Annotated in this window: 51 protein-coding genes (2 of these 51 running past the window's edge); 17 read left to right on the top strand and 34 right to left on the bottom strand. The window is 49.7% G+C overall.

What is annotated here, in order from left to right; translation table 11 throughout:
* The 4 genes from BTA51_RS03325 to BTA51_RS03310 all read left to right on the top strand — a co-directional run.
* Positions 1-165, top strand: partial view of a DUF1565 domain-containing protein gene (locus tag BTA51_RS03325; protein WP_094706054.1) — the 3' portion only. The gene continues 951 nt to the left of window position 1, outside the view; only the last 165 of its 1116 coding nucleotides appear in the window; its start codon lies off the left edge, out of view; it ends in the stop codon at positions 163-165.
* A 168-nt stretch (positions 166-333) separates the two neighbouring features.
* Positions 334-1458, top strand: coding sequence for an ABC transporter substrate-binding protein (locus tag BTA51_RS03320; protein ID WP_094705958.1), 1125 nt, complete (start codon positions 334-336; stop codon positions 1456-1458).
* 31 nt (positions 1459-1489) lie between these two features.
* Positions 1490-2182: a phospholipase D-like domain-containing protein gene (locus BTA51_RS03315; RefSeq protein WP_094705957.1), complete on the top strand. Its 693-nt coding sequence runs from the start codon at positions 1490-1492 to the stop codon at positions 2180-2182.
* 138 nt (positions 2183-2320) lie between these two features.
* Positions 2321-3307 (top strand): 2-hydroxyacid dehydrogenase, encoded by a 987-nt coding sequence (locus tag BTA51_RS03310; RefSeq protein ID WP_094705956.1) that lies wholly within the window; start codon positions 2321-2323, stop codon positions 3305-3307.
* On the opposite strand, the gene BTA51_RS03305 is transcribed toward BTA51_RS03310, so the two are convergent.
* Positions 3304-4233: a LysR family transcriptional regulator gene (locus tag BTA51_RS03305; protein ID WP_094705955.1), complete on the bottom strand. Its 930-nt coding sequence runs from the start codon at positions 4231-4233 to the stop codon at positions 3304-3306. The genes BTA51_RS03310 and BTA51_RS03305 overlap by 4 nt on opposite strands.
* Positions 4234-4336: 103 nt before the next feature.
* On the opposite strand from BTA51_RS03305, the gene BTA51_RS03300 reads away from it, so the two are divergent.
* The 3 genes from BTA51_RS03300 (at position 4337) to BTA51_RS03290 (ending at position 7158) form a co-directional block, all read left to right on the top strand.
* Positions 4337-4855 (top strand): hypothetical protein, encoded by a 519-nt coding sequence (locus tag BTA51_RS03300; RefSeq protein WP_094705954.1) that lies wholly within the window; start codon positions 4337-4339, stop codon positions 4853-4855.
* Positions 4856-4857: 2 nt separating this feature from the next.
* Positions 4858-5955, top strand: a complete 1098-nt coding sequence (locus tag BTA51_RS03295; RefSeq protein WP_094705953.1) for an alkene reductase — start codon at positions 4858-4860, stop codon at positions 5953-5955.
* A 126-nt stretch (positions 5956-6081) separates the two neighbouring features.
* Positions 6082-7158 carry a zinc-binding alcohol dehydrogenase family protein gene (locus tag BTA51_RS03290; protein ID WP_094705952.1) on the top strand — a complete coding sequence of 359 codons (1077 nt, stop codon included), beginning with the start codon at positions 6082-6084 and terminating at the stop codon, positions 7156-7158.
* Here the strand turns inward: BTA51_RS03290 and BTA51_RS03285 are convergent.
* The 11 genes from BTA51_RS03285 to BTA51_RS03235 all read right to left on the bottom strand — a co-directional run bounded on the left by BTA51_RS03285 (position 7146) and on the right by BTA51_RS03235 (position 19322).
* Positions 7146-8429 (bottom strand): HAMP domain-containing sensor histidine kinase, encoded by a 1284-nt coding sequence (locus tag BTA51_RS03285; protein ID WP_094705951.1) that lies wholly within the window; start codon positions 8427-8429, stop codon positions 7146-7148. The two genes, BTA51_RS03290 and BTA51_RS03285, sit on opposite strands and share 13 nt — an antisense overlap.
* 48 nt (positions 8430-8477) lie before the next feature.
* The gene (locus tag BTA51_RS03280; RefSeq protein ID WP_094705950.1) at positions 8478-9191 is read right to left on the bottom strand and encodes a response regulator transcription factor; all 714 of its coding nucleotides are present in this window, start codon (positions 9189-9191) and stop codon (positions 8478-8480) included.
* 79 nt (positions 9192-9270) lie between these two features.
* The gene (locus tag BTA51_RS03275) at positions 9271-9987 is read right to left on the bottom strand and encodes a phosphatase PAP2 family protein (RefSeq protein ID WP_168188034.1); all 717 of its coding nucleotides are present in this window, start codon (positions 9985-9987) and stop codon (positions 9271-9273) included.
* Positions 9984-10400 (bottom strand): diacylglycerol kinase, encoded by a 417-nt coding sequence (locus BTA51_RS03270; protein ID WP_371333170.1) that lies wholly within the window; start codon positions 10398-10400, stop codon positions 9984-9986. Before BTA51_RS03270 ends, BTA51_RS03275 begins: the two co-directional genes overlap by 4 nt.
* Positions 10397-12145 (bottom strand): phosphoethanolamine transferase, encoded by a 1749-nt coding sequence (locus tag BTA51_RS03265; RefSeq protein ID WP_094705948.1) that lies wholly within the window; start codon positions 12143-12145, stop codon positions 10397-10399. Before BTA51_RS03265 ends, BTA51_RS03270 begins: the two co-directional genes overlap by 4 nt.
* 33 nt (positions 12146-12178) lie before the next feature.
* Entirely contained in the window at positions 12179-13303 is a 1125-nt protein-coding gene (lptF, locus tag BTA51_RS03260; RefSeq protein ID WP_168188033.1) for an LPS export ABC transporter permease LptF, read from the bottom strand.
* Between the two features lie 406 nt (positions 13304-13709).
* Entirely contained in the window at positions 13710-14735 is a 1026-nt protein-coding gene (locus tag BTA51_RS03255; protein ID WP_094705946.1) for an ABC transporter ATP-binding protein, read from the bottom strand.
* The gene (locus tag BTA51_RS03250; RefSeq protein ID WP_094705945.1) at positions 14732-15742 is read right to left on the bottom strand and encodes an ABC transporter ATP-binding protein; all 1011 of its coding nucleotides are present in this window, start codon (positions 15740-15742) and stop codon (positions 14732-14734) included. The genes BTA51_RS03255 and BTA51_RS03250 overlap by 4 nt, the downstream gene beginning before the upstream one ends.
* Positions 15743-15752: 10 nt before the next feature.
* Positions 15753-16670 carry an oligopeptide ABC transporter permease OppC gene (gene oppC / locus BTA51_RS03245; RefSeq protein WP_094705944.1) on the bottom strand — a complete coding sequence of 306 codons (918 nt, stop codon included), beginning with the start codon at positions 16668-16670 and terminating at the stop codon, positions 15753-15755.
* Positions 16671-16689: 19 nt separating this feature from the next.
* Positions 16690-17616 carry an oligopeptide ABC transporter permease OppB gene (oppB, locus tag BTA51_RS03240; protein ID WP_094705943.1) on the bottom strand — a complete coding sequence of 309 codons (927 nt, stop codon included), beginning with the start codon at positions 17614-17616 and terminating at the stop codon, positions 16690-16692.
* 116 nt (positions 17617-17732) lie between these two features.
* Positions 17733-19322, bottom strand: coding sequence for a peptide ABC transporter substrate-binding protein (locus BTA51_RS03235; protein ID WP_094705942.1), 1590 nt, complete (start codon positions 19320-19322; stop codon positions 17733-17735).
* 432 nt (positions 19323-19754) lie between these two features.
* Here BTA51_RS03235 and BTA51_RS03225 point away from each other — a divergent pair, with 432 nt between their 5' ends.
* Positions 19755-20690, top strand: coding sequence for a substrate-binding domain-containing protein (locus tag BTA51_RS03225; protein WP_168188031.1), 936 nt, complete (start codon positions 19755-19757; stop codon positions 20688-20690).
* Positions 20691-20726: 36 nt separating this feature from the next.
* Here BTA51_RS03225 and pepQ read toward each other — a convergent pair whose 3' ends face one another.
* Positions 20727-22037 (bottom strand): Xaa-Pro dipeptidase, encoded by a 1311-nt coding sequence (gene pepQ / locus BTA51_RS03220; protein ID WP_094705939.1) that lies wholly within the window; start codon positions 22035-22037, stop codon positions 20727-20729.
* A gap of 499 nt (positions 22038-22536) precedes the next feature.
* Here pepQ and BTA51_RS03215 point away from each other — a divergent pair, with 499 nt between their 5' ends.
* Both BTA51_RS03215 and BTA51_RS03210 read left to right on the top strand, forming a co-directional pair.
* Entirely contained in the window at positions 22537-23874 is a 1338-nt protein-coding gene (locus BTA51_RS03215) for a magnesium transporter (RefSeq protein WP_094705938.1), read from the top strand.
* Between the two features lie 71 nt (positions 23875-23945).
* On the top strand, positions 23946-24455 hold the full coding sequence (locus BTA51_RS03210; RefSeq protein WP_094705937.1) for a DUF1439 domain-containing protein: 510 nt from the start codon (positions 23946-23948) through the stop codon (positions 24453-24455).
* A gap of 73 nt (positions 24456-24528) precedes the next feature.
* Here the strand turns inward: BTA51_RS03210 and BTA51_RS03205 are convergent, their stop codons facing one another.
* The 3 genes from BTA51_RS03205 to BTA51_RS03195 form a co-directional block, all read right to left on the bottom strand.
* Complete coding sequence (locus BTA51_RS03205; RefSeq protein ID WP_094705936.1) at positions 24529-25353, bottom strand: FTR1 family protein; 825 nt, start codon at positions 25351-25353, stop codon at positions 24529-24531.
* A gap of 16 nt (positions 25354-25369) precedes the next feature.
* Positions 25370-25690: a cupredoxin domain-containing protein gene (locus tag BTA51_RS03200; protein ID WP_094705935.1), complete on the bottom strand. Its 321-nt coding sequence runs from the start codon at positions 25688-25690 to the stop codon at positions 25370-25372.
* 288 nt (positions 25691-25978) lie between these two features.
* Complete coding sequence (locus BTA51_RS03195; protein WP_094705934.1) at positions 25979-27016, bottom strand: Gfo/Idh/MocA family protein; 1038 nt, start codon at positions 27014-27016, stop codon at positions 25979-25981.
* Between the two features lie 658 nt (positions 27017-27674).
* Here BTA51_RS03195 and BTA51_RS03190 point away from each other — a divergent pair.
* Both BTA51_RS03190 and BTA51_RS03185 read left to right on the top strand, forming a co-directional pair.
* Complete coding sequence (locus BTA51_RS03190; RefSeq protein WP_094705933.1) at positions 27675-27980, top strand: hypothetical protein; 306 nt, start codon at positions 27675-27677, stop codon at positions 27978-27980.
* Between the two features lie 768 nt (positions 27981-28748).
* Complete coding sequence (locus BTA51_RS03185) at positions 28749-30593, top strand: pre-peptidase C-terminal domain-containing protein (RefSeq protein ID WP_168188030.1); 1845 nt, start codon at positions 28749-28751, stop codon at positions 30591-30593.
* A 563-nt stretch (positions 30594-31156) separates the two neighbouring features.
* On the opposite strand, the gene BTA51_RS03180 is transcribed toward BTA51_RS03185, so the two are convergent.
* From BTA51_RS03180 to BTA51_RS03165, 4 genes are all read right to left on the bottom strand, one after another.
* Positions 31157-31480 carry a hypothetical protein gene (locus tag BTA51_RS03180; RefSeq protein ID WP_094705931.1) on the bottom strand — a complete coding sequence of 108 codons (324 nt, stop codon included), beginning with the start codon at positions 31478-31480 and terminating at the stop codon, positions 31157-31159.
* 145 nt (positions 31481-31625) lie between these two features.
* Complete coding sequence (locus tag BTA51_RS03175) at positions 31626-32210, bottom strand: imm11 family protein (protein ID WP_094705930.1); 585 nt, start codon at positions 32208-32210, stop codon at positions 31626-31628.
* A gap of 146 nt (positions 32211-32356) precedes the next feature.
* Entirely contained in the window at positions 32357-33124 is a 768-nt protein-coding gene (locus BTA51_RS03170) for a hypothetical protein (protein ID WP_141215519.1), read from the bottom strand.
* A gap of 2 nt (positions 33125-33126) precedes the next feature.
* A complete protein-coding gene (locus BTA51_RS03165) occupies positions 33127-34509 on the bottom strand; it encodes a hypothetical protein (RefSeq protein ID WP_094705928.1) in 1383 nt (460 codons plus the stop codon).
* Positions 34510-34828: 319 nt separating this feature from the next.
* Between BTA51_RS03165 and BTA51_RS03160 the strand changes: the two genes are divergently transcribed.
* The gene (locus tag BTA51_RS03160) at positions 34829-35458 is read left to right on the top strand and encodes a hypothetical protein (RefSeq protein WP_094705927.1); all 630 of its coding nucleotides are present in this window, start codon (positions 34829-34831) and stop codon (positions 35456-35458) included.
* 421 nt (positions 35459-35879) lie between these two features.
* On the opposite strand, the gene BTA51_RS03155 is transcribed toward BTA51_RS03160, so the two are convergent.
* From BTA51_RS03155 to BTA51_RS03140, 4 genes are all read right to left on the bottom strand, one after another.
* On the bottom strand, positions 35880-37223 hold the full coding sequence (locus BTA51_RS03155; RefSeq protein WP_094705926.1) for a DUF2130 domain-containing protein: 1344 nt from the start codon (positions 37221-37223) through the stop codon (positions 35880-35882).
* A 29-nt stretch (positions 37224-37252) separates the two neighbouring features.
* A complete protein-coding gene (locus tag BTA51_RS03150; protein WP_094705925.1) occupies positions 37253-37462 on the bottom strand; it encodes a KTSC domain-containing protein in 210 nt (69 codons plus the stop codon).
* 191 nt (positions 37463-37653) lie between these two features.
* On the bottom strand, positions 37654-39462 hold the full coding sequence (locus tag BTA51_RS03145) for an AAA family ATPase (RefSeq protein ID WP_094705924.1): 1809 nt from the start codon (positions 39460-39462) through the stop codon (positions 37654-37656).
* A gap of 262 nt (positions 39463-39724) precedes the next feature.
* Positions 39725-41743, bottom strand: coding sequence for a methyl-accepting chemotaxis protein (locus BTA51_RS03140; RefSeq protein WP_094706052.1), 2019 nt, complete (start codon positions 41741-41743; stop codon positions 39725-39727).
* A 381-nt stretch (positions 41744-42124) separates the two neighbouring features.
* Here BTA51_RS03140 and BTA51_RS03135 point away from each other — a divergent pair, with 381 nt between their 5' ends.
* Both BTA51_RS03135 and BTA51_RS03130 read left to right on the top strand, forming a co-directional pair.
* Entirely contained in the window at positions 42125-43378 is a 1254-nt protein-coding gene (locus tag BTA51_RS03135; protein ID WP_094705923.1) for an ABC transporter substrate-binding protein, read from the top strand.
* 146 nt (positions 43379-43524) lie between these two features.
* Positions 43525-44181 (top strand): YceH family protein, encoded by a 657-nt coding sequence (locus tag BTA51_RS03130; RefSeq protein ID WP_094705922.1) that lies wholly within the window; start codon positions 43525-43527, stop codon positions 44179-44181.
* Here the strand turns inward: BTA51_RS03130 and BTA51_RS03125 are convergent, their stop codons facing one another.
* Positions 44182-44412 (bottom strand): hypothetical protein, encoded by a 231-nt coding sequence (locus tag BTA51_RS03125; protein ID WP_094705921.1) that lies wholly within the window; start codon positions 44410-44412, stop codon positions 44182-44184.
* A gap of 150 nt (positions 44413-44562) precedes the next feature.
* Complete coding sequence (locus tag BTA51_RS03120; protein WP_168188029.1) at positions 44563-45591, bottom strand: alpha/beta hydrolase; 1029 nt, start codon at positions 45589-45591, stop codon at positions 44563-44565.
* A 330-nt stretch (positions 45592-45921) separates the two neighbouring features.
* Between BTA51_RS03120 and BTA51_RS03115 the strand changes: the two genes are divergently transcribed.
* Together BTA51_RS03115 and BTA51_RS03110 are read left to right on the top strand one after the other, a co-directional pair.
* Positions 45922-47598: a methyl-accepting chemotaxis protein gene (locus tag BTA51_RS03115; RefSeq protein ID WP_094705919.1), complete on the top strand. Its 1677-nt coding sequence runs from the start codon at positions 45922-45924 to the stop codon at positions 47596-47598.
* A 167-nt stretch (positions 47599-47765) separates the two neighbouring features.
* Positions 47766-48419, top strand: coding sequence for a GntR family transcriptional regulator (locus BTA51_RS03110; protein WP_141215518.1), 654 nt, complete (start codon positions 47766-47768; stop codon positions 48417-48419).
* 43 nt (positions 48420-48462) lie between these two features.
* Here BTA51_RS03110 and BTA51_RS03105 read toward each other — a convergent pair whose 3' ends face one another.
* The 8 genes from BTA51_RS03105 to BTA51_RS03070 all read right to left on the bottom strand — a co-directional run.
* Positions 48463-49590, bottom strand: a complete 1128-nt coding sequence (locus BTA51_RS03105) for a mandelate racemase/muconate lactonizing enzyme family protein (protein ID WP_094705917.1) — start codon at positions 49588-49590, stop codon at positions 48463-48465.
* A gap of 129 nt (positions 49591-49719) precedes the next feature.
* On the bottom strand, positions 49720-50838 hold the full coding sequence (locus BTA51_RS03100; protein ID WP_094705916.1) for a mandelate racemase/muconate lactonizing enzyme family protein: 1119 nt from the start codon (positions 50836-50838) through the stop codon (positions 49720-49722).
* A 74-nt stretch (positions 50839-50912) separates the two neighbouring features.
* On the bottom strand, positions 50913-52493 hold the full coding sequence (locus BTA51_RS03095) for a BCCT family transporter (protein WP_094705915.1): 1581 nt from the start codon (positions 52491-52493) through the stop codon (positions 50913-50915).
* Positions 52494-53002: 509 nt separating this feature from the next.
* Positions 53003-54091 (bottom strand): YHYH protein, encoded by a 1089-nt coding sequence (locus tag BTA51_RS03090; RefSeq protein ID WP_094705914.1) that lies wholly within the window; start codon positions 54089-54091, stop codon positions 53003-53005.
* 274 nt (positions 54092-54365) lie between these two features.
* Entirely contained in the window at positions 54366-54932 is a 567-nt protein-coding gene (locus BTA51_RS03085; RefSeq protein ID WP_094705913.1) for an alkylphosphonate utilization protein, read from the bottom strand.
* A 196-nt stretch (positions 54933-55128) separates the two neighbouring features.
* Positions 55129-55923: a heme ABC transporter ATP-binding protein gene (locus BTA51_RS03080; protein ID WP_094705912.1), complete on the bottom strand. Its 795-nt coding sequence runs from the start codon at positions 55921-55923 to the stop codon at positions 55129-55131.
* On the bottom strand, positions 55916-56956 hold the full coding sequence (locus BTA51_RS03075; RefSeq protein ID WP_094705911.1) for an iron ABC transporter permease: 1041 nt from the start codon (positions 56954-56956) through the stop codon (positions 55916-55918). The genes BTA51_RS03080 and BTA51_RS03075 overlap by 8 nt, the downstream gene beginning before the upstream one ends.
* Positions 56956-57671, bottom strand: the 3' portion of a protein-coding gene (locus tag BTA51_RS03070; protein ID WP_094705910.1) for a hemin ABC transporter substrate-binding protein. It continues 169 nt past the right edge of the window; the window shows 716 of its 885 coding nt (coding positions 170-885); its start codon lies beyond the right edge, outside the window; it ends in the stop codon at positions 56956-56958. Before BTA51_RS03070 ends, BTA51_RS03075 begins: the two co-directional genes overlap by 1 nt.

Genomic DNA, 57671 nt, shown 5'->3' with positions numbered 1-57671 from the left:
GATGTCTACAGCAACGTCTTTTTTGACAACGGCAATGCAGCCGTCAAAATGATGGCCTATCCACAATCGAATGTCTGTGGAAACGACTCCTACGATAATGCGTTGTCCGACTATGTTGGTATCAGTGGCGCATATTATGAGCCGGATGCAAGTTGTAGCTGGTAGTTAGTCCGGGGTAGAAACAGCTTTATATTCAGATCTATCATCGGCGCTATGCCAAATCCGGCATAGCGCTTTTTTGATTTTGGGGAATCACAGGGTAGGAGAAGTGGATATCTGCATAATATAAGCTGTAATAATAAGATAGGCCTTGAGCCGATAAGCGGCAGTCACATGAGAGCTTCCAAAGGCGTGAAACAAAGAATTCTGCAGATATGCATGTTATGGCTCACTCTGTGGGTGGCCCTACCGGTGGCGGCACACCACGAACCGATCAAAGTGACCTTCTTGAACCCGGGCTGGCTCAACGAGTCCTTTTGGGGGGATGTGGACAATTTCATGCAGGCTGCGGCCCGGCAGTTGAACATTGACCTGACCATATTGCACGGCAACCGGGATGTTTTCCGTACATTGGAAATGGGCGAGAGAATCGGCCGCTCAAAACAACCAACGGATTTCATTATCCTGGTGAACGAGGCGAATACCGGGCCCCGCTTGCTCGAACTCACCGCTGCCAGAAAAATTCCCACGATCATGATTCTCAGCGATTTAACCCGTGCCCAGAAGCAGATATATGGTAGTCCCCGCGAACAGTTTTCTCATTGGCTGGGCTCTCTGGTCCCGGATAATCACTGGGTCGGCTACCACACGGCCCGCCAGATGCATCAGGTCATGCAAAAAGCCAAACCTGATCAGAAGCGTTTTAAATGGTTTGCCATCTCCGGGGATACCGTCACGCCTGCCTCCACGTTACGGGAAGCGGGGATGCGTGACTATGTCAATGAACACCCCGACATCGATCTGGTTAATGTTGTCTACGGTGAATGGAACGAACTGAAGGCCACAGACCTGGCGAGGGCATTGTTAAAGCGCTCGACGGATATTGATGGTATCTGGACGGCCAACGACCATATGGCGTTCGGGACGATTATTGCACTGGATGAGTACGGGCTTGAGCCGGGAAAAGATGTGTTTATCGGGACCGTTAACAGCTCCGAGAAAGTATTGAAGTACCTTGATGAGGGAGTCATCAGTGCATTGGGGGCCGGACATTTTACCGCAGGAGGTTGGGCACTGCTTTTGGCTTATGACTATTCCCACGGCTATGATGCGATGGCCAAACAACAGGTGCTCAAACAGTCCCTTTTCGATATTATTCAACCAAACACTGATGCATTTCGCATTTTGAGAAGCAGGGACTGGGATCAGTTTCCCATTGTCAGCTTCAGCCGCTTTCATAATCCTGACTGGAAAGGCTATGAGTTTAGCCTCAACCCGCCGAAGAAACAGTCGAGATAAATCTGAATGAATCCTCAAAAAAGGACCCTTCATGCTCCCCACAACCAGGCAACTGGAACAGCAGTTAATTGACTATGTCGCTGATGATCATCTGAGTAAAGAAGAATCAAGAGATCTTCGCGCAGCCCTGGAAGATCTTCCCAATGAAGACATCAGCTATCTGCGTAACCGCTTGTTTGACCATGCCAGGGCCAGGCTGGAAGATACGCCGGATGCCGCCATGGATCATCTGCGCTGGCTGGAACGTTGTGTCAAACTTTTTGATTCCACGCTGGTGGCACGACAATCGTCCAGCTCTGCCTGGTTCAGCCCCGGAGAGGACTGCCGCAGGCAGATTATTCAGCATCTCAACAATGCCAGGCGCCAGATCGATATCTGTGTGTTTACCATTTCCGACAATGACATTGCGGACGCCGTTCTAAATGCCCATGAAAGAGGTGTTGCTGTGAGAGTCATCACCGATGATGACAAGAGAGAAGATATCGGCAGTGATATCGCCATGCTTCAGCGGCATAAAGTTCCGGTAAGACTTGATCAGACGCCGGATCACATGCATCACAAGTTCTGTGTTGTGGACCGTATGTTTCTGATCAATGGAAGCTTCAACTGGACACGAAGTGCCACAACCCGCAATCAGGAAAACATCGTGATCACGGATGACCAGAAGTTGATCAGGGAATTTATTGATCGGTTTGAGCATTTGTGGAGCGAGTTTGCAGGATAGTTTCTGCAGTACTCTCAAGATCGCTCTGCGCCACGACTAAAAGAGAATAGCTGTGCGCCATGCCCAAAAGGAGGAATATCAATAATTTTCCAAACGTGTAACCTATTATCAGGTGCTAAGACATTTGGGAATGACATTGTGAAAACCGCCGTATTCTCCGCCAAACCCTACGACAAGGAACATCTGGAACCAGCCAATCAGAGTCGTCACGAGCTGGTCTACTTTGAAGCACACCTTAACCCTCAGACAGCCGTACTGGCGAAAGGGTTTGATGCGGTGTGCTGCTTCGTCAACGACACGTTGGATGCTGAAACCATTGCCACGCTCGGAAGTGTTGGTGTCAGGATGATCGCCATGCGTTGTGCCGGGTTCAATAATGTGGACCTGGACGCTGCGAGGCAAGCAGGTATTCGGGTGGCAAGAGTGCCGGAATATTCCCCTTATGCTGTGGCTGAACATGCCGTCGCACTGATTCTTGATCTCAACCGAAATATCCACAGAGCCTACAACCGGGTGCGGGAAAACGACTACTCTTTGAGTGGTTTGCTTGGATTTGATTTGCATGGCAAGACCGTCGGTGTGATCGGTACCGGAAAAATCGGGGTGGCTTTTGCCAGGATCATGGCTGGTTTTGGCTGTCGAGTATTGGCCAGTGATCCCTTCGAAAACCCGGCATTGCAAGGCGTCGCGGAATATGTGGAGCTGGACTGCCTGTTTCGTGAGGCTGACATTATCAGTCTGCACTGTCCGCTGTTGCCTCAGACCCACCACTTGATCAACGCTGAAACCATCTCACAGATGAAGCGGGGCGTCATGATCATTAACACCAGTCGTGGCGGTCTGATTGACACTCCGGCAGTGATAGATGGATTGAAATCCGAGCAGGTGGGGTATCTGGGGCTGGATGTTTATGAAGAAGAGGCAGAACTGTTCTTTGAAGACTATTCCAATGTCCTGCTACAGGACGATGTATTTGCGCGTCTGCTCACTTTCCCTAATGTCGTTATTACGGGGCATCAAGCTTTTTTCACTCAGGAGGCGTTGTCCGCGATTGCGGAAGTCACGGTTAAAAATCTCAATGCCTTCGAAAAAGGTGACACCCAGAGCGGTGAATGGGTCGCCTAAGGCTTGTTGAGGTATTGCAGGCCGTTCTCGTTCAGCAACTGACGGCAATGTTCTTTTAAGGACTGATGTAATGCCCTGACCGCAGGATTTAACTGACGGCGATCGGCACAAATCAGATTCAGGGGAGCTGGTTCTCCCCGCCATTCAGGGCACAGAGAAATGAGATTTCCCGCCCCCAGATCCCTGGCCACATCCAGGGCGGATTTGTAAGCGATGCCATGCCCGTTTATTGCCCAGCGTCTCACCACATCTCCATCGTCTGAAACCCGGTTACCTTTAACTTCCACCGTATATTCCTGGTCTTCTCCGAACAGACGCCAGCGATTGTACGTGTATTCGCTCAGCATGTAGCAAAGGCAGTTGTGTCGGGTTAATTCATCTGGCGCAGCAGGCGTGCCGTGCTGTTCAAGGTACGCCGGTGAAGCACAGAGAATTCGCCGGTTCCCCGGTGCTACAGACAATGCCACCAGATTGGATAGGGGCGGCTCCCCATAGCGCAACGCCAGATCCACCGGCTGGCTGTATATGTCGGCGATACGGTCAGTGAGTCGCAAGCGTACTTCCACTTCCGGATATTGCTGTTGAAAGCTGTCCAACCAACCCACCAACATGTTTCTGCCAAGATCTGAAGGTGCGGATAATTGCAAAGTACCGCGGACAGCAGCAACGCCGTGAGTCATCGCCTGACTACCTTCATCCAGTATCTGTAACGCTTCCTGGCAATGCCTCAGAAATACCTCCCCTTCCTGGGTCAAACGCAGATGCCGGGTTGAACGGATGAAGAGAGCCACACCGAGTTCTGCTTCCAGTCTCTTTACCGCCGCACTGGCGGCGGCCGGGGTTAAATCCAGCTGCCGGGCGCAGGCCGAAAGACTGCCCAATTGGGCCGTTTTGGTGAAGATGATGAGATCCTGTAGAGCTTTCATTTTCAAAAATTGGTTGAAATAGCTTATGAATATTGGTGGTTTTTCAAAATCTAACAGTGAAATACCCTGATCTCAATCTTTAAATCTGCAAGATCAGTGGACAATGATGAATCACCCAACTGAAAAAACGACTTCCTCTTCTGATCCTGATCAGAAAACCCAACCCATGAACGTGCACTGGGAGTTCGATCATATCAATGTCACGGCCCCCGCAGGTCATCCTGTGGGACATCAGTTGGTGGCGTTATTGGGTCTTTCCCCCGGATATCGGCCGCCTTTTTCTTTTCCCGGAGCCTGGTTTTATCAGGTGAAGGATGCCGTATTGCACATGGTGGACGCGGAGGCTTCCGAACCGCCCCAACTTAATCATATTGCCTTCCGCTCCCAGGCCAGACTGGAGGATGTACTGGCCCTGATCAGAGATACCGGTCTGCCCTACCAAATGGCCAGGGTACCCGAAGCCGAACAGATACAGATCTTTATTCCATTGGTGGAGGGGTTGTTGATTGAACTGGATATCCCGTTATTTAAAGACATAAGCGAAGACATACGCAAAGACATACGTGAAGACATTGAACCACTTGATTCATTGAATTCCCTGGACCAGCTAAAGGAGCTGTGATCATGACTGCAACGTTATTAGAAAACTACCGGATGAATGAGTTTTACCTTCCCAACCGTATGGTCATGGCACCGATGACCCGTTGTCGTACAGCCCAGCCCGGCAATATCCCCACTCAGACCATGGCGGAATACTATGCCCAACGTGCAGGGGCCGGACTGATTATCACCGAGGCCACGCAGATCTCCCCCCAGGGCCAGGGTTATAGCTTCACGCCGGGTATACACAGTGATGAACAGGTTCAGGGATGGAAACTGGTGACCCGTGCGGTTCATGAAGCCGGCGGAAGAATATTCCTGCAACTTTGGCATGTGGGACGCATGTCTCATGAATCATTTCATGACGGTGGGGCTCCGGTGGCGCCTTCTGCCATTCAGGCGGATGCCACCGTCTGGGTAGCCGATGAAAATGGTGAAGGGCAGATGCTTGAATGCTCCATGCCGAGAGCCTTGACCACTGCGGAAATCAAGGAAGTGATCGAGGACTATCGGCGTGCTGCCCGTCATGCCATGGAAGCTGGGTTCGACGGTGTGGAAATCCACGGCGCCAATGGTTACCTCATCGATCAGTTTCTGAGAAGCACATCCAACCAGAGAACCGATGAGTTCGGTGGCAGCATCCCCAACCGCGTGCGGTTTCTGATAGAGGTGGCTGAGGCTGTGAAATCGGAGGTCGGGTCTGATCGTGTCGGCGTGCGACTGGCGCCTTATATCACCGCCAGGGGAATGGATTGTCCGGAAATCGTGGAGACGATTCAGTTTGCTGCCGATCAGCTGAATAAGCTTTCTCTGGCCTACCTGCACCTTTCAGAAGCGGATTGGGATGATGCTCCCCAGGTGCCGGAGGAGTTCCGACACCAGCTTAGAAAGGTCTTCAGCGGATCCCTGATTGTGGCGGGTCGCTATGACCAGACCAAGGCGGAGCAGATTCTATCTTCCGGACTGGCTGATCTGGTCGCCTTTGGTCGTCCCTTTATCGCCAACCCGGACTTGCCGAGTCGTTTACGTCATGGCTGGCCGTTGGCGGAATTTAATTCCGCCACGTTGTTCGGTGGCACTGAAACAGGTTATTCGGACTATCCGGCATATTCACCGGCGTAACGGCGGAGTCTCATTTGAGTGAAGCTCAGATTTGCGAGAACCAACAATGTCCGAAACGATGAACATATAGATATTTAGATGAACACGTAGATATTTAGATGAATACGTAGATATTAAGAGGTACATATGAAAGCGATTGCTTACCAACAAGCGCTCCCGATAGAGCATGAAGAATCATTGCTTGATATAGAACTACCGGCACCCAAGGTTAGTGGGCGCGACTTGCTGGTAGAAGTACGGGCAATATCCGTGAACCCGGTGGATTCGAAAATCCGCAAAGGCGTTTCTCCTGCGGAAGGAGAGTGGAAAGTTCTGGGGTGGGACGCCAGCGGTATTGTCAGAGCCGTAGGACCGGACGTCACCTTGTTCAAACCTGGAGATCAGGTCTGGTATGCCGGTGATATCTCCCGCCCAGGAAGCAATGCCGAACTGCAGGTCGTAGATGAGCGTATCGTTGGGAAAATGCCGGAGTCCCTTGTCTTTGGTGAGGCGGCAGCGTTACCTCTGACGGCGATAACCGCCTGGGAAATGCTGTTTGACCGATTACGGCTTGGTAGCGAGACAATCTGGTCTGATCAACCTGGTGCGAACTCTGCACCAAATACCGGTGCCGGATATCACTCGAACGAAACCCTGCTGATTATCGGGGCGGCAGGTGGCGTGGGGTCGATTATGACCCAACTGGCCAGACAGCTGACTTCTGTGACGGTGATCGGGACCGCTTCCCGGGAAGAAAGCCGAAATTGGCTGTTGGATTTGGGAGCTCATCATGTGATTGATCATACCCAACCGTTAGCGCCGCAGCTGAAAGCCATTGGTTATGAGACGGTGACACACGTGGTATCGCTGAACCAGACCGACCAGCATTTTGATAGCATCATGGAGGTGATTGCGCCTCAGGGACAATTCGGTCTGATCGATGATCCCACCACGTTGAGTGCGCTGCCACTTAAACGCAAAAGTGTTTCCCTGCATTGGGAGCTGATGTTTACCCGATCGCTCTACCAGACGAAAGACATGATCAAGCAACATCAATTGCTAAGTCGGGTCGCAGAACTGGTTGATGCGGGGCTTGTGCGGACCACCATTGCGAACCATTTCGGGATGATCAACGCGGCAAACCTGAAGCGTGCCCATAAGCTACTGGAGTCTAACCAGTCCCGGGGAAAAATCGTACTGGAAGGGTTCCATCAGGACGTGTAGGGAAGAACCTGGGAGTGTGCTTCGGACGCAGGTAGCTGTACCTTCACGCTGGTTTGCCCCTCCGGGGTGGAAACCAGCGTGAACTTCCATCCCAGGTAGTCACAAATCAGCGTCACGATATAGAGTCCGATGCCTGAGCTGTGCTGGGCGGATGAAGTGTCTGCTGAGGCCTGTTGCGGAGCGACTTTAATACCTTCGTCCAGCACTTCGAGAGTGGTGTTGTTGTAGCGGATAAACACCTGGCCCTTGTTGTGATGTAAGGCGTTGCTGATCAGGTTATGCAGGAGAATCCTGACCATGGTTCGGTCGGCCTTGAGAGAAACTTCGGTGGTGGGTGTTTCCAATTGAATTCTGCTTCGCAATGACGCGTCCACCCCGGCCAGTTCATTAATGATGTCCGTCAGCAGGGGAGAAAGAAGAAAGGAAACACTTGAAGGAGGCGTGTTGGTTTGCCTGACCAGCGTCAACAACGCCTGAATGTTGGCCGACATGGTGGTGGCTGCGTTGGAAATCCTCAACAGAGTCTTTTCATCATCCGGATGCAGGCGCTTCCGGTTTTGAAGTACTTCGGCTGCGCCTAATATCACGGTAATCGGCGTTCTCAGCTCGTGACTGGCCATAGTGACCAGTGAGCGTTCACGTTTTATCAGGTGGTCAATATCGTCCAGGTAATTGTTGAAGGACCCGGAAATTTCATTTAGTTCTGCATCCTTATAGGTCACCGGCAGTCGCGCATCCTCTTCACTCGGCCGTGCCCGGCGAATATCGGTGGTTAACTGTTCCAGCGGTTTTGAAATTGTTCTGCTGATAAACACCGACAGGATAAAACTGATGAGTATGGCCAGGCCACCGAGTGTGATCATGGCGGTAACCATGATCGATTCCCTGTGCTCAAACAATGACAGATCCTTTGCCAGAAAGTAGGTACCTTCGGGAATATGATTGGTGATGACCAGGTAATCCTGTCCAAGAAAGTCAACTTCCCCCTCAAAGGGAATTGGCATTCCCTGGAAAATGATGGGAAGCTCTTCGACTTCATCCAGTCCGGCCGGCAGGTATACAAGGGTCAACATGGCTGACTGGATTCGTACAATCTTGTCAGTTTCGTGCCTGTTCAGGAAGTGCTCTATCTCTGCCTGTTTATCCATTTCCAAGGTGGTGGCTTCAAGGTCTTCCAGAAACCACCAGGCTACGACCAGTACCAGGGCGACGCTGACCGAATAGGTCCAGAAAAATATGCGCTTTACCCTTTGGGATACTGAGTGGGCCATGATCTGATTACCTATATGCTTGTGAGAGAGGGCTCATCACAAGAGTCTCTAACCGAGTTTACCGTCAGGCTGCAGAACGTAGCCACGGCTGTGCAGGGTTTTTATCATATCCCTTCCGAGACTGGATTTCAGGGTTTTGCGTAGTGCATACACATGGGTGCGGATGGTATGGGGATCGCCATCTGGGTTGCCCCATAAGCTGTTACTGAGGTCCTGGTAAGACACAAACTCCGGATATTGTCGGATCAGGGTTTCAAAGATCGTCGCGCTATAGCCGGATAACGTTGTCCGGGTTTTATCGGATAGCGAAACGGTTAAGGTTCCCGGCGTGTAGGAGACGTCTTTGGCAATCAGGTGATCGCTTTGGCTCCGGTTTCGTCGACAAAGTGCCTGGATACGAAGCTCAAGTTCGCGCATGTGAAAAGGCTTGACCAGATAATCATCCGCTCCGGCAGAAAATCCGGCGTCCTTGTCCTCAATGGAATCCCTGGCTGTCAGCAGAATGACCGGTACCGATGAGTGAATGTCCTGCCGAATCCTCCGACAAATGGTAAAGCCGTCTACACCGGGCAACATGACATCCAGAATGACAACATCGTAGTAGTGGTTGGCAAGAAGGTGTAACGCGGTCAGCCCGTCCCCCGCGAAATCCAGGTCGTAGTTGTCTTCTCCCAAATACTCAAAGAGGTTTTCCGCAAGGTCCTTGTGATCCTCAACAATCAGTAGCCGTTGTCGGTTATGGAGTTGAACGGGTGCCACCATAAAGCGCTCCTTGTCATGCTGCGAAGGTCATGCTGTTATAAGATCATAGTGCCGGAAACGGGTTATCTTCTGAATAAGTTTAGCCATGAACGGGCGGGGGCAGGTTTCTGGCCTCAATGGGCAACGGCTCCATTCTGGCAAAGAAGAAATGATAAATCGAAAGAGAGGTATACCAGCAGATACATAGTGTCCAAATATCGTGGGACAGGAAATGGGCGCCGCGAAGCTGCTGGGCGATACCGAAAGTTAAGCCCAGAATTAAGCCGAACATCAGGGCTGCACGCCGCCACTGGTATTTATACATGACACAGAAAAAATACAGAGCCACCCAGGCATAACCGCCACTGGCATGCCCGGCTGGAAAGCAGCTTCCGCCGGAAGTACTGAAAATTGCATCATACAAAGGATGGTAAGGGTAGTTTCCGCCGTAGCGTTGTAGATCCCAGGGGCAATTGATATGTGTGATATGTTTGAACAGCGAAACCAGTGAAAGAGATAAGGCAACCACTGTAAAAAGGTAGATCAGGCCAGGACGGTAGTGGCGGAGTGTGGGAAAAATCCAGGTCGAAGCAAGGCCTAGCAGCACCAGAACAACCAGCAGGCCGACCAATGCGCGTCCCCCGCTGTGAATAAGGTTGTTGGTTATCCAGAAATTGCGGAGAAACCAGTGATAGCCCTCCCAGGAAAAAATGGCATCGGCCAGTTCGATATCCAGATTTTCGTACTCCAGCAGGAGATTGCTGATGAGAAACAGGAAGAGCGGTAAAAACCAGTAAAAGAGGCGGGTCCTTGTCAAAATAGAACATCTCCCCAAGTGACAATGACGATGGTTAATGCGACAAATACGGCCGCCGAGCCCATATCCTTGGCTCGCTTGCTGAGTTCATTCGGCTCAGTGCCGATGCGATCCACTACGGCTTCAATCGCTGAGTTCAGCAACTCAACCAACAGCACCAGAAGCACACTGCCGATCATCAATATTCGCTCAATGCTGGTATTTCCAAGATAAACGGCAAGGGGGACCAGCAGGGCAGTGCATACCAGTTCCTGACGAATGGCGGCCTCATGTTTCCAGCCGGCAATGAAACCCTGCATAGAGTATCCCGTTGCCAGCAACAGCCTTTTCAACCCTTTATTTCCTTTGAAGTTGGGCTGAGATCCGGTTGTCACTGATGAATGGGACATTCCCCGTGAAGAATCTTGCATCATAGTTTTTCCTGGGTGGTTGATGGAGCCTTCTGCTGAGGAGCTGACGAGGCACTCTGCTGGGCGATAACGGTATTAGACGGCGCTCGGCAGCCGTTGAATATGTCCCGGTCGTTGCGGTATATACCGGTCTCCACATCAAGCATTCCCAACACAGAATCGAAGAGGTTGTCCTGACTGAAATGATCCTGTCGTTTGTTGATCAGGCATTCTTTGTCGATGGCAAAGCGGCTGGTAAAACCATCAGCCATCCACAGAATAAAGGGCACATGGGTTTGTTCTTCGGGAGCCAGCATATAGGGGATCCCATGCAGATAGAGATTGTGTTCACCCAGTGATTCCCCATGATCGGAGACATAGATCATGCTGGCATCGTATTTGTTCGAGCGTTGCTTGAGAAATTGAATAACCTCTGACAGGAAATGGTCGGTATAAAGAATTGTATTGTCATAGGCATTCGTGATTTCCCCACGGCTGCACTCTTGCAATTGATTGGTGTGGCATTGGGGCTGATATTTTTGAAATTCTTTGGGAACACGCAGGAAATATGCAGGCCCATGGCTGCCCTTTTGATGTAACACGATGACCGTATTTTTGTCGGATGCATCGATCTCCTGTTCCAAGCTGTCGAGCAAAGCCATGTCGAAGCATTCGCCGTCCTCACATAAACTTGGTGCAGGGTGCCGGCTGGTGGATTCAAATTCCACACGATCACAAACGCCTTTACAGCCTGAGTTATTGTCCCGCCAGAGGACTCTGAATCCGGCGTGCTTCAAAGCATCCAGAAGGTTTTCGGTATACCTCTCCTCGCTGTTTTCAAAATCGGAACGGCCTTTGATGGAAAACATACAGGGCACCGAAACAGCCGTGGAAGTGCCGCATGAGGAAAAGTTGGTAAAGCTGACGATATCCTCGGCTTCCAACGCGGGGGTTGTTTCCCGTTGGTAACCATTCAGGGAAAAGTTGGCGGAGCGGGCGGTTTCCCCGACAACCAGAACTGCCACAACCTTGCGATCACTGACGTTATTCCAGGCAGAACCCAATCGGGCATCAGTGGCGAGTTGTTTGAATGCCATATCGGATTTAGGGAGGAACTGTTTGGCATAGGATTCCAGAGAATACATGTAGTTCACCGGCACAATGAGATTCCGGATGTAGCGGTGATTTCGGAACAGGGAGGCGTAGTCCTGGTAGAAGAACATGGCCACAACGCCGATGATCAATACGGTGATCAATGCGGTCGCAGTCTTGATAAGCCCCTGTTGAAGGATGGAACCGTATCTGATCGGCACCATCCAGACCAACACGGCGGGTAACAGACCTTTGAAAAGCACATAAAACACCACACTGAGATTGAGTAGTTCCTGGCTTTCCTGAAGGTCGGTTTCCATCAGGTTCTGAATCATGCTCTTGTCGATCATGATGTTGTAGGCGTGCATGAAATAGGTGGCAATGGAACTGGCCAGAAGAATGAATATGGTGATGGGTTTCAACACATAAGGAACCGCCACCAATGTCAGAATCAAATTAAACAGCACCCAGAAAAATATGAAGATGCTCACCATAAACGTCAGGCTTTCAATACCGCTCATACCATGGAGCTTGTCCACAGTGGTGAAGAAACTGCCGTTGAAAGCAATTAACAGATAAGCAGAGACCAACAGAGTGAACAACCAACTGGGGCAGCCTGCAGGAAACTTCTCCAGGAATAATTTGAACTCGGGTCGTTGGCTTAGGATTCTTTGCATGGGTATATTGCTCAAGGCTTTCCTGTAAGAGGTTCACGTGGCTTGGGGAGAAGGCAAAGAGCCTGTATTGGTGGAGAGTGATCCGCGTTTCAGGCGAAGCTGCGGCCAGACAAACAACAACACTGCCAGCCCGAGGAAAAGCAGGTGAACCGGCCAGAGCCCGATCACTGCAGGATAAGCCTGTTGCTCAATGGCCTTTCGACCATAGATCAGTAATCCCAGGTATGAGATGTAGATCATCAGCGCGGGGAAAATTCTTGCGAATCGTCCCTGGCGGGGATCAACCCGGCTCAAGGGGATCGCCAGCAGGGCAACGACCGGTACCAGTAGCGGCAGGGACAGACGCCATTGAAGATTGGCTGAGGCTTTCGGTGAGTTATTTTTTAACAGTGTCAGGGTGGGGATGGCTTCATCAAGGGTATCCTTATCACTGATTTCAGGTGGCTCCACGAGGATGCCGTAGCGCTCAAATGACAGGTTGTTGTAGTCCCTCTGACCGGGGACGCCGTTATATCGGTGTCCGTTGGTCAATACCAGGTAGCGTTGCCGGTTTTCCGGGGTATAGATCAGATTGCCCCGATTTCCCACCAGGACGGATAGCTGTCCCTGGTCATTTTTCTCTGCAATGAACACATTTCCCAGCACATCATTGTTGTCGGATTTTGATTCGGTATAGAACACTCGCTGGTGGTTGCCGGTGCTGTGGAATTTTCCAGGCACGACAAAATCAAACTCCGTGCGCTGGGCCTGATCGTTGAGAATGCTTTCTGTCTGCTGTCGTCCCAACGGATTCAGGTAAAGGCTGAACAGGGCCACCACAGCGGTGACTGTCAGGGTTGACCAGGCGGTATAGCCTATCAGCCGCCAGTTGGAGACACCGGTAGCACGCAGGGCTGCCATTTCGTTGTCGATGTACAGGCGTCCGTAAACCAGGAGAATGGAGAGGAACAGCGCAACCGGCAGGATCATGGCGAGGAATCCCGGCATGCGGTAGGCCATGATGGGGAAAACGACGTCCGCCGATATCTTTCCCAAGGCGGCATCTGACAAATACTGGATAAAACGGGTACTGGTGAATGTCACCAGCAGAACGAATGTCATAGCGCTCAGCATCAGCAGGATCTGACGGCTGAAGTAGCGGGAAAGAGTAGACATCATGATGACCCGATCAATCCTGAAAGTGGTTAAGGGATGTTTTTCAGGATTATCAACCAGCAAGGGTCAAGATATTCTCAAGTAAATATCAAGAAAATATCAAACCGGCTCTGACGCCCGATCTCAGGCCAGATAGCGGCTGTGGGGTATTGGTGCTGGCAAGAATTGCTGCTATCCAGAATTGCCGTTATCAAAAGCAAGAGTTAAAAAGAGCGGTTATCAAAAAGAGGCTATCGAAAATAGAAAGAAGGTGTTTCAGGAATTGAGGACCGTGCCGAAAGGGCTCACCATAATGGTAAGACGATACCCGGGAAGAGAGGAATTGCCACAGAATGATTTGTCACGAAAAGCTTGTCACGAAAAAGTATAGGGGCGCACCTAAGTGCGCCCTCAGGGTGTCTACCCGGATCTACGAGCCTCTACCCAATTCCGTCCATTTAACACAAGCCACCTGATGGCTGGCGGTAACCCCTTCCAGAACCGGCACCGTTTCCCGGCATTGTTCTTCGGCATAGGGACAGCGGGTCCGGAATACACAGCCGGACGGCGGGTTGATCGGTGACGGCAAATCTCCTTTCAGAACAATGCTGTTCTTGTGCTTTTCCAGATCTGGATCAGGAATTGGTACTGCGGAAATGAGCGCCTGGGTATAAGGGTGTTTTGGAGAGCGATAAATCTCTTCCTTATCTGCAAGCTCCATGATTTTCCCCAGGTACAGAACCATCACCCGATGACTGACATGGCGGACAACGGACAGGTCATGACTGATGAACAGCAATGACATACCGAATTCCTTCTGAAGCTCGGTCAGCAGATTGATGATCTGGGCCTGGATCGAGACATCCAGAGCGGATACGGGTTCGTCGCAAACGATCAGTTTCGGTTGCAGAATCATGGCCCGTGCGATACCGATACGCTGGCATTGACCGCCGGAAAATTCATGGGGGTAACGGTTGATCATCTGTGGCAGCAGGCCCACTTTCTCCATCATCTGCTGGACCTTCTTCTTCCGTTGCGCTTTGTTCAACTCCGGATGGAAGGTAAGCAAAGGCTCCGCGATGATATCGCCGATAGTACGCCTGGGATTCAGGCTGGCGAGCGGATCCTGGAAAATGATCTGCATGTTCTGACGATGGGCGCGCATGTCCTTTGACGGAAGTCCGGTAATGTCATTCCCCAGCCAGACAACTTGCCCATCAGAAGGGGAAATCAACTGTAGTACGGCCCGCCCCAGAGTGGATTTACCACAACCGGACTCCCCGACGATGCCGAGGGTTTCGCCAGGCTTCAGATCGAATGAGACGCCGTCAACCGCTTTGACGTGGCGGACTGTGCGATTGAAAAAGCCGCCACCCAGAGCAAAATGGACTTTGAGATCCTTGACGGAAAGAATCGGTTGTTCGGGCTGTGCCGCATTGGATTGCATCATGCTCATATCATCGTCTCCGTCATACCGGTACCAGCGCCTTCAGCATAAGGAGTCTCCAGAATGCAGGCGCTAAGCTGTTCATTGGCTACCCGGCGTAGCGGAGGGGCCGCAGTCCGGCAACGTTCTTCTGCCTTTGGACAACGCGGATGGAATGCACATCCCTTAGGCAGGTGTTGCAGGTTGGGTGGTTGTCCCGGTATGGAGTTGAGATGAGATTCACCCTGCTCGTCGAGGCGGGGCATGGATGCCAGCAGTCCTCTGGTATAAGGATGTTTGGGCGCGTAAAAAATCTCCCTGACCGGACCGGCCTCCACGATTCGTCCGCCGTACATTACCAGCACCCGGTCGCAAAGACCCGCCACGACGCCGAGGTCGTGAGTGATCATGACAATGGAGGTGTTCATCTCCTGCTTCAGATCAGCCATGAGCCGCAGGATCTGAGCCTGTATCGTCACATCCAATGCTGTTGTGGGTTCATCGGCAATCAGCAGTTGGGGCTGACAAAGCAGCGCCATGGCGATCATGACCCTTTGCCGCATACCACCGGAAAATTCATGTGGATACATATCAAAGCGCTTTTCCGGCTCAGGGATACCGACCTTGGCCAGCATATCCAGGCTCCGCTTGCGGGCTTCGTTTTTTGAGAGTCCTTTATGCTCCATCAGCACTTCCGTCAACTGACGTGAGACTTTCAGATAAGGATTCAGTGAGGTCATCGGATCCTGGAAAATCAGTGAAATCTGATTCCCACGCAGGCTGTTCAGTTTCTGGATTGGCTGTCCCAGTAGTTCTTGTTCCTGGAAACGGGCACTACCTTCGGTTTTGCCGTTGTCTGCCAGAAGCCCCATCAGGGACATGAAAACCTGGGTTTTGCCTGAACCGGATTCCCCCACGATACCGAGGCTCTCACCCGGATAAAGCTGAAAACTCACATCGTTGACAGCATTCACCAGACCGTCAGGTGTTTTAAAGGTTGTCGTCAGATGACTGACATCAAGTAATGGTTTGGTCATACGGCGCTCCTTATCGATCCTTGGGGTCGAGGGCATCGCGCAGCCCATCGCCGATAAAGTTGAAACAGAACAGGGTTACCGCCAGGAAGATGGCCGGATAAACCAGCAGCCAGGGGGCAACCTCCATCAATTTAGCGCCTTCTGAAATCAATACGCCCCAACTGGTCAGGGGCTCCTGTACACCAAGGCCAAGGAACGACAGGAAGCTCTCGGTCAGAATGACCTGGGGAACTGTCAACGTGACATAGACAATTACCGGTCCCAGTACATTGGGAATAATGTGACGCATAATGATTTTGAAATTGCTGACGCCTCCGGCATGAGCGGCCTCCACATATTCCTTACGCTTTACCGACAGGGTCTGGCCACGTACGATTCGCGCCATGGTCAGCCACTCCACTGCGCCCAGGGCAATGAAAATGAGGAAAATATTCCGTCCGAATACCACCATCAGCAGGATGACGAAGAACATGAACGGCAGGGAATACATGATGTCGACAAAACGCATCATCAGGTTATCTATCCGGCCACCAAAGTAACCCGCAATCGCGCCGTAAGTCACACCAATGATCAGGCTGACGCCGGTCGCCAGAAAGCCGACCATAAGAGAGACCCGTGCACCGTAAAGTACGCGGATAAATAGGTCACGACCGTTGCTGTCTGTGCCGAACCAATGGGCAGTGTCCCAGTTGGGAGGTGATTGAATGTAGTCCCAATAGATCTCGTCATAGGGATAGGGGCTCAGCCAGGGAGCAAAGATAGCCATCAGGGCAATGATTCCCAGTAGAACCATCGAAACCACGGCGGCTTTGTTTTGCAGGAGGCGTCTCCAGGCATCCTGCCACAGGCTGCGTCCCTTGATTTCCCTCTCAGGTTCTGACGTGTCGAGTACGGGTATCACAGCTTTAAGTCTGTCTGTTTTTATCATAGGTTGATCCTTTTCCCGGTTAGTCCTGCAGTCTGACTTTGGGGTCCAGCAGTCCGTAAATCACGTCCACCAGCAGGTTGAGCATAATGATCAACATGCCGTAGAAAATGACGGTCCCCATCACCAGCGGGTAATCCCTGTTGAGGGCACCCTGGACGAAGTAACGACCAACGCCGGGAATATCAAAAATGGTTTCAATCACTACTGAACCGGTGATCACCGCTGCCGTAGCGGGACCAAGGTAAGATACGACCGGCAGCATTGCCCCTTTCAGAGCATGGCGCAGCAGTACCAAGTGCTCGCGCAGACCTTTGGCGCGGGCGGTTCGAATGTAGTTGGAGTGAAGAACTTCAATCATGCTGCCTCGCGTTAATCTTGCGATATAAGCGACTTGAGGCAGGGCCAGGGAAAGTATCGGCAGAATCTTGTATTTAAATTCTCCGTCCCCCCAACCTGCCACGGGCAACCAGGACAGATATACGCCCAGAATGAGTGTCAGAATTGGTGCCATGACGAAGTTGGGAATAGCAATGCCGGTCATCGCTACCGTCATTACCGAATAGTCTGTCGCACTGTTTTTTCGCAGTGCAGCCATTGAGCCCAATAATGTCCCGACGACTAATGCCAGTAAAATGGCAATCCCGCCAATTTGCAGACTGGCTGGAAAGCCGTTCAGCAGAAGGTCGTTGACACTGAAATCCTTGAATTTGAATGAAGGGCCAAAATCCCCGGTCAATACCTTGCCGAGGTAAAGAAAGTATTGCTGCACCAAAGGTTTATCCATGTCGTAAGCCTTCAGAATATTGGCTTCGATCTCAGGCGGCAGCGCCCGTTCCTGGTCCCAGGGACCTCCCGGTGCTATACGCATCATGAAAAATGCAATGGTGATAACGATCAATAATGTCGGAATTGCGGTGAGCAACCGACGAAAAAAATAATGCCACATGGTCGCATCCGTCAGATTGGAAAACGGTGAATGTGAAAGTCTGTGCTGTTAGCAGCCATGGAAGAGCAAAACAGCCCCGTATCCTGTCGGATAACGGGGCCATTTCACTTAAGCAACTACTTGTTGAGGCTCAACCAACGGGTCCGATGCTTGTCGTTGACGGCATCCTGCCAACCATCAACGTAGTTGGCGACCAGGTTTTTGGAAACATAGTAGTAGATAGGAATGATTGGCAGATCTTCCATGGCAATTGCCTCTGCTTGTTTCATGGTCTGAGCCCGTTTTTTCAGGTCGGACTCGATATAAGCTTCTTCCATCAGCTTGTCATACTGGGGATTTTCGTAGTTACCGTAGTTAAGGGATTTGGAACGGCTTTCCAGCAGGAACAGGAAGTTCTGCGGGTCGTTATAGTCAGCTACCCATCCTGCACGGGCAACTTCGAAGTTCCCCTGTTTCAAATCTGCGTAGTGGACTTTGACTTCTGAATTGAACAGTTCTGCCTGTACGCCGATTTTTTTCCACATTTGGGCGACGGCAATAGCAATACGCTTGTGGTTGTCGTCAGTGTTGTACTTCAGCTGGAATTTCAACGGATGTGATTCGTCATAACCCGCTTCTTTCAACAGACGCTTGGCTTCAGCAATCCGCTCATCCATCGGCTTCTCTTTCCAGCTGGTATAGGAAGGCGTGCCATAGTTGCTGGTGCCGGGAGGAACCATACTGTAAGCCGCAATCTCACCGGTTTTCAGAACTTTGTCCATGATCAGGTGGCGATCAATGGCCATGGAAAGGGCTTCGCGGACACGCTTGTCCTGGAATTGGGGCTTCTGGGTATTGATCGGGTAGTAGTAAACACCCTGGTAAGGAGCTACACGGGTCTCCTTGGGCATGTTGGTTTTCAGCCAGTCAATCTGACCGGATGGAAACTTGTACAGGACATCGATTTCTCCGGCGCGCATCCGTTTGATAAGGGCTGGGCCGTCTTCCTGGGGATAATAAACCACGTTGTCGATTTTGAGCTTCTTCACATCCCAGAAATCTTCGTTTTTGGTCAGTTTGACGTGGGTGTTGGGAAGCCACTCAACCAGCTCATAGGGACCATTGGAAACAATATGTTCTTTTTTGATCCAGTCTTTGCCGTATTTTTCCACAACGTGCTTGGGAATCGGGAAAGTGGTGTAGTGAGTCAGCAGGCTTAACAGGTAAGGTGCAGGGCCTGTCAGCGTGATTTGCAGAGTTTTGTCATCCAGAGCTTTAACTCCGAGACTCTCCAATGGCGCTTTGCCGGTGTTGACCTCTTCGCCGTTTTTAATCACGTAAAGCAACGACGCATATTCCGCCGCAGTTTCAGGATTCATGATGCGGCGCATGGCATATTCAAAGTCATAAGCCGTGACTGGTTGTCCGTCTGACCATTTGCTGTCACGCAGGTGGAATGTATACACGGTGCCGTCTGGACTGATGTCCCAGCTATCCGCAACGCCGGGAATGGCATCTCCCTTGGCATCTTCGGTCGTCAGGCCCATGAACATGTCGCTGATAATCCGGTCTTCCCAGTCACCACTGAGATAGTGAGGATCAAGGGAGGAGGGTTCACCCTGGTTGCCTATACGGATAGTGGTGTCGGCGAGCACCGCAGTGGATGTGAGGAGGGAAAAACTGAGTGTCGTGGCGGTTAAAAATCTACCTAGTCGGTTCAAAATCATAGGAAATCCCCTTTATAGGTTAATGTCCTTCGCAGCGGTATTGTTATTTTCGCTAACGTTTTTGCTTTTATTGGAAGTGGCGGCTGTGCCTGAAATTTCAGGTGTCACCCTCACTGATATTGTCATCCGGTGGCCACGCTCATCCACCGATGAATGGCGATTGAGTTTGGAGAGTGGTGTAAATTTGGTCAATCGAAATGGTGAATAGAGGTATTGAGTTTTTGAATTGAGCCGTTTCTTTTTAGGGCAAACAGGAGTCAAATTGGGGCATGAAGGCGTAATAGGTTATAAGATAATCAGATGTGAATATCAGATGAAGCATCAACAAACCCCGGAAAATTCGGTTGGGTGAATACCATGAAAGGACTTAGGGTAACTTCCAGAGGTTTTAGCCATCTCACTTTTTTAATAGCGATAATGGGACTCATCAGCATGAGTTCAGAAGTGAGTGCGGAAGGTAAAGTGTTCGTCATCGCCGGGAAAAACATCAACGATATCAATTTTATCAATGCCTGGAACGGCTGCAGGGAAGAAGCTGAGAAGTATGGTGATACCTGTATGCATATCGGTGAACCTGATCATCCCCACTTCCGAATCCAGGATAGCGTGATCAGCCGGGTGCTGGAAAAGCCCATTCAGGGGATTGCCGTATCCGTAACCAATTCAGAGTATCTGGCGCAAAACTCCCTGCGTGAGGCATATGATAAAAATATTCCCGTGGTCACATTTGACTCTGATCTTGATCTGGAGCATCAGTACCTGCGCAAAGGCTATATAGGGCCTGATAATCTGGAGTTCGGACGTGCTCTGGCACGCGAGGCGCAGCGTTATCAACCTGAAGGTGGAAATATCTGCTTGATGAGCGGTGCTGTTTTTGATCCTAATCTGAATAAAAGAATTCTCGGCGTACGCAGGGAATTGAGTGGAAATGAGAATCTGGACCGGGACCAGAAGCTGGATGGCCAGAATGGCTGGAAGGAACCCGTTCGATGTCCCTGGTATAACTGGGATAACTACGAAACATCACTGCAACAGATGTGGGAAGCCATCTACCGTGCCGAAATTGATGTGTTCGTCTCCGTCGGTGCCTGGCCGGTTACAAACCCTGAGCTTTATATGGATGTGATCAGTCCAGCCAGACAGCTGTTTCTTGAATCCAAGGAGAAAACGATTATTGTGGGTATCGGTACTCCGACTGAAGACCAGATGTCGCTGTTGCAGAAACAGTACCTGCACGCATACGTAATCATAGATTTCACGGAAATGGGACGTCTTGTCTACCACCGTCTGAAGTCCTTGTCAGAAGGTGGTGATATCCCAGAGTGGACCCGTACCAGCAATCGGGTGTTGCGGTGGGATGACTATTAGTCATCCCTTTAGTCATCCTAGTAGTTTGGACCGCTCCTAGTCGAAGCTGAATTCCCGGGTCAGATTGCGGCTACTGCCTTGTTGTACCACGACATTATCTTCTATCCGAATACCTCCATATGGCCGTAGTGTTTCGATCAATTCGAGATCACAGCCATGTTGGGGAGTATCCTGAACCATGTTTTCCAGCAGCATGGGAATGAAATAAAGCCCTGGTTCAATGGTGACCACCATGTTTTCCTCCAGCTTGCGGGTCAGTCGCAAGAATGGAGCATCCGTGCCAGGCTTGCGCAATGTGCCCTGGCTGTCCTGCTGGTGCCCGCCGACGTCATGAACCTGAAGGCCGAGAAAATGGCCGAGTCCGTGAGGGAAAAATACCTGGGGAATACGCTTTTCCAACTGGATTTCCACAGCATGGGAACAGATACCGGTTTCCTGCAAAATGATCGCGATGCCGGTCAGGGCCTGATGGTGGAGTTCACTGAAATGGACGCCCGCCGATGCGCCTTCTACCAGTGTTTTCTGCAGCTGATTCATTGCGGTAATCAAACTGCCGAACAATCCATTATGGCGAGTGTAGGTGCGGGTGATATCGCTGGCATATCCAAGATAATCCGCTCCGGCATCGATCAGTAGTGTGCGCGAGTCCGCCAAGTTCTCACGACCCTTATTCTCGTAGTGAAGGACCGCCGCGTTTTCATTCAGCGCGACGATACCCGGATAGGGCTCCTCAATGGAGAGTTGTCTGCTGCCCTGCAGGAAGGCGTGATAGATTTCGTACTCACTGGCACCTGCCATGAAAGCTTCTTTGGCTGCCAGATGTCCTTGCATGCCCGCTTTGTTGGCTTCGGAGAGGCAGTCGATTTCATAGTGGGTCTTGCAGGCCCGTTGAAAATTAAGGTGATGTACCAGCGAAGTCGGGTTGATATCGAGTTTATCTATCTGGGAGCTCACCTGAGATTCCGGGCCGATCCAGGCAGTCCGGCCGCCATTCAATAGGGCTGACAGGTGCTTACCGGCATCGGTGACCGTTTCTACATCCCACCCATTCTGCCATTCCCCTTCTGGAACTGAATGAACCACATGCCAGAAATCCCGCTGGCCTGGCCACAATAATACCGGCTTCTGCTGGGGACGGACTAAAATATGAAGATGGGGGATCAGTTTGAAGGGAACCCACTGTTGAGCCATTGCCGCGGCATGATAGGGATGGGCGTGGTCATCGGCGTAGTAGTAGGTTTGTCCTCCCGAGGGAATGATGACGGCGTCAAAACCCGTGGCCTCCAGCGCCTCTTCATATCGGGCCCTCAGAGTTGTCAGGTGAGCAGCGTAATATGAGTGGGGCATAGGTGAATCCTCAGATAGTGGTGTCAAAAGTCAGGTGTACCAGGGGAAAACTGGTCTTATGGTGACAGTAATCCCGTATGAATAAATCCGCGCTTACCCTGATAAACTGTGAATAAATTGTCATAGGGTCAGTTTGAAATACGTGACCCTGAATCTTAGTCGACGTTCCAGAGTCTGTTAACTGTTTAAGTCCGGGAGTTCAAATTTCAGCCACCGCTTAAATGCTTCATTATGAACTGCAAGCACTGAGTGTTATCGGAACTGAATGATACTGGAATTGAGTGTTATTGGTACTGAGTGCTATTTGTACCGGGAGCTATTGGTACCAAGATCAGTTGGTACCGAGAGCTATTGATACCAAGAACTATTGATACCAAGAACTATTGATACCAAGAACTATTGATACCAAGAACTATTGATACCGAGAACGACAGGAACTGAACAGTATTGGAACGGGATTTTATCCGCCGTGGAGACATGGCAGTAAAGTTGGTGATCTATGACTGATGAATTATCCACCCTGATTGAAGAAGTCGTTGACGCTGAAGCCGACGAACAAGGGCGTTTGGTCGACAAAATTATCGCAACCCGAGAACCGGAAGAGGTTGCACTGCTGCTTGAATCTCTGCCATTGGAACAGCGTTTGGAGGTATGGAGTGGCATTCCTCTTAACGAGCGGCTTCCCATATTGGTGGAAATGCGGAGTGATCCACGGGAAAGCCTGTTGGATGAGACCAAACCTGAGGAATGGGATGGTCTGTTTGCTGATATCAGCGCGGAAGACCTGGTTGAGTTGTCAGAGTCGCTGCCCAACCGACTGGTTGGACGAGCGCTGGCAGCCATGGACGAGCAGCAGCGGCGATACTATGAAGACGCCCAGCAGTACGATGAAGATGAAGCGGGGCACTGGGTTGACCATGATCCGCTGGTGCTACCCCAGAATGCGAAAGTGCGTGACGGCCTGCGAATGCTTCGGCGTGGAATCCCTCACTATGCGGATACCATCTTTCTGGTCAACCGGAATGGGCAGTTTGCTGAGGCGGTCAAGATCGACAAAATTATCGGATCGCCAGATCACCTCCCTCTGGTCGATCTTTCCCAGGAAGACTTTGCCAGCATTCACAGTAAAGAAGACTCGGTGGATGCTTCATTTAGGGTTCAAAAGTCGGGGTATAGCAGCCTTCCGGTGGTGGATGACAACGGCAAATTGCTTGGCCGTCTGGATATCGGTACGGCCGGCGAGTTGGTCAATGAATATTATGAAGGCCAGATGATGGCCAATGCGGGTATGGACGAGGACGAAGATTTGTTCTCCCCGGTCAAAAAGAGTGCCAAAGGACGGGCCGTATGGTTGGGGATAAACCTACTGACGGCGTTTTTGGCATCCTGGTTTATCGGCTTGTTCGAAGTGACCCTGCAACAGGTGGTTGCTCTGGCAGTCCTGATGCCGGTGGTGGCCAGTATGGGGGGGATTGCCGGAAGCCAGACGCTGACGCTGATGATTCGTGGGTTGGCGCTGGGTCAGGTCACTCGGGCCAACCTGGTAGCGCTTCTCAAAAAAGAGCTGAGTGTGGGAGCGTTAAACGGCGTCATCTGGGCTCTGGTGATCGGATTTGTGGCCGGCTATTGGTTCGAGCAGGTATTGTTAGGGTTTGTGATTGCCATTGCGATCCTGGTCAATATTCTGGCAGCAGCATTTTCCGGAGTGGGAATTCCTTTTATTCTGGATAAGTTGAAACTGGATCCAGCACTGTCAGGCTCGGTGATTCTGACGACAGTGACGGATGTGGTTGGATTTGTGGCTTTCCTTGGGCTGGGAACACTGTTTCTCATTTGAGAATGGCCGAAGTTAAGATACTTTATTCACACGATCAGTGTCTTAGATAACTCATTGGTATCGAGAAGTTTATGCGCAAATATGTCGCTTTTGTGATTTTGCTATTGATGGGCAGCTGGGCATCTTTTTCCCAGGCTTTTGGAATAGTGATTAACGACCAGCAGGTTACCGGGCTTATGTCGGCGGTCTTTCCTGTACGCCAAACCATGGGGACCTGGCAGGTGACCCTGTTAAATCCGGTGCCGGAGTTTCTGCCAGGCCAGCAACAGGTCGCCCTGGCGGTGGATATGCAGCTACAGGAAGGCGAGAGGCAGGCCAAAGCCTGGGGTAAAGTCAGTGGCCAACTGGCTTTCGATAAAAAGTTACAGCAGCTGCATCTGGTTCGTCCCAAACTGGTGGACTTTGAAGTTCGGGGTGGTGATATCGAAGACGCTCAGCCGGTGCTTGATGGCTTGAGGCAATATGTGGGACAGGATCTACCGGTCATCGTGTTGTTTGATGTCAAACAGATGAATCTCGGTCTTCCTCTGAACCCGACCGCTATTAACGTGGTGAATAAAGGGATCGCAATAGAGTTTTAGGCAGGCCAGTTACTCTATTGCGCTATGCACAGTGTAATGGGACAACTGTGTAAAGAGAGATTGAACAAAGCGACTAGCTTGTGGCTGCCTGTGACAGCCGATGGCTGCGGCCTACTTTGCTCATACCAATACTGATCAAAACCAGAGTGATCAGGTAAAACGCCAGTTGCATTGCCGTAGGACGGGCCTGATAGCCGACCAGAATGTGAAGCAGTTGGCCGAATACGGACCTTTCCGAAAGCAGGCTGCTGGTATCCCATAGTGGTGCCTGGCTTGGCAGTACTCCTGCCTGGCTGAGATACCCGGCAGCCGATGCGGCCAGCCCTGCAGCCAGTAATAATATCAACCAGCCGGTGACCCGGAATAACCATTGGGTGGGGATGCGCAGCAGCCCCAGGTACAGCAGGCCGCCGATGAGGATGCCGCTGACGACGCCTAGTATGCCGCCGGCCAGCATGCCCATGGCAGAGCTGCCACCCGCGGCTACGCCATACATGAACAGGACCACTTCGGACCCTTCTCTCAGCACTGCCATGCCCGAGGCGACTGCCAGAAAATACAACGGCAGGGTTCCATCGGTAATTTTGGCACTGACATTTTTCAGATGAGCCACCAGTTCTTTGGCGTGGCTCGACATCCAGATGTTGTGCCACGCCAGCATCACGACAGCAGTCAGCAGCACGCCGGCATTAAACAGTTCCTGTCCGGTGCCTGAAAAGGCGCCGGCGATTGCTCCGGCAAATACTGCAACAAGCACTGCGCCGGTCAATCCAGCTGCCAGCCCGCCACTAATCCATTTGCCTCGCCCAGGCAGGCCTTTCGTGGCCGCCAGTAGAATAGTGACGATCAGGGCGGCTTCAAGCACTTCCCTGAACACGATAACAGCGGTACTTAACATCAGCGCAGTCTCTTGATTATTTAGCGATCAGTTCACCTTTGGCGGTGTCTTCATGGAACTCACCCACGAATTCATATTCTCCGGGAGCGAAAGGTCCGACGAGGATGCTCGCCTGGGTATTGCCAGGGATGATTTTCTCGATATCGAAATTTTCCCCTTCAAACTCTTCTGGAGTTGCGTCCTGGTTATCGATAACCAGCTTCACCTGCTGATTGGCCGGAATTTCGGTCTGCGCCGGGCTGAATACGTGATCCTTGATGGTGATATTGAAAACCGGCACATCGGCAAATGCGGGTGCACTGGCGGTAACAACCAGAGCTAACAACAACTTCTTCATGGATAACTCCTGCGAATAAATAAGAATGATTATCGTAATCAGTTTTATTTTATTCAGCAAATGATTTGCGTCAACATTGCGACAAATTATCAAATTTATGCAATCGGGGTTTATCAAATAAGTAGAGCCGCGGCTTATCAAACTAATACAACCGCGGCGGGAGCCGGAGGGGATTGAAGTGCTTACTTATATTTTGGCGCGAGATCCTATTTATCTTTGCGCGCGAATCTACATCTCTAGGAAAGAACCTACATCTCTGCGCGAGAATCTATATCTCTGGGTGACAATCTAAGTCTCTGATTGACTGAAAATGTCATCCATTACCCGAAGGACGCCGATGACCTGATCTCTGAGTCTGGCTTCCATTTGTTTCGCTTCAGGATCGTTACGGTATAACTTGCTGAAAAAGTGCAGCATTTTATGGTGTGGTGGGTGAGACTGGCTGCATTCAACGGTGTTGATATCCGTTTCCGGATCCACTCCCTTGAACAATGTGTAAGCATGGGGAATGTGCGGTTTGTTGTACACGAAGGAGTTGTTGTGGGGGATAACGAAGTCGTCGATATACACCGATTCCCGGCCGCCGATAATTTCGATGTACTGTTTGACATATCCTATGTCGTACCCGACATCAAAATTTAAGATAACTCCATCTGAAAACTCCAGTGTGCAATTTATTCCGATCAACGCACCGGTATTGTTATTCCATCTTTTCGATATCAGTTTGGAACTCAGATCTGCTTCGCCGCTTTTTAAAAAGAAGCAGGCGCGCAGTGGATACCATCCCAGATCCGACAGGGCGCCTTTGGGTTCAAGAGTGGGATTGAACTGGATACTGCCCTCATTGTCATAAGGAAATGAGAACATAGACCTGAAGGACAATATTTTCCCGATGTCTCCGGAATCTACATATTGTTGGATCTCTTGCATCCGTGGGTCGTGCACGAAGTGTGTGGCATCCAGAAACGAAACCCCTTTTTTTTCCGCCAGGGATACCAGGCGCAAATAACTCTCAGCGGACCGAAACGGTTTTTCTGCCAGCACCGCTTTACCGCTTTCAATAGCCGCGGTACATATAGACTCCCTGGTGGTTGTCGGAGTGGCAACGTAAACCATGTCCAGGCCGTCCTGGGCGAGAAATGTGTCCAGATGATCGTAAATGGCGATATCGGTCAGATTGAGCGAACCCCGGAATGCTGCAGCCGTATCCAGATTACGGCTGCAAATACTGTGAAGTTCGTAATCCGGTTCTGTGAGAAATGCTTTTGCCATGGTCTGCGCAATGAAGCCTGTTCCCACAATCCCTACATGAATTTTCCTATTCATATCATTACCTATTCGGAAATCCTGCACATAATTTATTGATCGCCTGTTTTGAATTCGGTATCTCTGATGTCCGGAAACATGGCTAAGGACCGTGACTAATAGATAGAAATATCGTCGATTCTAAGAGGCAATAGGCTAAGAATTAGTTATCGGTTCGCAGTAACGGACGGATCTGTTAACGGAACAAACACCGGGCTCGTAGATATTGCTACTTTTAGAAGGGGCATAGTGCCCTGTCGTTGAAGAGTACCCATAAACATTCCTTATTCTGGGGGGAAGGAGCTGCCAAGAATACAGAGCTTTGACGGCTGTCCTTTCCGCTTTCTGATCGTTTGTATTAAAAAACATATCGATCGGATTTCTGTGAGTCAATGATATATAACGTTTTGATTTGGTGAGAAAAAGTTATATAAATTACATGTAAAAATCAGCGTTTCTTACCGATATGGCGTAGCGTCGTTACAGCTTAGTCACGAGAAATTGGCCTTGCTGTGGTTGCGAATAGAGAGCGGACTAGGCCGTATGACAGTCGTATATCAAGACGGTTGAATACAGAATGGCAGGGCACACCGTAAAAATATTAAGGACCTGTCCTGCATTCAGTTACAGAATCATGGAGGACACTGCAGACCTGCTGTTGGGAAGGAGAGGTTGCTTCATGATCAACTATCGATTTGAAGAGGAAAAGCGGATAGTTCTCCACTATGCCGGTGTTCTGGATGATCAGCGAACTCTTGGAATTATCGAAACGGGGTCTGTGAATGGACCGGATGAGGCTGAACACCTTTCACGATTTTTCTGGGAGATGGTGGGGCTGTCAATTAATGATTCCGCTCTGGAGGTGCCGGTTTGTGGCCTCAATGAGGTCGACACCTGGATCGAATATATCATGGATACATTTCGCTCTTACCTCTATATCAAAGGCTATGGAAGAGAATGGAACAGGCAAACAGAGTTAGCTTAATCCGCACCCTGCATCTTTGAGTTTCCACCTACCTTCAGGTTGCCCGTTGTCGGCTAACGGATTTTCGCACCGGAATGTACCGGATAAAACTCCCCATTCATCAAGCATAATCTGTGTTGGATTTATGCAATCCTCTGGCATTTGATGAGTTTGCCCAGGGGGATATTCCTTCAACTCTGGAGAGTACTCTGATTGCTATTATGGATAGCCGGAATGTTCATGATTTTATAAATGAATATATAAGTAATATGTATATTTAACATATTACTAATGTCAAAATATAAAACTATTCATCATCTTTATCTCTCTTTTACTGATGGTGTCTATATAATAATCTGATTGCAAAATGACTTGTTGTTTCTTTCGGAAAAAAATAGCTGATCTGAAATATTGATTTAGCTCAAAAAGACTAATACCAAGATCTAGTAAGAATGAAGCATTACAGAGGATGTTTTGGTAAAATTCTATAAAAAACAAAGAAATATATAAGAACACAATATTATGTTATCAGTAAATTGGATACTTGACCAAATGGTCTAGGACTGTTAGATTGCGCCCCGCTTAACACCGTTAAAAGGAAATCATACGGTCCTCCCATAAGGATATAGATTTTTGGGATGGGTATATAAGTTGCCAAAGAGTGACAATATATCTGCCTCCTTCCTTTTATGTTTGTTATGCGTTTGCGCATAGTGGCTGCGCATCATACATATCTGTCAAATGGAAAGATTTAAACTGATATTTATAAGGTTAAAAGGAATTATATCCATGAAAAGCAACGGGCTAAAAAGAGCTATATCTTTTTCAATCTCAGCCCTGGCATTGGGCGTCTCCAGCGTCACGCTGGCCCAAGTATCCAGCCAGGATTCCCAATATGTTCGCGATTATCTGGAACGCTTCCAGAGCAACCCAGTCGAAGTGATGAACCAGGTGCCTGCCAAGACCTCCGTCAATGGCGGCGAAATGCCTCAGCGGTTTACCGAAGAGGCAATAGAATCCGGTAGCTTCGTTGAAGACAAAGACGTGCGTCGTAACGAGTTGCTGCATCATTCTGACCAGTCTTCCGGCATCATGATGCGGGCAGTGGAATTGAGCAACGACAACGCTGCCAAGCTGGTCGACAATGGCGAGCAATTGCTCAGCAACGTTCACGAGATGGATGCGGCTTACCTGCAAAAAGCGGCCCTGTCTGATCAGCCATGGTCAGATGATTACTGGGGGCTCTACAAAGGATCTCTCGGCAATCGCTATGCTGATCCAAAATTACAGGATGCATGGCCTTCAAACTGGTATGAGCACTGGCTCTTTGCTACCAGCACTCACCAGCCTCAGGAATACATTGATAACAATGAAATCGAGTTCCTGTCTCCTTCAGAAAAATACGACCTGCTGGTAGGGGATTCCGAGTACACATTGACCAAGAACATGTGGGAATCCGGAAAAGCATACTGGGATAGAAACGGCTCTGTAGAAACCTGGATGGGACTCTGCCACGGTTGGGCTCCTGCTGCCTACATGCTGCCGCGCCCCAAACACTCTGTTACTCTGACCTCTCCTGAAGGTCGTGATATCAAATTCTATCCAGCCGATATCAAGGCTCTGGGTACTTTGCTGTGGGCGGAAGCGTCTCCAAATGTCCGCTTTATCGGCGGCCGCTGTAATACCAAGCGTCCTGAAACCGATGAAAATGGTCGTATCCAGGACCAGGCATGTTTCGACAGCAACCCAGGTAGCTGGCATAAGGCGATCGTCAATCAGATCGGCGTTAACAAGCGCTCCTTCGTGATTGATGCCACATACGATTATGAAGTGTGGAACCAGCCAGTATTGAGCTATGTGTACAACTACTTCAATCCACAAACCGGTGAATCGTACGAGTCCGCGCAAGATGCCATTATTGCAATGACCGACTACACCAACGATAAGTTCTCCCAGTACCGCGGCTCAGAAGCTACCCAGATCGTGGGCGTGCAGATGCGAGTCACCTACATGGTGGAAACCGGTCCAATGCATCGTGAAATCGATCGTCCAAGCTACGATGGTGCATTCTCCGTACGCTATATGTACGACCTGGAATTGGATTCTGAAGGCAACATCATTGGTGGTGAATGGTACACCAACCGTCATCCGGACTTCCTGTGGACTCCGGCTCCTGGCGCGCACGCAGTTTCCTACTACAATCCGCCCGAAACCTCTGGTACCACCAAGAACGAAATCAAGCAGGGTACTATTGAGCAGGACAAGTGGCATTTCTTCGGTCCATACGAAACCATGGATTCTTTCAAAGTCACTATGGTCGGAAGCAGCGATGCAGACTTGTATGTCAGCGAAGGCCAACAGCCCAGCGATACCCTGTATCAGTGCCGTCCTTATCTGACCGGCTCTAACGAAGAGTGTAACCTGGAATCTTCCGGTAGCTACTACATCGGCGTGAAAGGATACGATCCGACCTCCGATTACCAGCTGCAAATTCGCTACACCAAGCCAGACAGCAGCTGGGCCAAAGACGCACCGATTCCGTCCGCGTGGAAAGGTAATGCGAAAAACGCTGCGGAATACAGCCAGCCGCTAACCAGAATTATTGAGCAGATGTTCGAGTGGTCTTCTCAGTAATCTCCGGTTAGTCAGTCACTCCTGATCTGTCAGACCTTTCTTGGGAGGGGAGGTCTGGCAGTTAATTCAGGCTGTTTGGGGCGTTCCTTTGCGCCCCTTTTTTGCTTCTATACTTCCACGAAATCTCCCATCTTTGCCCATCGAATAGCGCGAAAAAGAGTAGAACGACCCCGTCGTCTTGCTTGCGGATTTAATCGAAGCCTGTTTGGGCGCGGATGACCTTTGACATACCATGGCCTGTTCTGCTTTCGACATCGCCGGGCGTTGAGAAAAGCCCCGTATCGTTCATTGCGATAATTCCAACGCCAATGAAAGCCCCGTCGAAGATCTGAGCGGAATATATTGTAATAGCCTCTTGGTGCCGGATAACTGCTTCTTTTTATACCAACCATAAATTTAGCTGGTGAGTTTTAGCATTAGAAAACTAGAGATAACAAAGGTCCAGCTCTATCACTCATCTGACAAGCCTATGTAGGGGCGGACCTATGTGTCCGCCCAACGGGTTCACAGCCGATAGGTGAGATTCAAGGGGATCGGCGGGGTGAGATCGAATTACCTATTGATTATTCAGATTTCACTTCCTTGGTGATCTTATCCCACTGATCTTCGTAGCCATTGAGTGTCATATAGCCTGAGACCTTGTTAAACAACTTATGCATCCAGAATTCAATATCATTGATACCTTCGACAGAAAGCCCTTTTTCATTATCTTCAATGGCTAAATCCACTATTTCCCAAAAGGCTCTTGTCAGTATCTCTGCTTCTTCGGCGTTGCTAATACCGATCTTTGAAGACATGAATTCAATAGCCAAACTGTTGCCCTGCTTCCTGGCATAGTGGATAGCCAGGACTTGAGCGTTTTTTGCTGATTCTGAGAACTTAAGCATCCTTATCCTTGTATGCCTCCTCAGTCTGGCCATTAACCGAAATTTCGGCTCTATGGGGAGGTTTTGTGACGTGCTCTACTGACGTCTACGTTAGTTTTTGGGTGTCCGTTTATATTGAGAAAAGTCTCAATTATCGAAGCACTAATCAATGACTTGTACCAAATGGCATCCCTAAGGGATTGACTAGGTCTGAATAAAAAGAAATACCTTGAAGCCTCTCTTTTTCTACTGCAGCTTTAAATTCGTCAGTGCAGAAGATACCTTGGTATGTATCAAGCTCGGTTCGAAAAATAGGGAAGGATTTAACTCGACTCTCAATAAACGAGAGGTGTGTCAGATTCCCATTGGTGTCATAAGTAACCATTGTCCTGTTCAGCCCGGAAACCTCCTCAGAAGTCCGTAGAGGGTTAAAAATATAACCCTCTTGGTGATCAAATCTTATAGGTAGTAGCTCTCCATGATTTGCCAAAATATTTCTTAAAGCTTTATGTGCTTTTGTATTCAGGAATAGTCGACCATTACGGGCCGCGATATCTGGAATAGTCTCTTTGCTGGACTTACCTGCGGCTCGAAAATTTATGGTTAATGGCTCTAACCAGACCGAGGCGTATGGTAAAGGAGCCCGCTTTATGTGAAATGGATGTTCACGACCAAGTTTATTGATCACTTCAGTGGTAGGTATTTCAAAAACCAAATAATTGTTGTCATGATGGATGCGGTGAATTGTCATTTAACCTTGTCCGCCCATTGGGCATACAGGAAATTGAGGGATTTGGAGCACCTAATAAAATTATTGCGGTGAACGAATCATGGCGGTCCTTCAGTCTGATCCTCATGTGAATTTGGTTTAAGGTGTCAATTGGAGATTCCGTAATTCTACCCAGCCAAAGCAGCTTGTTTGCACCGCTCTGCATCAGTGGACAGCTTGATATGGACGTTGGCGATAAACTCATACATGGTTTTTACGACAGCACTGTCAATATCATGCTCTGGAGAGAAGTACTCTCGCATGACTGAGCCGGGCTCAAAGACAACGGTCAGGATATGATCATCGGAGATTGCAGTATCCCAAAACCACCTGGGAGCATCCGAAGGTTTGAACACTTTATAAAAGAACCATCGGCTTCCGTGTATAACTTGTGAGTCGACTTCTTCAACTGATCGAGGATACTGTAAAAAGTCAGCGTCAGGATCAATTTCATCTTCATAGGTATCTCGTTGTTCCCACATTTCCCGGTTTTCTGTTCCCCAAAGCTTTTCACTCTCCTCTAATATCCAGGTCTGAATATCAGTGATAGCGTAGAATGATTTGAACTGACGAACATGCGGATGTTTGCGGGTTAGTACCATTCGTACTTCAAGCGTCCCGATATCTTTTTCACCAAATGGACGGTCCCAAAATGACCATCCACGATAGAGCAAGGTTAGTCCCATGCTCTCGCCGCCACGATTCTCCTTGAAGTGATCAGGGTTATATAAGTCAACCTTCTCTGCGAATTGCTTAGCCGGTGCGGGTACTTCATGTCTGGGACAGCGGAACTTAACTTTGGTGCCAGACAGATCAAATTCCATCCATGGAGCCGAATCAAAGTCCGGTCCCAGTGGATGCATTTTGCTTGCCTGCCATCGCTTCAACCATCTCACGCTCAGAATCGCTCCGTTGTAAGTACTGCAAATAATGATGAAGCCAAGCCGCCTTTGTGCTTCTGGACATGCGCGTTAAAGCTGTCTCGATTCTTAAAGGGGTGCATATGCGGATTAAGGTCAGGGTCAGCCACATTGGTTGCCATGGTATTCCGCAAACGACGAAGGCCACGCACTGAACCCCACGTTGCGAGCGCGGCACCACCATACATAGCAGCAGTACCTAAGCCGCCATCGCCAACGAGCATCTGCTTCCAAATACCAGGGTTTGCCAATTGACCAGGCGAGACTTTCCCAATGTGTTGAGCTTCATTCCAGGCACCGCTGGCAGCAGCACCAATACCGGCAGTCATCGTGGCTGCTTTATAAAAATCAGTGCCAAACATCTCCCGCAACTCACTTGCCCGAGCATTGTAGTCTGTGCCAAGTCCATCCATTGCGTCAGCAATACTGCGGCTGTTCAACAACCGATTCTTCACACATGACCAATCGTCCGGGTGATGTACGTATCCTTTGTTGTGGAGCTTCATGTTTGTTTTCTTCACTTTCTCAATGAACCCCACCATAGACTGTCGCGGAGCGGCAAACAAGACCGTGTGCTTGTCGAGAGAAACCCGGACATTGTCGAGTGCCAAACCAAACATCCTGGCGCCGTCGCCATGCACAACCCAACATACCTCCTTGCCTTCACGTTGTGCTCGCACAAGTGCTTGTGCCAAGCGCTCAGCGGCGAATTCGAGCGTGAATGTCTTTTGCTCAGAAGTTTTCCAACTGTGGCCGCGGTAGTTGAGTGAAGGAGGGTTATACATAAGTGTATACCCTTCGGTATTGAGCGAGGACGCTCCTGGATACGCATTCTTGAGCATGTCGGGCATGATTGCTGTTGCGGCCATAGGAAGATGCTTGGTTAATCCGTTGACTGCCGCCAAGCTAGTTTCAACTCGTCCCTTTGGCTTTACATCCACCTTCCATGGGGTTCGCTCGTTACCTCCGGGGGTAACTCGATACAACCTAGCCTGATGTCGATCAGGACACTGCGCAAACTCAATACTGGTGATATAAACGCCCGCTGGTTTACCAGGGCTTCCAGCCTGAAGAATGAAGTATTGAATACGTAGGTTGCCAGCAAAATCCATATGGCAGTGGGGAAGACTGTTACTGGAGTATGAACCGAGGCTACCAGCAGTGGCGCGCATCTGGAGCAAATGTTTCTTGATCTGCCTCGCTATGCCAGGACCTTGTGCTTCTATGATCTCAGCAAACTGAGCCATTACCCGATTGTCGTTGAGATAGATCTTCCGCCCACTGCTATTCGCCTCGGGAGAATCAAACACGTATGCAGGGCCAGCGCTGTTGGCTTTGAACAGAGATTCGAATGAACTCATGTGGGAACCTGTCCTTAGTCTTGGTAAATATCCGAAAGGACGGGATGCTAAACGAAACAGAATGGTTTTAAAATCGGGGAAATGGTCTACGTAAAGCTACAAAATCTAATCTTGAGTATAATTAAATTTTGTAAAACGACTTCATATTGATCGATCTATGAATCAGAGTGTTCGCCGCTCATTGGAAAGGATATTTGCACAGCCGAGCAAACAGCAGACTATACACTTTCTATATGCTCTAAATCCGCAGTAGTCTTTCACCGATTCATTATACTGGTGATAGGCTGACAGCTATGTATTGGAGAGATAAGGAATCGGATTGTTTACCTTTCTTTTTTTAGCTTTGTTTGTTGTCCTGTTCTGCGTGTTCGTTTACGTAGCTACTACTTTGAGGGTGAGATTGAAGAGTGTTTTGCAATCTGCTGAGAATTCCCTGAATGGCCAAGCGCTATCTAAAGATGAAAAAGGGAAGATATGGGATAGATTTAAGCAGAAACTTGTTTTCTTCCCAACTTCCGGGTTTATAACTTGTGACCCTGTCATTCGAGTGGAAGATAGAAATATAGGAGTTCACGTATTTCTATTTGGCTCAGGCGTAGGAGTCTTTTGTGAAAAAAATGGGAATACCAAATTAAATATCGAGATCAAACGTTCTTATTCCGGTGTTGAAGAAAGACAGAGGTCAAAAGATATAGTGCTTCCGGGGAATCTGAAAGAAAAGTATCTGGTCCGTAAAATTGCAGGAAATAGCGACTATAACGAAGAGCTGATCTACAGGTTGCTGAAAATTTTACGAACCTGTGAGCCGGACTACATTGAAGTTTCAGATGAAAGCTATTTCATACTCTTTCAATGTGAATGCAGGCATAGGGAGGCATATCCAGATCACTACGAAAAATTGTTCGATAAAGTTGATCCAGTATTACACATCCTGAGTGAAGATCTTTGAGAAAGCCGGTGGTTTCAACCACTGGCAAAATAATTCAATGATGCTTCCTGAGAGTGACCTCAAAGGCAGAAAGGACGGTGCGCTCAGCTCACAGCGGGTAATTGTAGGAAATAAATTTGTCTCGATTTTTTCGCTAACCTGATAATGATATATGTAGGGGCGGACCTATGTGTCCGCCCATCGGGTTTCCAGGCAATGGAGGAGGGGTGAGAGATTCGGAGCCCCCATTAAATTTATTGTGGTGAGTGAATCGTGGCTATTCCTTATTCTGATTACCTATGTAATCTTGTCCAGCCAACGAATTATTCTCAGGGTCACGGCACGGTAGAATGTGAAATTCAAGGCCGGACCTCGAAGAGTTCTTAGGGACTGTATTTCTTTGCTTTTTCTTAATCTCTAAAAAATTAATTGAATCAACCCTTTATTCGGACTCGGAGGAAGCTTTATTTTCTAGCTCTGAAAATTTTGCTGCCATCGTGGGGTTTTTACGTGTCAGTTTCTTGATCGTTACATCCTGAGCTTTATCGTTCGCAAGGCGAAGGTTTCGATCAGTTCCGAGTAGAGCTTCTTTCGTTTTCTGCAAGTGGTCGATCGACTTATCAATTTCATCGATTGCCGTTTGAAATTTTCGAGAAGCAAGATCATAGTTCTTCCCGAATGCCGTCTTGAATTTATCAAGATCGTTTTCGAAATTTGTTATGTCGATATTCTGTGATTTAACAAGCGCAAGTTCTACTTTATATTCTAACGATTTCACTGCTGCGTTGCGCAGTAATGTAATAATTGGAATGAAAAACTGCGGCCGAATAACATACATCTTTGGATAGCGATGGAATACATCGACAATCCCAGTATTATATAGCTCGTTTTCAGGTTCTAGCAGTGAAACTAATACTGCATACTCGCATCCCTTTTCAGTACGATCTTTATCTAATTCTTTTAAGAAATCCTCATTTTTTTTCCTGGTTGCAGTAGTGTCACTTTCGTTTTTCATTTCAAACATAATTGAAACTATCTCAGTACCCGTATTGTCTGAGTCACGAAAAATGAAGTCACCTTTGCTACCAGTACGTGCATCATTATCTTTTTCGAAATACGCATTTGGAAAGGCAGTTGCGCGAATCCTATTAAACTCTGTTTCACAATGCTGCTCTAGAGTTTCACCAACCATTTTGGTTGAAAGGCGGGCTTTCATATCTCGGAGACGTTCAATTGTGTCGTCTCGGTCTTTGATTTGCGTTTCGTACTTGTCTTTAAGCGATTTTTCGGCAAGTTGTTTTTCTAGCTCTGCTTGCTTAAGCCCGTTCTTCAGCTCATCACGTTCTTTTTCAATTTTGTTAAGCGCTTCAGTAATAGCGAGTTTTTTTGCTACTTCACTAGCACTAAGCTTCTCTTCGGCTAGCTTCAAAGCCGCTTGGTTATCGTTCTTCACCTTAACCAGTTCATTGGCAAGTATATCGCGCTCTTTTTCTATCGCCCTTAGAGCTTCTGCCACAGCCAGTTGCCGTGTAACCTCACCAGCATCTAATTTTGCTTTTAATTCTTTAATTTCGGCATCTTTGGCAGCTGCAGCTTCCTGCATATCGTTTCTGATATTGCTTTTGGCAAGCTCGACTTCTTTTAGTTTGTCTTTTTCGGCCAACTCAAGCCGCTCATGTAACTCCTTTTCAAATTCACCATTGCGAACCTGCTTCAATATGTCTGCATATCCGGCTTCGTCAACTTTGAATGCCTTTTTGCAATGTGGACAGATAATTTCATGCATGTTTACTTTACCCTTTAAGATAGGGTCATTTAAACCCTACTATAACTGTATGTGCCTTTGATATTTGCGGCTAAATAACCACCATGGGAGTTTGCTGACATTAATCCATCATGCTCATAGTTGGGAACATTGTAATATTGGTAAACGCTTCCATCTAAAAACTCAATTTCCAGTGTTTCGGTATCAGGATCATACCCAATAGATGCGATATTGCTAGATACCACTTGTACCCTTTCCATAGCCTTCTCCTTTCCTGATATTCAAACTCAAGCGGAACTTTATTTTGCCATGCAATAATGTCCTTCTTTAACAATATTTCATTCCCTATTTGAAGCAACGCCAAAGCGATGCTTCAAATAATATAGCTAATTAGGAACACAGAAATAGGTCGAGTTTTGTTGAAGGAGTTCCTAATAATGCGCTTTTAGATTTAAGCCTCAACATAACCACTAAAGAGCTTTTCCATGACGGTTCGTAGTTTTACAGGAACGTCTTTCCAATCATTACCCCATGAGCTTGCGCATTGATATGCCAAGAAAGGCTTCTCTGAGGCTGGTGTTTTATAGCCAAGCAAATCTTCAATACATTCTTCAAGGATGACAATTTTATCAGCGTTACCTACAGCTCCTTGAATAGGCAGATTAAACTTTTCAGCATTAGCCACTGCTGCGTCTCGATCATGCATAACCATAAAACTAATCGACAGCGCATGAAAATACTTTGCTATGCCAATGATTGATGCTTTTCCTCTAGCCTTGATAACTTCAAAATCTGACTGAAGTTTAGCCCTTACTTCAACAGGAAGTCTTTTAAATGCTTCCTTTAGTACTATGTCTTCAGTGTCTCCTTCCACTAAAACTACAGTCTTTGTGAAAAATGCTCTTGCAACATAATCATCAACACGAAGCAGCATTTTTACATATGCTTTGTCGTTTTCACTCAATGCGATAAATTCATCGGATACGTTAAAGGCCATACTTTCTGTATGCCCGCCATCGCAGCGAAACCTGTTCAAGACCTGTCTAGGCTTACGTGATAGATCAATTAGATACGGAGAATGGGTAGTAGCAACAATTTGTGATTGTTTCCCGGAAAGCTCGTAAATAGTGTCTCGCATTTGGTTAGCCGCACTGGGATGGAGATAAATTTCTGGCTCTTCGAAGCCAATGATCAGACTTCTATCCGAGTTATCCTCGCGCTGTGATAACCAGTGTTGCCGGAAGCGAAGCATGCCAAAGACAGCTGATCGCACCATCCCAGTACCTTGATGACTTACAGGTGTTTGTATATTGCTAGACATAGCAATTTCGAATGAAGGTACGAGAGCCTTTTGGGGATCACTAAGGTCTGCGGTTGCATGTAGCGCTGAATCTGGAAAGACGCTTGAAAGAACTTTGTTGAGTTCAGTCATCATTTTTCCAAATTCTGAATTTTCGTCCTTAGGATCAAGCTCCTTAGTTAGTTCATCAAGATGCTTCTGAGCAGCTTTATAATTATCTGATTCATCGCGAACGTCCTCGAATAGTTCGCTTAGCGTCTTTCCTAATACTCCTTTCTTGGGATCATCTATTTCATAAGATGCTGCTTCAGCGGGAATTTTAAGAAACCTAGGCAAACGACTTAAAACGTTGCCTGGTATCCCGCCCGGATTTTGAAACCACTCATCCTCCTGCCCCAACTCCCAAAGATCATCAACGGCTTCTAGCTTAATCTTTTCTTTTGCAGGAATTCCCTTGTCTAAATCAGTAAATAGCTCTTTAAATACCTCTTCATTTGCACCCGCATCAATGAAATCTTGAGGACTCTTACATTTAGTGAATTGTGCAGCCAATGATCGTTGTTTTGACTTCAGTTCTACAATGACATCTCTACCTAAAGGAAAACTTTTTCGGTAGTGAATGGAGATTCCCGTTTCACCCAACTCTTCGGGATGCTGGTACCGAAAAGTCCTTCCCTGGAATCCGCGCCAGTTATTTGATTCTATCGGTACATTCCGAAATTCGGCTTCAAGTGTAATACAGTCCGCAACAACCTTTACTTCGCCGGTATCCTCATCGACTTCCGAGTAATAGTCAGCCTCAGGGATGCGTTTATTTGCTGATAGTAGATACTCTATAGCAATCAAAACAGAACTTTTCCCGGCATTATTCGGACCAATACAAAAACTGGCATCGCCGAATTCGACTGCTACAGATTGAAGCCTTCTCAACCCTTCTATTTTTAACCTGTGAAGCCTCACATTCTCCTCCTGAGAATAAGACGGCGCCGTACTAGCAGGTACTTGTAGTAGACATCCATTGTAGGCATTCCGTAATCCGCTGTTATAGAGTACTTGTCAGATCTGGGTTGACAGTCGACATGACACAAACTGTACACCCAACCCCACCTTTCTTTAACCCCTTCTGCTCGCTGGTGGTAAGCCGACCCACTCCCGCAAAAAAGCCGGCAGTCTCACCCACCGACTATTCAATACAATTTCTTAGGAACTACTAATTCAGCCCCTAAACCCGAAACCGCCCCAGCGCCTGATTCAACGAACTCGCCATCGTCTCAAGCTGCTCTGCAGCAGTTGCCACTTCCTGTACTGCATGGCTGTTGGTTTCGGTCATGGTGGCGATGCGTTCGACGTTTTCTGCCACGTTGGTGCTGGCCTGGGATTGCTCGTTGAGCATCATGGAGATTTCCATGAACATTTCCATGACCCGGTGTGAGCTTGAGCGGATTTCTTCGATGGATTCGCCTGCTTTTGTGGCCAGATCAGCGCCCTCGTTTACCTGTTCCACGCCTTTGGTCATGACAGCGACAACGGCACGGGTGCCTTGCTGAATATCTCCAATGGTTGTGGTGATTTCACTGGCCGACTCGGTGGTTCTTCCCGCGAGGCCACGAACTTCATCGGCAACCACCGCAAAGCCTCGACCCTGCTCTCCGGCGCGGGCGGCTTCAATGGCGGCATTCAATGCCAACAGATTGGTCTGTTCGGCAATACCCGCGATGACTTCCAGAATGCCGGATATGCGGTCTGATAGTTGGCCCAGTTCGCTGATATTTTCCGACGCGGAGCGCACGGTATCGGAAATTGTCAGCATGCCTGAGCTGGCCTGTTCGATAATGCTCGCACCATGTTCTGATATCTGGAATGAGGATTCGGAAAGCTCCCTGGCTTCCTGGGCGTTTTTAGCCAGACTGTCCACACTCACTGTTAGTTCTTCCACCGTAGAGGCTATCTGAGTGGCAGCTTCGCTCTGTTCGGCAGAGCCTTTGGCCACCTCGTTGCTGGCATCCGACATTGCGCGGGCGGCACTGCCAAGTTCCTGAGCAGTCGTGGCTAAATCCCTGAGGATTGTTCGGACTTGTTGTTGCATACGCTTCAGGGCATCAAGCAGTTTGCCTGTCTCATCCTGACCGCGGACTTCAATATGTTGGGAGTAATCCCCTTCCGCGATTGTTTCCAGTGCACTAACGGCATTGGCAAGCGGCTTGCCCACCATCACCCTGACTGCCAGCCACAATACCAGGGTAACGACAATGATTGTCACCACCGTTTTCAACAACATCTGTTGCCCCAGCCAAGTGGCTGCGTAATGAGAATCCTCTTCTGGTTGGGTGACACCCAACACCCAGTTTAATTCTGGAATCTGGATATAATGCGTTTCCCAAGGGACTGCACTCTGTTGCCTGGCACCCTTCCATAGATTGATCAATTCACCGGACTTTTGTTGCAGCATGTCGCGAATGAACTGCCCTTCCTGGTTTTCAATCAGGTTAACGCCACCAGCGGTGGGATGGAGCAGGAACTTACCTTGATCAGGGCCTTCTTTGGCGTCGACAATAAACATGAACCCGTTATCACCAATCGCCAGATTTGAGAGTCCGGTCATCAGTCTCTCAAGCGACTGACTGAAGCTGATCCCGATATATCGGATGCCGATAATCTGTCCCATTTTGTCTTTGATGGGGGTGTAATTGGTGACGAACTGACGGCCGAATAAAGTGACTTTCCCGGTGAAAGGTTGCCCTTTGATATTTTGCACGTAGGCCGGGGAATTGTGGCTTAGCAGGGTACCGACAGCCCGTGATCCATCTTCCTTTTTCACAGAAGTGATAACACGAACAAAATCATCGCCGCGTTTGACGAAAATGGTGGCATTACCGCCGGTGATTTCCGCGAAGCGGTCCACGGTCGAATAGTCTCCGGCAATGTCCGAGCCATCGTTGGTCAGTACGGGAACCGTTTGTCCCATGACCTCCTGTGTGCGGCTGCTGTCCAGGATAAACTCCCCAGGGAACGCTTCGCCGAAGACTCCCGACAGGTGTGCTGCTGTGGTTTCCAGTTGGTCGTTATAGGCATTGATGGTAACAGACGAAGATGCGAGCAGATTGTCCATTTCAGAATCTGACATTCTGAGAACCTGCTCACCAATATTCCGGGTAACAATCCAGCCGCTGACAGAAAGAATGAGAGTAATAGCAAGACAGACGGCAATACTTAATCTAATGGCGATACTTTTCCTGAACATAGTCATCCCTCTTCCAGTATCCGAGGCGTGTTCCATTTCAAGTGACAGACTGTCCGATTGAAATGGCCTTCCAATGGTTCCTTTAACACCTAGCAGGATAGACCAAAAGGATTATCTGTATAGAGGACTGCAACAAAAATGAACAATTATTTCTTTTTTATATCCACAGGGAATAGCAGTCGGTGAGATCCGAAAACCGGGATATATCTGACCTTACTTTAAGCTCAATTACCTGAACATCCCGGACCTTTTGTTGAACATCCTAGAAGAATTGAGAGGCCTGGGACTACTACGATTGGGGTTCGTCGTCTCCGGATATACAACAATAAGAACATTGCTACTCAGTCACACATCGGTGTGGTTCAGTTGAGGAGTATCTGCATGAACAAGTTTGTCGTGACTCTGTTACTTGCCTGGCAGCCGTGGCTGGTGTCGGCAGGAGAACTCGAAGTATTGCACTACTGGACTTCCGGGGGCGAGGCCGAGGCCCTGAACGTGCTCAAATCCATGATGAAGAAACAGGGGCATGTCTGGAAAGATTTTGTTGTTGTCGGAGGGGGTGGCGAGAGTGCCAATGCGGAACTTCGGCAGCGGGTAGTTCAGGGAGATCCGCCGACGTCGGCGATGATAAAAGGTCCAGACATCCAGCGTTGGGCCCGTCTGGGATTTTTACAGGATCTGGATCAACTGGCCCAGCGCCAGAAATGGGATGACAAACTACCTTCTCTGATTGCGGAAGTGACCCGGTTTCATGGTCAGTACGTCTCAACGCCGGTGAATATTCATCGGACTAACTGGATGTGGATCAATAAGAAAATCCTGGATGAAGTGGGGGCCAAGGTTCCGACCACATGGGACGAATTCGAGCAGACGGCGAAAAAAATCCAGGCCCACGGTTATGCCGTTGTCGCCCATGGTGATCAGGCCTGGCAGGATGCCACGGTATTTGAATCCATCGCACTGGCTGTGGGCGGACCGGAGTTCTATCGCAAGGCGTTTGTGGAAAACGAATACCCGGTTATCAAGAGCGATACCATGACCAAGGTATTTGCCCAGTTCAGAAGAGTTCAGCCTTATTTTAAAACCGATCTGCCCAGTCAGGACTGGAATATGGCAACCGATGCGGTGATCAAGGGCGAGGCGGCATTCCAGTTCATGGGAGACTGGGCAAAAGGGGAATTCGAAAAGGCGGGTCTTAAAGCGGGCAGGGATTTTATCTGCGCTGCAATGCCGGGAACGCACAATCAATTTCTGTATAACGTCGACACCCTGGCCATGTTCAAGCTGGGCAATAAAGCAGATCAAGCTGCTCAGCAGGATCTGGCCAACGCCATCATGAGTCAGGAATTCCAGGAAGTATTCAACCTCAAGAAAGGCTCGATTCCCGCTCGCATGGATGTGGATTTAAGCAAGTTTGACGACTGCGCCCGCCTGAGCCGCAAAGAATTTCATATCGCTGAACAGAACGGGGCTCTCTTGCCGAGTATCGCCCATGGCATGGCCACGACAGCCAGGGTGCAGGAGGAGTTCTATAGCGCTCTCCATGATTTCCTTCACTCGCCGGAAATGAATGACCGAAAAGCCATGGTCATTCTGGCGAAAAGAATGCGGTACGGCTCCTACGCGATAAATTAAGTGATTCCAGGGCACTTTCAGGTATTTGTAATACAGGTAAATGTAAAACCTTCTTCTACCGGATATGGCATATACTCTTAACAGTACTGAGAACTGAGCACAGTTTTACAACTTAATACAGTAAAAAGACTGAAAGGAGTAACCAGTTGAAGAAAGATCTTTCGCTCTATGACACCCGGGTGATTGGTGTGCTGATGGAGAAGGAAATTACCACGCCGGACCAGTATCCATTGTCGTTGAACGCATTGACTAACGCCTGCAACCAGAAGAGCAATCGTCATCCTGTGTTGGAGTTGTCTGAGCAGACTGTGAATGAGACGGTGGAGGATCTGAAAAAAAGAGGGCTGGTGAGAGGTGACAGTTACAAAAGCCGGGTAGAGAAATATGCTCACCGGTTCTGTAACAGCGAATTTGGGGAGTTGAAACTTTCCCCGGCACAAGTTGCCGTGGTCTGTGAGCTTCTTTTGCGGGGCCCGCAGACGCCGGGTGAATTGCGCTCCAGGGCCAGTCGCATGCATCCTTTTACCCGAGTGGATGAGATAGAAGCCACACTGAAAGAGCTGGAAGAACATTCGAAAGGGCCGTTAGTGACCATCCTGCCCAGAGAGCCGGGGAAACGGGAATCGCGCTACGCGCATTTGTTTTCGAGTGATATCGAGCCGGTTATGACCGAGAGTGTCGATGCTGAAAAACTGGGTGCCAGCCGGGCGGAAATCGATACATTGAAAGCCCGCATCGTCAAGCTCGAAGAGGAAAACGAAGCTCTCAAGCAGCGGCTGCGACAGCTGGGTGAGGTTTGCTGATCAGGCGTCCAGGTTACGCATGATATCGAGTTGAAACTCTGTGTCGGCAAGGCTGTCAGCGGGATCTGATGTGGCATCCTCCCGACGTACTGCGTACTTGCCGGTGTGCTTTTCGTGGTACAGGAGCCACTCGTGAAGCGCTTCGGCTGCCGCATCCTCGGTTGGAAACACCCCTTTCGAGACGGCGTTTTTGATCAGAGAATCTACTTTGCTGATGCTGGCTTTGAGCATGGTCTCTCTCCTGTGCGTTGTGCCGGGAATGAGCATGGGCATGAAAAGTTTAGCATGGATCGGGGTCAGACCCTTAGGTGCTGACCCATAAATATCGGGGCCTGTGCTGGCAGGCTCTTGGTATGAATATATGCCAGACACTGATAAAGACTAGGGCAGATAAAAGTACTTTGGATTTGCGTCCCATACTTTTCGCTTGGGAATATCGTCTTCATCAATACCGGCCAGAACCTGAATGATGTCCTCACGTACAGGTTTACGCTCCAGGTAACCCCAATGGTCACCGATGCGTTCCTTGAGTGCCACATCATCCCGCTGACCGGCCCCGGTGGTGTCCATGATCAGCACGTTGGGGGCAAGATGATTGATGTTGGTGGGGCCTTTGCGTCCCATACGCTGCTTTTTGTTCTTGGTTCCCTGGGAGACCAGCAGCGCATCGTCTTCCTGGTTGATGTAGATATGTACGCGTTCGCACAGTTTGTGCAGATGGCTGAAGGCTTTGCCGGGCTCGAACAGATCATGATCGCAGTCGGCATTCAGCAGCAGAATCTCGCTGAACAGTGGGTAGGGTGTTTCTCCCAACTGGGCAGCAAAGTGGTGTAATACCTGGTTCCCCATGGAGTGTGCGGCGAGGTGGATACGCTGGCGGCAGGGGTCGTGATCACCGCTGTCAAACATGTCCGCATAGAACTGGTGAACCTTGCGGAAGGCTCTGCCCAAAATGGCGCCCGTATCAATAGCGTCGGGCTGGTCGTCGGTATATTTCCACAGCCGCCCGAGGGAAGGCCAGGAGACGTAAACCAGGTGATCGACCGTACAACTGGCACGATCCAGGTATTTTTTCTTCAACTGCTCTATGTGCTCGAGATTGGCTTCGAGGTCGTAGTTGAAGCCATGAATGAACACCAGGACATCTGAGCGTTGAGTTGTGCTGGAAAGCTGTTTGAAAAGTTCGAAGAAAAGCTTTCCGGTCCCGGTAAGGTCAGCGTTTTTCTTGTTGGCTGCCAGATCGCTGTAATCGCTGGCAGCCCGATCGGGGAAAATCTCGTAATCCTTACGGTCCGGGAAATACTCTGCCACCCGGAATGTGGGAGAGGCTTTTTCTTTACCGTTGGAGTTGAAGCGCTCTTTTTTGTTCTTTAGCTGAACGGAACGATTGCTGATGATGTAAATGCTCATATCGCTGACCCTATGCTTGTTATAAGGCGAAAGAGTTTTCCTTCTCTGACAGCGATACATCCAGAGTATGTAGCAACGACCTGTTAACGGTGGGTTCTGAACCTAACAGGTGATTTGGAGACGGTACCCTGATGATTCTAACGATAAACCTTGTGATAGAGAACCAAATATCAGGAAGGTTTTTTGTCGGCACTCTTAAACCGCTTATCCGGAAGTGGTGAATGTGAATGAGAAGCCGGCCTTTGACTGTACAGATGTCCGATTGGGATCAATACTTCTATTGATATGATATGTAGAAAAAAGAAATAGCTGTAAGCTCGGGAGCGTAGTATGTATTTGACTATTCGCCATAAATTACTGTTACTGGCCATTCTCCCCATCCTGGTAATTTCAGTTTGCCTGACTGTGGTTAATGGGATTCAGATGGATTCATTATCCTCTGCCACCACAGAGAAATTATCGACCTCGGTGATGGAAGCCAAGCGCGGAGAGCTGAAAACAGTCCTGCAGCTGGTTTATTCGCAGATTAAGGAAAACTACGAAGGCGCCATGGGCAAGTCCAAAATAGGACAGCAGTTGGCCATCGAACAGTTAAAGAAAATCACCTATCAGGATGGCAATCATCTTTTCGCATATAAATCAGACGGCTCCCGTATATTTAAAGGAACGGATCTGGAAGGTGTAGGGCAGTCATTTATATCGGCCAAAGACGGAGAGGGTAATGCCTGGGTGCAGAACCTGATCAACGCGGCCAAGAGTGGTGATGGATATTCTGAAGCTCGATTTGCCTTGGATGATGGAGGAACCTCCCAGCGGTTGTATTACAGTATCTGGTTGGAACAGTGGGACATGGTGCTGGGCACCAGTGTTGATCTGGATGCGATGCATCAGGCAATCGAGGAACTGGCAGCCTTTTCCGATGAGCAGGTCACGACCAGCCTCGCGTCCACGCTCACTGTGGTCGCGGTGATTGGTATTGTGGTTATTGGCTTGGGGTTGGTGCTGACTCACTCCATCACCAAACCGCTTTCCGTGATCACGGCATCCATAGAACAGATTGCTGCCGGCGGCGGTGACCTGACGCAAAGAGTGAAAGTATCGGGCAAGGATGAACTCACCCGGCTTGCAAGCCAGTTCAATACCTTCCTGGATTCACTGCAACAGTTGGTGAGGATGATTGCAGAGACTTCAGAGAGCATCACTAATGCAACGACGGAATCCTCTGAGCGGGCCAACCTGGTTAATCAGGCCATTGGAAGCCAGAGAGAGTCTACGGAGCTGGTAGCGACAGCAGTTAACGAACTGACCGCGACGGCGGCGAATGTCTCCGAAAATGCTGAACACGCAGCCGAGGCCAGTGTAGAGGCAACCACCCAAATTCGCTCGGCATCTTCCACCCTGGAGCAATCCTCCAATAAAGTGAAACTACTGGCTGACAAGTTGGATCAGGCCAATGCTCAGATCAATTCCCTGGAAAGCAGCGTGGGTGAAATCGGCGGTATTCTCGATGTTATCAGCGGTATCGCCGAACAAACCAATCTGCTGGCTTTAAATGCGGCAATCGAAGCCGCCAGAGCCGGTGAGCAGGGGCGTGGTTTTGCGGTTGTCGCCGATGAAGTGCGTGGTCTGGCTTCGAGGACGGCGGCCAGTACTGAGGAAATCAAGGAGAAGATTGCCAGGCTGACCCAGGAATCCCAGGCAGCTGTCAAACTCTTCGGGGAAGGCAAACAGGCCAGCGCCGAAGCGGTGACTCTCAGTGAAGAAGCCAATGCCGTACTGCTCTCGGTGGTCGAGGCGATCGAGAAGATCTCCGAGCATAATCAGATGATCGCGACAGCCGCCACAGAGCAAAACAGTGTAGCCGAAGATATCAACCAACAGATCCATACCATAGCGGAAGCCGCCACTGATGCTGCTTCACTGGCGGAGCAGAACACCGAGACCGCTCAGATCGTGGCTGGTGACAGTCAGAGCCTGCAGGATCAGGTGGGGCAGTTCCGTGTGTAAGGAAAGCTATCTCAGAGCCATAACGCCTGACGACGACATAGGGATGCTGAAAAGGGATTGAGCTAATCACTCACCAGCATTCCCATGTCGGTATCCAAAGTGTTCAAGCTCTTTGCATTTTGGTACGATTGTTGGCCAATCTACAATTTTCCAGGTGTTACCTCCGCGTGAAAAAATCAGAACTCATCAGTAAACGAAGCCTTGAAGACCAAGCCGCGGATTTGATCCGTGAGGCCATAATCAATGGTGAACTAACACCCGGTATGCGCTTGGTCGAAATGACATTGGCCAAGGAATATGGCCTGTCTCGGGGGACTATCCGGATCGTGTTGCATCAACTTGGTGCGGAAGGCTTGGTCACTCAGGTTCCCTATGCGGGCTGGTCTGTGGCGGAGATGGATGATCAGGATTTATGGGAGTTGTACACTCTGAGGGCAACACTGGAAGGTCTGGCAGCTCGGCTGGCGGCTGAAAGAATTACCCAGGAGGGTACCGCAGAGTTAAAGGCTTCCTATCAAGAGTTGCTGGAGCTTTGTGAGGGAGACGACCTTAATGCCATCACACGGGCGGATCTGGACTTACATAAGACGATTATTTCGTTGTCCAATCACAAGCGCCTGGCCCAGCAATATCGAATGATTGAAAATCAATTCTTAAGCTACATTGCGGCGGCAAATCGTACCTTTGATCCTCACCAGGTCGGGCGTACTCATGAGGCGTTGGTGGCTGCAATCTGCGCAGGTGATGGAACGCAGGCGGAAGCAGAAGCCATTAAAAATATTACGGGCTTTGAAGAGCTGAAAGGCGTTACGGAGGAGTAGCTCCACTATCTTCACAGAGCTTTTCTCATTAGCAGATGCTAATTCAAATTCTAAACCGCCGTATAGTTTCTTCGTTAACTACTATTCCCAGTCCCGGACCTGTTGGAACTGAAATCATACCGTCATTATCGATCTGCGGTCCATTTTCCGCTAGTTGCCAACGAAGTGGGGAGGAGGATGTCGAGAATTCAGCGTATTCGGCTTGGGGTTGGATGGCCAGAAAATGCAAATTGGCGGCTAGAGTAAGGTCGGTATTCCAGCCATGGGGAATGAGACGACTTCCCGATTCCTCTGCCATGGCAGCAATTTCTTTCAGAGCAGTGAAGCCTCCCACCCAACTGATATCCGGTTGCGCGATATCAATTTTGGCTTCCCTGAAATAGGGAAGCCATTCATCTGGTGCGGTCAATCCGGTATCTCCAGCGCCAATCGGAATTCCGGATGACTTTATTTCGATGAATTGCTCAATCCGATCAAGAGGAAAAGGTGCTTCCAGCCATTGAACGCGGCAGTGACGTAGTACCGGTATTAGTGGCTCAAGTTGTCCGCAATGGGAAAAGCTTGCGGTCGCATCCAGCATCAGTTCAAGCTTGTCTCCCACGTATTCTCGTGCGGTAAGCAATAGCTTTTCTGCCAGTGCGGGTTCATCCCGCCAGAAAGGATCGATCGCCAGTTTTAGTGCTTTGACCGGATAACGTAGTGCCTTCTCCAGAGCTTCCTGTAACTCCCCAACTGACCTTCCTAAAGGGTATACCGTGGTATAAGCGGGAAGGCGATTGTGTATCGGGACTCCAAGTAGCTCGGCCACGGGTTTGCCTTCCAATTTGCCGAGGAGATCCCACAGTGCGATGTCGACTCCACTAATGGCGTGCATCACCACACCACGCTGACCACAGTAGCTGGTGTGGTGATACATTTTCTGCCAAAGGCGACTGATATTGGTGGGATCTTCACCAACCAGGATGGATTTCAATCCCATTAAGGTGTTGATGCGAGGTGGTGCTTCCACAATGGCTTTAATGACTGACGGCAGACTGTCGACTTCAGCAATACCACTGATACCTGCATCGGTATGAAGCCGTATAAGACAGCCGTTATTAGTCGGATCGAGATCCAGCTTGCGCTTGTCAGGTACCCGGAGTTCAATAACCTCAATATCGGTGATTTTCATTCTCTATCCACCATTCACCGTTCATCGTTCGCCGCTCACCGCTCACCGCTCACCGCTCACCGCTCACCGCTCACCGCTCACCGCTCACCGCTCACCGCTCACCGCTCACCATTCACTAGCCACTAGCCACTAGCCACCGATCTGATATTGCCATAGCGTATGCTTTTGTACTTGCTTCCAGTCTATTTCTATTCCCAGTCCCGGTTTGGAAGGTGCGTGAACAAATCCGTTATCAGTGCGAATCGGAGTCGAGCAACAGGACTCATGACTTGTATAAGGCACTGGCTGTTCGAAGTACATGGCGTTCGGTATGGAAAGCATCAAATGGAGGTTGGCGGCCTGGGTGGGTGTGTAACCCCAGGATTGCAGTTCTAACGGTAATCCGTGGGCATGTGCCAATGAGGCAATAGTCCGTGCGGCAGTGAATCCACCTGCATAGGTGACATCCGTACGCAGAGCATCCCAGGCGTTCAGCTCGATACCCGGCTGCATTTGCCCCGGGGTCAACAACGTATTTCCTGCGGGCAGTATTGGCACTGTCGTTCCCCGGCGTAGTTCTGCGTAGCCGCTCAGATCCGTATCCGGTAGTGGCGCCTCAAGCCAGATGCAGTTCATGCTCTCCAACCGTTTAGCGATTGCCCGGGCTTCCCGCCGACAGTAGCGTTCTTCCAGATCAACCATAAACGCCAGCTCCATGCCAAACTCCCGGTCAATGGCATCAAGCAATGCGAGGTCTTTTTCAAGGTCGCACCAAACATGGAATTTGACGGTGTTGAAACCCTCCCTCTGTAATTGGCGCACAAAGTCCACATAGTCGGCAGGGCTATCCAGCAGCGGGGTACTGGCGTAGGAAGCGATGCGGCTTCTGCTTCCGCCAAGCAGACGGTATAGCGGAAGATTCACGGACTTTGCTTTCAGGTCCCACAGAGCAATGTCTATGACGGATTGAGGCTTCGGCGTCATACTGTTGTAGCGGCTCATCATCTGTTGCCAGATCACATCCGAGTTCCAGGGATTCTGCCCTGTGAGCTCTGGTAATAATGATTTCAGCGCCGCCCCTACTGCTTCATCAAAACAGTGCTCGGAGTAGGTCGTGATACCGGCAACACCTTCCAGGCCGCACTGGGTGGTAATCTTCAGTAGCGTCAGTGTCTCATAGACTTCACTCATATCAGCGGCCAACCGGTATCGGGTGACATCCGGACCGACGACAAACAGCTCAGCGCTTTCTATCACTAGATCTTTCATTATTTTGGTCCATATGAAATTGTCGGAAAGTTGTTCGCCGGAATCATTGATGGATGCTTCCGGCGAAACGATATTTACAGGCTGGCAACGACGGCAGGTTCTGCGTTGGAATCACTCTCTTCATTAAGTCGAGAAGGGTGATAGACGGGCACGCCACTTTTTTCGTCCTGACGTAACCAGCGCACCAGGGAAATTGCCATGAATGCGGTGATAAACAACTGGGGAAGTGCCAGGGTAATTGCCGCGGTTTGAAGGGCTTTGAGGCCGCCGACAAACATCAGGCTTAGTGGTAGTGCTGCCAGAGCAAAGGCCCAGAACAACCGTTGCCAGCGGGCGGGATGCTCATCTTCCTTGAGTTCGACAGTTGCAACGGCAGCCATGGTGTAGGCGGCAGAGTCGAACTGGGTGGCCAGGAAAATCAGCGCCAGAATACAGAATAACGGCAGCACAATTGAGGACAAGGGGAGGGAGTTGATCACCGCGATAATCGCCGTTGGGGCATCCTGCTCATTGAGCAATGTGGTGACAGACAAGATGTCGTTCAATTCCAGGTGCATGGCATAGTTACCCAGTGCTCCAAAGTAGGCCCAGCATCCGATGCTGCCGAAAACCAGCATTCCGGTAACCACTTGCCTGATCGTCCGGCCGCGGGAAATTTTGGCGACAAACAAGCCCATAAACGGACCATAGGCAATCCACCATGCCCAATAGAAAATGGTCCAACCTTCAGGAAAGCCTGAATTGGTGACGGGATCGGTCCAGAAGTTCATGTGAATAAAGTTCTGGAACATGAGGCCGATGCTGTTGGTGGTCGTTTTAAGAATAAACAGGGTTGGACCGGCAATGACAATGAAGACGAGCAGGGCAATGGCCAGCCAGACATTAATGTCACTGAGGACTTTGATGCCTTTTTTCAGTCCTGAATAAGCGCTGATGGCAAATATCGCCGTACACAGCAACATGACGAAAATGCTCAGGCCAAAAGAGTTCTCGATTCCAAAAAATTCACTAAACCCGGCAGCTACCATCGGGGTGCCCAATCCAAGGCTGGTGCCAACACCGCCCAGCAAGCCGAACATGAAAAGGATGTCGATAACCTTGCCCAATGGTCCGTGTACGTACTTACCCAACACGCCTTCGCAGGCAGCACTGAGTTTCAGTTCCGGCTGTTTCCTTACATGGTAGAGATAGGCCAGGGGGATCGCCGGTACGCCATAAAATGCCCAGGCCGTGATACCCCAGTGAAACATTCCATAAGTGGCTGCCCATTCTGCGGCCATGTCGGAATTGGGAGTTATCCCCATTGGGGGGGCTTGTAAATAGTAGGCCCATTCAATGGTGCCCCAATATAAAATGCCTGATCCGATACCCGCACAAAATAGCATTCCCGCCCAACTGAATGCGGAGAATTCGGGAGCATCATCAGGGCTTCCCAGCTTTACCTGTCCGAATCGGCTCATCGCAAGCCACAACAGTAACCCGACGGCGGCAATGCCACCCCAAAGATAGAGAATTCCGAACTGCGAGGTCATAACCCCAAAGGCAGCATTGATAAAGTCATTGGCCTGCTCTTGCATGACCAGGAGGGGAACACAGATACCGAGTAAGACCACTAAAGTGGCGCTAAAGGTCGGCCAGTCAGTACGAACACCCATCGTATATACCTCTTTTTGTTTTAGTGGGTAGTGGACTTCAAGGGTTGCCTTTCAGTCCTTCTGGCAGCTGGTGTGACAGCGTCAGTTGAATCGATCCTATCACCAAGATTGTAGATTGTCCATCAATCAGCAATTAAGAGGATTGCCACTAGCATCGATGGCGAAGGTGAGAAAAAGCCAACGACTTGTTTAACTGATTGATTGTGTGAAGCATTTCATTGTGTGGAGTTCTAGCGATTTGAGGAGCTAAAGATGTGAAGGGCTAAAGATCTGAAGGGCTAAAGATGTAAGCAGGGGGAGCGCGGTTGCACAGTCTTCTTCATTTTCGGGAAACAAAGGGAAGAGAACCTGAGGAACGTCGTTCCATCAGGCTTTGTCCAGGACCGGCATGGTGGAGCCGAGATAATAGAGTATTACAGCTAATAGATTGCTATTCGGCGGTGAGGCAATCAAAGCTACGCATAGAGGCCTAACTGTGTATGTCGGCGAAGCTGTATATAGAGACGAAGCTATGGATACAGAGGTGGTGGATGTCCTGGTCTTTGTCCATCAGGGCCACCTTCGGGACGTCCGCCGCCAGGCGGGTGACCATGCATGCGTTGTTGTTCTCTTCCCTGGAAAGATGAATCCACTTTCCCCCGGAAGCAATTATTGACCCAGGGAAAGCTATTGGTGATGTAGTAGCCGTATTGTCCATCAACGGTCATTCCATTACATTCGTCCAGGTCTCCCGTACCGGCCACATATTCATAGTCGCCACGAAACTGTCCGTCGTAGTTGTTTGTGGCGATGTTGCCGATGCCCGCTCTTGGCGTGCTGTAACCACTGACTGCCTGGCGTGGGCCACCGTTATTTTTAAGCTTGTAGCTGGGCTGGGCTTCGCGAATCTCTCCGGTTGCAGAGTCCTTGATGCAGCTACCATAAATCGGATATCCGTCTGCTGCATAGCCGATAACGGGAGAGGCTGCATCAGTATTTTCACAATGGGTTCTGAACATGGCCAGAGGGTTCCCATGATAGTGATACTTTCCATTTGGCTGAGTATGGGCGTTATGTTCGTCTGTCCCAAAATCATTTAACGGTGACATGGGGTCATATCGCCATGGGTGATCGGCAGACCGATGATCACAGCCTATCTTTTCCCGGCCCAGGGGCTCTCGGCCTGTGTCATAACATGCAGCAGCCAATAGATCGATCACCACACCGTTCAGCAAAACGGCTTCTGATGTGCCCAAAGCCAAGGGGGACGGCTTGTAGGCCGGCGTTGGATTAATCGGGAATCGGAACGAGAGATTTTGCTCGCTGACATTGGTGGCGAAATGGGCGCTATGATCATTGAAGTCGTGATTGGGGATGTCATTGGAGCGGACATAGCAAAAACGGCTGTCTGATGTGATGACAATGTCACCGGTGAAGTCTTTGGCGCGTTTAATATCTGTGACATTGGCATAGTAACTGCCGACATAGTGGTCACAACGGGCAACTCGATCAGTAAATATCGCATCCGTGATATCCACATGTTCTCCGCCATGTGAGCTGGCGACCGTGGGGAAGGTGGCTGCGATGATCAATAATCCGCTTGAAATAGAAGTCTTCATGATGCCCTTTCAATTCATTTGTTTTTTCTTATTGCACCACACAAATATGGAAGGAATATGGACAGAGAGGCCATTGCCTGCTGAGCAAATCCATTTTTATCAGTATAGACAGTGAAAAATGCGGACGGGGAATACTTGGGCTGGTGCCTGTCAGGATCCTGAACAGAGAAATAAACTGGAACAGACAGCAGAAAAGGGGCAGCGGGATGAATCTGCCGCCCCTTACATTGGGGAATAACGTTGGAAAGCTATCAGGATTTCTTCACGTATTGGGTCAGGACTTCTTCACGTATTGGGTCAGGATAACAATCCGTGTACCGTTGACGCGGCCTTCAATATGTTCAGGGTTGTCAGTCAGGGAGATTCCCTTGACCACGGTGCCCCGTTTGGCCACAAAGCTGGTCCCTTTTACATCCAGATCTTTGACGATGGTGACACTGTCGCCAGCCTGTAGAATGTTTCCGTGACAGTCTTTGTGCACAATTTGGTCTTCAGATTCAGACTGAATACCGGCTTCAGCCCATGCCTTCATGTCATCTTCCAGATAAAGCATATCCAGTAGATCCTGAGCCCAGGGCTCTGAGCTGAGCTGCTTAAGCAGGCGATAGGCCATTACCTGGACCGCCGGTACTTCGCTCCACATGCTGCTGGTGAGGCAATGCCAGTGGTTGGTATCCAGTTCTCCGCTGGAAACCTGGTCGTTACAGACGCCGCAGATCATGATTTCAATGTCCGTGCGATCGCCAGACGCTGTAAGGCTATAAACACCCAGAGACTGGTCAGAGCCGCATAGTTCGCATTGGCCGTTGCAGCGCGCATTCAATTCAGCTTCTGTTGTCATATCGGGCCTCCCGTGTAAAAGGGGGGCATTATCATCTTCTTTGTCCGACAAGAAAAGGGGGTGGTATAAGAAATGTACGCTTGATGAAGGGAATAAGGTGCCTCTCAGGACGAGACCCGCCCATTTCTCCATAGTATCGGCCATTTCTCCATAGTACCGACCATTACTCCATAGTAACGGCCATTGCGGCAACGTTTTAGTCGCCCACAACCGCAAGAGGCTTATGGGTAACAGGGTGTTGCAGAATATGGCTGCTCACCTCGTAAATATCTTTTAGCAGTGATGCGTTGATCAATTGCTCGGAAGGGCCTTCGGCGGCAATGCTTCCATGTTTCATGATCACCAGCCGGTCGCTGTACAGGGCTGCCAGTTGCAAGTCATGAATGACGCAGCAGATACCGATGCCCGCCGACGCAAGCTCCCGCAAATAGCGGAGAACATAGACCTGATACTTTAAATCCAGTGCCGAAGTGGGTTCATCCAGGAACAGAAATTGAGATTCCTCCTGGCAACCGGTCCAGAGCTGAACCAGAGCCCTGGCGATGTGAACCCGCTGCTGCTCACCTCCGGACAGCTCAAGGAACATACGATCGGACAGATGCTCCACCTGCATATCGATTAAGGCTTTGGTCGCCAGGATGCGCTGGTCTTTCATGGACATGGTGGACTTTCTGCTCTGGTTTTGCAGCTGAATGCCCATCAGGACCACTTCCAGTGTTGAAAATGGAAAGCTCATATGAACGGATTGCGACACCACGGCACGGCGCAGGCTGAGTTGTGACAGGGGAATGAGCTGAATGGGCTGCCCGTTGACCAGGATTTCCCCCTGATCAGGCACTATCTGACCGGACAGAGATCTCAACAGGGTGGTTTTTCCGGCCCCGTTGGGGCCAAGCAACATGACGATTTCACCGGGGTTGACTGAGAAATCCACATGGTGGAGCAGACGTTGTCTGCTCCGGAGTACGCTGATGTTTAGTGCTTCAATCATATTTCATCCCTGAATGAGGTTGCATTAACAGCCAGAGGAAAAAAGGCCCGCCGACGAGGCTGGTGACGATTCCTACCGGCATTTCCGAAGGAATAACCAAGGTCCTGGCAAGAGTATCTGCCAGTACCATGAGGCTGGCTCCCAATAGGGCCGATGCCGGTATCAACATGCGATGATCCGCCCGCCACAGGAGCCTGATCAGGTGGGGAACCACCAGGCCGACAAATCCGATGATGCCGGAGACTGCCACGGCGGCACCGACCAGCAGAGCGGATAGTATGATGACTCTGGTTTTCAGCACTTCCGTATCGGTTCCCAGAAATCGGGCTTCATTCTCTCCCAATAACAATCGATTGAGGGCTTCAGACTGGCGCCAGAGCAGGATGCCGGCCGGTATGGAAATGGTGGCAACCACCAGCACCGCAGGCCACAACGCCCCGCCGAAGCTGCCCAGCATCCAGAAATTCAGGGTGCGCATCTGCTGGTCGTTGCTGAGAAAAGTCATCAATCCTACACCGGCCATGGCCAAAGCATTGATGGCCACGCCAGCCAGGATTAAATGCCCGACGCTGGTCGTTGCCCCGATCCTGCCGACCTTGAATATGACCACGCAGGTCGTTATTCCTCCCACAAATGCGGATAGACTGAGGGCGTACAGACCGAAATATCCCGTACTCCACGGCAAGAATACGATCGTGATACCCACGGCAAGAGCCGCGCCGCCTGAAATACCGATCAAGCCAGGATCTGCCAGTGGGTTTCGAAACAGGCCCTGCAGAGCTGCCCCGCTCATTGCCAGACCAGCGCCGACCAAGGCTGCCAGGAGCACCCTGGGTACTCGGATGTGCCACAAAATCAAACCGTCCTGACTCGGTGATGTCCAATCTTCCAAAAAGCTCCAGGACAGCAACTGCCCCCAGGAAACGGAATAAGCCCCCTGGGCGATGGCAGCCACAAAGGTGATCAGCAGTAATGTAAGCAGAATCATCCAAACCTGGTAGGGGTTAAATCGGGACAGGACTGTCGTGGACATCAGCGTATCCAGTGTTGTCGGAGTTGTTCAGCTGCAGTGACGGTTCTTGGACCGAACCCCAGCAATAACAAGCTGTCCATGGCGACCACTCTTTTTTGCTGTCCGGCGGGTGTCAGTGCCAGTCCGGGAACTTTCAGCATTGAGTCCACACCACCCACTTGCTGAAGGCCCAGGACGGTTGTCAGAATCAGGTCCGGCCTTGCCTGCACAACGGATTCTGGGGTCATTGGCTTGTAACCTTCTACACCTGTCAGTGCATTTTCTGCCCCTGCCAGTTCGATAATATGATCAGCCGCTGTGTTTGAACCCGCGATCATGGGGGCTCCGCCGGTATGTTGCAGCACAAACAGAATGCGTGTGGAGTTTCCCTGCTCTTTGATATGTTGCTGTAAAACGAGTTCCTGTTTCTGGATGTCTTCGACCAACTGGCTTGCCCTTGAAGCTGCCCCCAACAAAGTACCCAACTGTTCGATATTCCGGTAAACATCGGTTAACGATTGGGGGGAGGAAAGGGTGATCCACTCAACCCCTGCCGTGCGGACCTGCTCGATAACCGAGCGAGGTCCTGCTTCTTCAGTGGCAATGATTATCCTGGGGTTGAGAGAAAGGATCCCTTCTGCCGACAACGCCCTCTGATAACCAACTTTGGGAAGCATTTCCGCTGCCTCGGGAAAATAGCTGGTGGTATCGCTGGCGATCAGTTTTTCCTCCAGAC

The organism is Hahella sp. CCB-MM4 (assembly GCF_002260525.1).
GTDB lineage: Bacteria > Pseudomonadota > Gammaproteobacteria > Pseudomonadales > Oleiphilaceae > Hahella.
The sequence above is the reverse complement of the archived record's forward strand: the minus strand, read 5'-3'. Positions and strand labels throughout refer to the sequence as shown.

Excerpts from the sequence above, each read along its gene's own strand:
- BTA51_RS03320 (WP_094705958.1), top strand. The coding sequence starts at position 334 with ATGAGAGCTTCCAAAGGCGTGAAACAAAGAATTCTGCAGATATGCATG.
- BTA51_RS03315 (WP_094705957.1), top strand. The coding sequence starts at position 1,490 with ATGCTCCCCACAACCAGGCAACTGGAACAGCAGTTAATTGACTATGTC.
- BTA51_RS03305 (WP_094705955.1), bottom strand. The coding sequence starts at position 4,233 with ATGAAAGCTCTACAGGATCTCATCATCTTCACCAAAACGGCCCAATTG.
- BTA51_RS03300 (WP_094705954.1), top strand. The coding sequence starts at position 4,337 with ATGATGAATCACCCAACTGAAAAAACGACTTCCTCTTCTGATCCTGAT.
- BTA51_RS03295 (WP_094705953.1), top strand. The coding sequence starts at position 4,858 with ATGACTGCAACGTTATTAGAAAACTACCGGATGAATGAGTTTTACCTT.
- BTA51_RS03290 (WP_094705952.1), top strand. The coding sequence starts at position 6,082 with ATGAAAGCGATTGCTTACCAACAAGCGCTCCCGATAGAGCATGAAGAA.
- BTA51_RS03285 (WP_094705951.1), bottom strand. The coding sequence starts at position 8,429 with ATGGCCCACTCAGTATCCCAAAGGGTAAAGCGCATATTTTTCTGGACC.
- BTA51_RS03280 (WP_094705950.1), bottom strand. The coding sequence starts at position 9,191 with ATGGTGGCACCCGTTCAACTCCATAACCGACAACGGCTACTGATTGTT.
- BTA51_RS03270 (WP_371333170.1), bottom strand. The coding sequence starts at position 10,400 with ATGATGCAAGATTCTTCACGGGGAATGTCCCATTCATCAGTGACAACC.
- BTA51_RS03265 (WP_094705948.1), bottom strand. The coding sequence starts at position 12,145 with ATGCAAAGAATCCTAAGCCAACGACCCGAGTTCAAATTATTCCTGGAG.
- lptF (WP_168188033.1), bottom strand. The coding sequence starts at position 13,303 with ATGATGTCTACTCTTTCCCGCTACTTCAGCCGTCAGATCCTGCTGATG.
- BTA51_RS03255 (WP_094705946.1), bottom strand. The coding sequence starts at position 14,735 with ATGAGCATGATGCAATCCAATGCGGCACAGCCCGAACAACCGATTCTT.
- BTA51_RS03250 (WP_094705945.1), bottom strand. The coding sequence starts at position 15,742 with ATGACCAAACCATTACTTGATGTCAGTCATCTGACGACAACCTTTAAA.
- oppC (WP_094705944.1), bottom strand. The coding sequence starts at position 16,670 with ATGATAAAAACAGACAGACTTAAAGCTGTGATACCCGTACTCGACACG.
- oppB (WP_094705943.1), bottom strand. The coding sequence starts at position 17,616 with ATGTGGCATTATTTTTTTCGTCGGTTGCTCACCGCAATTCCGACATTA.
- BTA51_RS03235 (WP_094705942.1), bottom strand. The coding sequence starts at position 19,322 with ATGATTTTGAACCGACTAGGTAGATTTTTAACCGCCACGACACTCAGT.
- BTA51_RS03225 (WP_168188031.1), top strand. The coding sequence starts at position 19,755 with ATGAGTTCAGAAGTGAGTGCGGAAGGTAAAGTGTTCGTCATCGCCGGG.
- pepQ (WP_094705939.1), bottom strand. The coding sequence starts at position 22,037 with ATGCCCCACTCATATTACGCTGCTCACCTGACAACTCTGAGGGCCCGA.
- BTA51_RS03215 (WP_094705938.1), top strand. The coding sequence starts at position 22,537 with ATGACTGATGAATTATCCACCCTGATTGAAGAAGTCGTTGACGCTGAA.
- BTA51_RS03210 (WP_094705937.1), top strand. The coding sequence starts at position 23,946 with ATGCGCAAATATGTCGCTTTTGTGATTTTGCTATTGATGGGCAGCTGG.
- BTA51_RS03205 (WP_094705936.1), bottom strand. The coding sequence starts at position 25,353 with ATGTTAAGTACCGCTGTTATCGTGTTCAGGGAAGTGCTTGAAGCCGCC.
- BTA51_RS03200 (WP_094705935.1), bottom strand. The coding sequence starts at position 25,690 with ATGAAGAAGTTGTTGTTAGCTCTGGTTGTTACCGCCAGTGCACCCGCA.
- BTA51_RS03195 (WP_094705934.1), bottom strand. The coding sequence starts at position 27,016 with ATGAATAGGAAAATTCATGTAGGGATTGTGGGAACAGGCTTCATTGCG.
- BTA51_RS03190 (WP_094705933.1), top strand. The coding sequence starts at position 27,675 with ATGATCAACTATCGATTTGAAGAGGAAAAGCGGATAGTTCTCCACTAT.
- BTA51_RS03185 (WP_168188030.1), top strand. The coding sequence starts at position 28,749 with ATGAAAAGCAACGGGCTAAAAAGAGCTATATCTTTTTCAATCTCAGCC.
- BTA51_RS03180 (WP_094705931.1), bottom strand. The coding sequence starts at position 31,480 with ATGCTTAAGTTCTCAGAATCAGCAAAAAACGCTCAAGTCCTGGCTATC.
- BTA51_RS03175 (WP_094705930.1), bottom strand. The coding sequence starts at position 32,210 with ATGACAATTCACCGCATCCATCATGACAACAATTATTTGGTTTTTGAA.
- BTA51_RS03165 (WP_094705928.1), bottom strand. The coding sequence starts at position 34,509 with ATGAGTTCATTCGAATCTCTGTTCAAAGCCAACAGCGCTGGCCCTGCA.
- BTA51_RS03155 (WP_094705926.1), bottom strand. The coding sequence starts at position 37,223 with ATGCATGAAATTATCTGTCCACATTGCAAAAAGGCATTCAAAGTTGAC.
- BTA51_RS03150 (WP_094705925.1), bottom strand. The coding sequence starts at position 37,462 with ATGGAAAGGGTACAAGTGGTATCTAGCAATATCGCATCTATTGGGTAT.
- BTA51_RS03140 (WP_094706052.1), bottom strand. The coding sequence starts at position 41,743 with ATGTTCAGGAAAAGTATCGCCATTAGATTAAGTATTGCCGTCTGTCTT.
- BTA51_RS03135 (WP_094705923.1), top strand. The coding sequence starts at position 42,125 with ATGAACAAGTTTGTCGTGACTCTGTTACTTGCCTGGCAGCCGTGGCTG.
- BTA51_RS03125 (WP_094705921.1), bottom strand. The coding sequence starts at position 44,412 with ATGCTCAAAGCCAGCATCAGCAAAGTAGATTCTCTGATCAAAAACGCC.
- BTA51_RS03120 (WP_168188029.1), bottom strand. The coding sequence starts at position 45,591 with ATGAGCATTTACATCATCAGCAATCGTTCCGTTCAGCTAAAGAACAAA.
- BTA51_RS03115 (WP_094705919.1), top strand. The coding sequence starts at position 45,922 with ATGTATTTGACTATTCGCCATAAATTACTGTTACTGGCCATTCTCCCC.
- BTA51_RS03105 (WP_094705917.1), bottom strand. The coding sequence starts at position 49,590 with ATGAAAATCACCGATATTGAGGTTATTGAACTCCGGGTACCTGACAAG.
- BTA51_RS03100 (WP_094705916.1), bottom strand. The coding sequence starts at position 50,838 with ATGAAAGATCTAGTGATAGAAAGCGCTGAGCTGTTTGTCGTCGGTCCG.
- BTA51_RS03095 (WP_094705915.1), bottom strand. The coding sequence starts at position 52,493 with ATGGGTGTTCGTACTGACTGGCCGACCTTTAGCGCCACTTTAGTGGTC.
- BTA51_RS03090 (WP_094705914.1), bottom strand. The coding sequence starts at position 54,091 with ATGAAGACTTCTATTTCAAGCGGATTATTGATCATCGCAGCCACCTTC.
- BTA51_RS03085 (WP_094705913.1), bottom strand. The coding sequence starts at position 54,932 with ATGACAACAGAAGCTGAATTGAATGCGCGCTGCAACGGCCAATGCGAA.
- BTA51_RS03080 (WP_094705912.1), bottom strand. The coding sequence starts at position 55,923 with ATGATTGAAGCACTAAACATCAGCGTACTCCGGAGCAGACAACGTCTG.
- BTA51_RS03075 (WP_094705911.1), bottom strand. The coding sequence starts at position 56,956 with ATGTCCACGACAGTCCTGTCCCGATTTAACCCCTACCAGGTTTGGATG.